A 57,671-nucleotide genomic window follows, 5' to 3' on the forward strand; every position below is an offset into this window, starting at 1 on the left:
TTAACCGTAAAAGGTTAATAAAACCAAGATGGGTCGTTAGCTCAGTCGGTAGAGCAGTTGGCTTTTAACCAATTGGTCGAAGGTTCGAATCCTTCACGACCCACCACTTTTTTAAATCGTGGCTAAAGAATTTAAATCAATCACTGCAGTTAATATTTCATCAAGTCGTTACCGTCTTAATATTTTAATACCCATTCCTAAATTCAAATCAATATCTCTTAATAAGTTTTAGTCCTCAATACTACAAAACCGATAAACTTCAAATAACTCCTTTCATTCTTTAATTATTCAACTATCTAATTTTCTAAGATTAAATTCGTTTCACCACTGGTTAACAATCTGAATGACTTTAGACGTCGATATTCAAGATTTTAGATTTAACCTTAAATTTTACGCTGTTAATTAAGTTGAAGTTACGTATCAATAGCAAAGTTCACCTAGGTGAATTTTGTTTTTGGCATAAGTTTATGTTTTATAATGCTTTATATATTTGATTGCGTTGGTTGTGCATTCTGTATATTCGTTGCTGCTTTACCAAGCTCCCAGCTTTGCTTAATGGCAAATCGACATTCCTACCGAACCAGCATCAGGCTGGTTAAGATTACGTTTGTTGAAAAATAAATGGCTAATTACAATTGATAGCTATTTTTATTGATTTGCGTATTTTGTCCTAGTTTAGTGTTTACTTCTCTACTTTTGTCTTATAGACCTATTGCTAATGTTTCATTTTTGTTAATTAAGACATATTGCTCAAGATTAAAACAATAATTTGGAGAGCACGGATGAAACATCTTAAACTTGCAGCATTGATTTCTGGGGCGATGCTGGCTATGACAGGTACTGCGTATGCTAAAACTGACATGACCTTTGGTGGCTATATTAAAGCGGACGTTATGTTCAGTGATTACGGTAATGGTGCACCGGATTCAGGCAGTTTATCTCGCCAGTTTTATGTCCCAGGTACTATTTACGGTGAAAAAGGTAATGGCAAACAGGTTGTCGACTTTCAAGCTCGCGAATCACGCTTTAATTTTAAAACCGTCACGGATTTGGAAGGTGGTCACTCGTTAACGGGTTTTATTGAGTTAGACTTTATGACTCATACCGATGGTAACGAACGTGTATCAAATAGTTATTCTCCTCGGATCCGCCATGCTTTTGTGACGTATGACAATTGGACCATAGGCCAAACCTGGACCACATTCCAAAATCCGGGTGCTTTGCCTGAAAACTTAGATTTTGTTGGCGCAGCTGATGGTACGCCTTTTGTTCGCCAAGCATTGATTAAATACACTAGCGGTAATTTCCAAATCGCATTAGAAAACCCCGAAACTACACTGACCCCTAATAATACAGGTGGTGCACGTATTACCAGTGGTAGTGGCGTTGTTCCTGATGTGATCGCCCGTTATAACTTTTCTCAAGAAGGTGGCGCTGCGTATTCATTAGCGGCTATTGTGCGCCAATTGAATGTTGAAGAACTTCAAGGCACAACACAGTTAGATTCTACTGATGTGGGTTATGGTGTTAGCTTTGCAGGTGTGATCCCCGTAGGTAAAGATGATTTTAAATTTACCGCGACTTATGGTGAAGGCTTAGGCCGTTACATGGCCTTAAACTACGCTAACGCGGGTGTGCTAGACAGTAATAATGAAATCCAAACCATTACTTCATATGGTGGTTTTGTTTCTTATCGTCACTGGTGGAGCGAACAATGGCGTTCAAGCTTTACTCTATCAGGTTTCTCTGCCGATAATGATGTCAACTTAACTGGTGGCAGTGTTAACAAAGAAGCGTATTCTGGATATGTAAACTTACTGTACTCTCCGTCTAAGCCATTAACCTTTGGTGTTGAATACATGCACGCATTAAATGAAAGAGAAGATGGTGTTGATGGCGATTTGAATCGCATTATGTTCTCGGCTAAATATGTTCTTTAATCCCTTCAGGGGAACTCTTTAAAGCGATAAAAAAAGGACCCTAACACTGTTAGAGTCCTTTTTTATTATCAATAAGTCTTAATCAAGCAAGCCATTTTGACGAACATATTGATCAAAATCCGTGTATCCGCCAATTGGAACTTCATCAACAAAAATCTGTGGCACGGTTTCAACCGTTTTGCCGACACTTTTAGATAAATCTGCTTTAGAAATCCCTTCTGCGTGAATATCCACATACTTAAATTTAAAATCTTCACGGTGTGCAGTTAATTTTTCAGATAATTCAACTGCACGAACACAGTATGGACAGCCAGGGCGACCAAAAATAACAACAAACATAATAACTCCTACTTTTCGATTTGTTGTGTTTATAGCACAACTATTTTCCAATTCATAACCTGATGAAGTGAATTTGGCTTAACCTTCGTCTAGGCAGATCAAATGTGGATGCAAAAACAGCAATTAAGCGTAATAGAGATTGCTTGGCTACGCACATACGTTGATTTTTAGAAACGGATTGGTGCGAGTCATTAATTGTCATTTTTAGCCAATCACTCTAGGCCAAGGGGCATTACCGTTAACTAAAATCGGTTTTATATTTACCTTGATAGTCAAAAAAGAGATCAACTAATTTCCAATGCTGCTTTTGTTTTTTCAGTAATAATAAATCAGGCTGTCTGAATCTAAGTTGATCGGCTAAAACTTGTCCAACATTATCATATTTAGGATGGGGCATCCCAGGCGTACGAGTATGACTAAGCACAAATGCAGCATAAAAAGCTTTCTTTTGTGGTGATGTGTCAAACTTGAAATGTTGCTTAAAATCATTACCTTCAATATCAATGTATTGAATGACTAGGCAATTCTTATCTTGGGTAAACAGCATTTGCTGACACTTAAATAAGTGATGGTGTTGTGATTGTAAAACTTGCTTAAGTCGCTTATCTGGATCGATTAAGGTTGAGTTACAGTTTTGGCATATTCTGGCGGCAATATCATTTTCAGCACCGCAATCTGGACAAGCTTTTGAACGAAAGCGAAAGTCGCATTGTATTGCAATGTTGGCTTCATCAGTCATTAATCCCTGACAACGTCGTCCAAAATGTTCAATGATATCGCCATCGTTATCTACCAGTCCCCAAAAAGTGTTGGCAAATTGGCAGACTGGACAATGCACCTGCACTGGCACGGATTTACTATTGGGTTTTATCTGGCCCACCTCAGGAAAATATAAATCGAAACCATTAGCCGCATAATCAATTACCAGGCAATCAGCTTTATCTGGTGCTAAACGAAGCCCACGCCCCACCATTTGCTGAAATAAGCTAACTGATGCTGTCGGTCTTAAAATAGCAATTAAGTCCACATGGGGCGCATCAAAGCCTGTGGTGAGAACGGCGACATTGACTATGTATTTAATCTGCTGCGCTTTAAAGGCATCAATAATGGTGTCGCGTTCATTATGGGGAGTGTCGGCCGTTATTAAAGCCGCACAACCTGGTGCAACTAATGCCGTTGAGCTTAAGTCAGTTGATTCATTCAATACCGCGACGCTGCTAAGCAGTTTATTCAATAAGCCAATAATTTCATGCGCGTGGCGTACGGTTGCAGCAAAAATAATCACCCCTTTACGAACATTTGCCAGTTGGACGATTTGTTTGACTATCGCGGTTGTGGCACGACCTTGATGGTTGAGTATCGATTCCACTTCTTGCTGATTAAACTCGCCGCTTTCTGTCGGTTTAAGTTGACTAAAATCGTACTGGGCACTGAGGCCATCAAATAACTTAGGCGCAGTTAAAAAGCCTTGCTTGATAAGCGGGCGCATGGGTAATTCAAAGATACATTTATCGAACACAGCATTGTCAGTGTTGCCAACTTTACCGTGGTAATGGTGATGATATATCCAGCCAATGCCCAAACGATAAGGGGTCGCGGTGAGCCCTAGAATTTTAATCGCAGGGTTTTGCTTTTTTAGGTGTTGTAGAATTTGCTGATACTGGCTGGTTTTTTCATTACTGACACGATGGCATTCATCAATAATCACTAGCGAAAAAGGCTGATTAAATTTATCTAATGATCGCGCTGCTGACTGTATGCTGGCGACGACGGTTTTCCCGTTAGCTTTTTTCTGGTTTAACCCGGCGGAGTAAATACTGGCATCTTGGGTGAGTAAACCGACTTTTTCAGCATTTTGTGCGACTAATTCTTTTACATGGGTTAGCACTAATACATTACCGTTGGCAATACGAGCAAGTTCAGCAATAACAATGCTTTTACCTGCACCCGTTGGCAAAACCAATACGGCAGATTGTTGGCTGCTGCGAAAGTGCTTGATCGCAGCGTTTACCGAATCTTGTTGGTAATCGCGCAGTTGCAAAGTAGGTGTGTCAGTAGAAGCTTTCAAATATTAGGTTCAACATACATTGGGTTAGTTATGGCCAGATAATATCATGGTTATAGGGCCAGGTTAGCTTTAACGGCTTCAACAAAAGTGCGAGAAACTGGCACTTCAAGGTGATTGGTTAACAGCAATGACATTTTTCTATTTTCTTTATTGACCGACACCACTGCATGGTTTGCTACCCACCAGGAACGATGTGTTTGCAAGCCAGGAAACCCTTCTAGCTGCATTAAGGCATCTTTTAAGCGCATTAACAGCATATGTTGGCCTTTGTCTGTGTGTACTTTTAAATAGTGATCATCCATTTCTAAACACAATAATTTTCCGCGTTTTTCTAACGGTAACAACGCCATAAACTGCTCAATTTGAAGGGCATTGATATCATTGTTTTGTTGATGCCGCTCAATGACCTTTTTCGATTGCTCAATGACGTGTTGTGACTGTTCAAGCTGCTGTTTTTGATGATCAACATGATTTTGTAACATGCTAATAAAGGTAATGATACTGCCAATAACCAGGGTATTAGGCAGTGCGAGTAGAAAATTATCAGCTAAATGTAATGTTTGTTCAAAAAACAGCCAGCCAATAAAAGGCACAATTAGGCTCATTATTAGGCTGGCTAACAGTGATGAAATGGCTACCCGTTGCCAGAGCGTAGTGACGCTTTTTGCTAAGTATTTATGGCCTAAGTTAATCAGTGGCATATAAATTAAATAGCCACAAACACAGGTAAACACCCAATAACTCATTGACAATAATAGGGTGAATTGATCCATACCGAAGGGGCGCATAAAGCCAATAAATAACCCAATAGACACCACAATAAGCAGTTGCTGCAGTAATTTGTTTTTAGTGGGCTCAGATTTTAGTTGTTGATTATTTGAGGGTATTTCACGATTCGTCAAAGGTACACATTCCTTTTTAGTTACATTTTACGAAGTTTTTGGGTCACTTTACGAAAAGCGACTTTGATTTTTTATCGCACCATTCTATCGTCTTTTCAACACGAAGCAATGGCGAGGTTGGCTCGGTTTATGTCGAGGCTAACGGCCATTTGAAATAGCACATTTATCACAGACGATAGGAATATAACAATGCCGATATTCGCGACTAAACTGGCTCGACCATTGACACATAATGAAGTGACGTTATTGACTCAAACCAAGGGGGGCAAAATGGGTAAATCATCCTTATTAGCGCTTTCGGTGTTATTTGCATCTATGTGGGTTAATTCCTCCACTTTTGCCGCAGATATTAAGCTTGAGATTGCAGGGGTAAATGCCCAGCAAAGTAAGATTTATGTGCAGCTGTTTAAGGGTGAAGATAATTACTTAAATGACAATGCGCTAACTGCGACTTACATTCAGGCTAAAGCGGGGCTTAATTTTGTGTCTTTTACCGATGTTCCGGCTGGGGAGTATGTGGTGCGCTTTTATCAGGACGAGAATAATAACGGCACGTTAGACACCAATTTATTTGGCATGCCATCTGAAGGGTATGGTTTTTCCAACAATGCTAAACCTAATTATGGCCCTGTTGCTTATACGGACGCTGCTTTTACGGTCACTGAAGACCCATCAACCCAGATTAACCACACACAGATCATTTATTAAGCCACTCATTTTGAAGATGACAATTTTGCAGATGGTAATTTTGAAGGTGACAATTTTGGAGATGAGCATGCAACGCAGACAATTTTTAAAAGGGATGAGTGTAATAGGGGCATCAAGCATGTTGCCCGGTGCAATGAATGCGCTGGCATCATCTGCCCCTGTTGTGGTGAATATTAAGCAGCAATTTAATCAGGCGCTGGCACAGCACCCTGAGTTAATTGGTTTTGCTAATGTTGAAGCCAATTTTGAGCCGCAACCGCTGACGATTGAAGGGCGTATACCTGCCGACTTACAAGGTGTTTTTTATCGTAACGGCCCTGGCAAATATGAGCGTGGCGACATTCGTTATTTACATGCCTTTGAAGGCGACGGTATGTTGCAGCGCTTTGAGATTAGCGACCAAAAAATAGTCCACCGTGGCCAATTTATTAACACGCCTAAGTTTGCTAAAGAGCAGCAGGCACAGCGGTTTGTTTACTCGGGTCCTGATACTAAAATTGCCCATGCTTTGCCTGTGACCAACGCTGATATGGTTAATACCGCGAATACTAATATTATTGCTGTGGGGGATGATCTTTGGGCGCTGTGGGAGGGAGGATCACCGTCTCAAATTGACCGAGATACCATGCAATATACTCAACAGGTTAATTTAGGCGCGGGGTCAAAATATGAAAACAGCTTAAAAGGACTGCCTTTTTCAGCGCACCCTAAAATTGACCCTAATGGGGATATTTGGAATTTTGGGTTGCATCCATCAGGTCAGGTGGTGATTTATCAATTAGCGGCTAATGGCAAAGTTAAAAATGTAGGGCTAATTAACAGCCAATACCGTGGCGGTATGCTGCATGATTTTTTGATTACCGATAAAAGTGTGCTAATTATTTTACCGTCATTGTTTGTTGATAAGGCGATTGAAGGCAATTTTGCCCGCACTCAATATAATCGCGATATGTCAATGAGTGTATTGGTGATCAATAAGCAGTCTCTTAAGGTGACTAAACGCTTTGAGTTACCCGCAGGTTTTGCATTTCATTATGGTAATGCGTGGGAAGAAGCCAATGGCACCATTCACTTTGACGCTAGCTTGTATCCTAATGTTGATGTGCTGCATAAGTTGGCGAATGTGATGCAAGGTATGATGTCGCAGGCAAGTGTTAAGGCGCAAACAGCGCTGTTTAGTTTATATATTGATGGCACTTATGATATGCAAACCGTGGGCGATAGCAGTGAGTTCCCGCGGGTATGCGACCATCTTGTGGGGCTTAAAAATCAGTATTTGTATCACTTGTCAGCTAAATCTAGCAGCTTATGGAGCGATACCTTGTCGTCTTTGCACATTGATACCGGTGCAACGCAGCATTATCATTTTGGCGATGATTATTTAGTTGAAGAGCATGTTAGTGTGTGCCCAAAAGGGGTTGAAGGCAGCGGCTACTTAATGGGCACCGCATTGCATGTGCCGAGCAAACGCACTTGCTTGAATATTTTTGCGGCGAATGACTTAGCATCCGGTCCTTTAGCTCGTGCCTGGCTTTCTCATCATCTGCCACTGGGCTTTCATGGTAATTTTGTCGCGGGTTAACAAAACTAACTCATATCTAACTGATTAAAACATAGCTGGGCAGGTGTGCTGTCAGGTTTGTGCAGGTTATCAATTTGCAGAATCAAATAAGCACTAGCCAAAAAAAGCCCCTCATAATGAGGGGCGAAAAAGAGAAACTGGTTAGTATTTCTCTAGGGTGGATGGAAATAACAAATGGAAATAAGCCGCTCGTGTTTATGCGAGCAAAAGGGTTGAACAGTGGGTTTCTGTTCAACTCAGTTTGTTGCTACTCAGTTTTGTTTAAACGCGTTTCAATTAAGGTATCAATAACCGCTGGATCGGCCAGTGTTGAAGAATCACCTAAATTGGTTACCTCGTTAGCGGCAATTTTACGTAAGAAACGACGCATAATTTTGCCTGAACGGGTTTTAGGTAATCCTGTTGCCCACTGAATTAAATCCGGTGTAGCTAACGCGCCAATTTCTTTACGAACCCATAAACGCAACTCTTGACGTAACTCTTCAGTAGGTTCCACATCACGCGTTAAAGTGACGTAGGCATAAATACCCTGACCTTTAATGTCATGTGGGTATCCCACTACCGCGGCTTCTGCTACTAGTTCATGTGCAACTAAAGCGCTTTCAACCTCAGCGGTACCTAAACGGTGACCTGATACGTTAATGACGTCATCCACACGACCAGTAATCCAGTAATACCCGTCCTCGTCACGGCGAGCACCGTCACCAGTGAAGTACATACCACGGAAGGTTTTAAAGTAAGTTAGAGCAAAACGATCGTGGTCGCCATAAATGGTACGCATTTGTCCTGGCCATGAATCTAAAATAACTAAATTGCCTTCTGTTGCACCGTCAACAATGTTACCCATGTTATCGACTAGGGCAGGTTGCACACCAAAGAAAGGACGTGTTGCGGAACCAGGCTTAGTATCAGTCGCACCCGGTAATGGGCTAATCAAAATGCCGCCGGTTTCAGTTTGCCACCAAGTGTCTACAATTGGGCATTGCTCATGTCCAATCACTTCATGGTACCAACGCCATGCTTCAGGGTTAATTGGTTCACCAACTGAGCCCATAATGCGCAGTGAATCACCTTTATAATCACTGAATTGCTCTTTACCTTCAGCCATTAACGCACGAATTAACGTGGGTGCAGTATAAAGAATATTCACTTTATGACGGTCAATCATTTCACCTAAACGAGAAGGTGTAGGTGAATTAGGCACGCCCTCATGTATTAGCACAGTGGCGCCATTAGCGAGGGGACCATAAACCATATAGGAGTGGCCCGTAATCCAACCCACATCGGCAGTACACCAGTAAACTTCACCCGGTTTATAATCAAACACATATTCATGGGTCATTGATGCATAAACCATGTAACCACCAGTGGTGTGTAACACACCTTTAGGATTACCGGTTGAGCCAGAGGTATACAGCAAGAATAGTGGGTCTTCTGCACCCATTTCTTCATATTGGCAATGTTCTGATGCAACATCCATCAATGCATTCCACCAGATGTCACGGCCTTCAACCCAATCGATGTCGCCACCAGTACGGTTAAGGACAATGACCTTTTCAACACAGTTCACATCTGGGTGTGCAATTGCTTCATCGACACTGCGTTTTAGTGGGATTTTACGTCCACCACGAATACCTTCATCGGCAGTGATAATAACTTTTGATTTACCGTCAATCACGCGAGAGGCGATCGAGTCTGGGGAAAAACCACCAAACACGACAGAGTGAATGGCACCAATACGGGCACAGGCCAGCATTGCTACAGCAGCTTCAGGTACCATAGGCATGTACATGGTAACCACATCACCTTTAGTCACGCCTTGGCTTCGCAGGGCGTTGGCAAACTTACATACATCAGCATGCAGTTCAGCATAGGTGATTTTGCGTTGCTCACTGGCGTCATCGCCTTCCCAAATAATTGCAACAGTGTCACCATTTTTTTCAAGGTGACGGTCTAAACAGTTGGCTGAGGCGTTTAATGTGCCATCATAAAACCAATTGATTGATAAATTGTGATCGTCAAACGAGGTTTTTTTCACTTTAGTGTAAGGCTTGATCCAATCAATGCGCTTACCATGTTCTCTCCAGAAACCTTCTGGATTAACAATGGACTCCTGGTACATTTTTTTATATTGATCATTATCGACCAGTGCATTTTCAGCGATAGCGCTAGGCACTTTGTAGAGAGACTGCGAGCTCATAGGGGCTTCCCTTTCTATAAATGGCGTGGTGAAAGTATCATCTGCAACAGGCTTAGAACACTATTAGACCTTGGTCTAGTTTAATAAAGTCCTTATTATTTAACCTGTTGCACGTGCTAAACTGTTGTACTTTTAGACATGTATGTTGTGAATTCTATTGCGCAACATGATATTGCTTGTTTAATGGACAATCATTGAAGGCTTTGAAAAGATAACCAAATAACAACAAGAATGATATCGGATGACTCATTCAATAATTCAAGGTAATAAATCGCGTTATGAATTTAACTCTTTTTGTGGCAATTATTGCCGTGTGTTATGTGTCGCTGCTGTTTATTTTGGCGTGGGGGGCAGAACGTTGGTTCACTAAAATCACCCAAAAAGTGCAAGTGTGGATTTATGGTTTGAGCCTAGCGGTTTATTGCTCATCTTGGAGCTTTCTTGGCACTGTTGGCCAGTCTGCCAATAATTTGTGGTCTTTTTTACCGATTTTTATTGGCCCGATCATCATTTTTACCTTTGGTTTTGGGTTGCTTCGCAAAATGGTGGTAGTGTCTAAAGCGCAAAATATTACCTCAGTGGCTGACTTTATTGCTGCTCGATATGGTAAGTCCCAGTTGCTTGCGGCGTTAGTCACTTTGATTGCTTTATTTGGCATCATGCCGTACATCGCTTTGCAGCTCAAAGCCATGGTGTTTTCGCTGAATTTATTTCAACCCGCAGATGCGCCTTTAAACCAGCAGGGCGTGCCTTTACTGATCACCTTTATTTTGGCTGTATTTGCCATTTTATTTGGTACTCGCAAGTTAGATGCCACCGAACACAATCCTGGCATGATGGTCGCTATTGCCTTTGAGTCATTGGTGAAGTTAACCGCATTTTTGCTGGTGGGGGTGGTAATCAGTTTTGGTTTTTTTGATGGCTTTGATGATATTTGGCAGCAGGCAAATGAGCGTGATTTAATTGAATTTGGCCAGTTAAGAATTGAGTCGCTCTTGCCCGAGCTAGTGGTTGGTATGGCAGCTTTTTTGTGTATGCCAAGACAGTTTCATGTGATGGTAGTTGAGTGTGGCGGAGAATCTATTCTCAAAAAAGCCCGCTGGATATTCCCAATTTATCTAGCATTATTTGGTATTTTTGTCGCGCCTTTAGCGCTTGCAGGTAAAATATTATTAGGTGATAGCGTCGCTGCCGATACTTATGTGATTAATTTACCGCTGGCGTTAGACCAGCCCATATTGGCGGTCATTGCGCTATTGGGTACCTTATCAGCCGCAACTGGCATGGTGATTGTGGCTGTGGTCACTATCAGCGTAATGATCAGTAATGAATGGCTAGTACCAATCATGCTGAGAACTGGGCAAATCAGGCAGAAAAATTTCAGTCAATTTTCGCAGTTACTCCTTAATGCCAGACGTTTGGCTATTGTCATTATTCTTGGATTTGGCTATATCAGCTACTTAACCTTTGTTGACAGTGATTCACTGTCACACTTAGGGATGTTGTCCTTTGGCGCCTTCGCCCAGCTTGCGCCAGCCTTAATTGGTGGTTTGTATTGGAAATACGGTAACCGAAATGGGGTTTACTTAGGCTTAAGTGTGGGCTTTAGTTTGTGGTGTTACATTCTGTTTTTCAGTGATAATGATGTTAGCGCACTGGCTCATTTTGGCGCCAATCAGGGCATATTAGACACCATCAAACCCAATGTCAGTGATATTCTAACTGCGCTATTAGCCAATATAGTTTGTTATGTCTTAGGGTCTTTATGGTTCAGAGCTGGTGTTGCTGAGCGAATTCAAGCCAGTAACTTTGTTAAACCCTGGCATTTAAAACAAAATGACAATAAGCGTCAGGGGCCGATTGCCCAGCAGGATTTACTGATCCTCGCCAGCCGCTTTGTTAGCCCAACCCGCGCCTATGAAAGCTTTAGCCGTTTTTCAGCCGACGCAGTTAAAAGTGACAGTTGGCATAAAGCTGCGCCCGATGAACTTATCGCCCATACAGAACACATGTTGGCTGGGGTACTAGGTGCATCCAGTGCTAAGTTGGTGATGGACTCTGTCATGCAGGGACGTGACTTGGCACTAGATGAAGTCTTTAGCTTAGTGGATGAAGCCTCATCAAAAATCATTTTAAGTCAGGACATGTTACGCGGTGCAATTGAACATGCTTATGAGGGCATGAGTGTTGTTGATAAAGATCTTAATTTGATGGCGTGGAATTTCAAATATGCCGAGCTTTATCAATATCCTGAAGGCTTTTTGAAACAAGGTATGCCTATTAGTGAAGTGGTGAGATTTAATGCTGCTAGGGGCTTTTGTGGCGCGGGGGATATTGACCATCAAGTCGAGGTGCGTGTACAGCACATGCGCAATGGCACGCCTCATATTTCAGAGCGTGAACGCAAAGACGGCAAGGTCATTAAAATTCAAGGCAATCCTATGCCTGATGGAGGCTTTGTCATGACCTTTACTGATATTACTCAGTATCGTTTACAGGAAAAAGCCTTAAAAGAAGCCAATGAAACGTTAGAAGAAAGGGTTAAAGAGCGCACTTATGAGTTAGCGCTACTTAACAGTGAATTGCTTGAAGCTAAAGCCCAAGAAGAACTGGCTAATGCTTCTAAAACCCGCTTTTTAGCGGCCGTCGGTCATGATTTAATGCAACCTCTTAATGCGGCAAGGTTATTTACCGCGTCTTTATCTCAATATCCAAATTTAGATTTAGAAGCCCGAACCACGCTTACTCATGTTAACAGCTCATTAAAAACGGCTGGTGAATTGCTAACGGATTTGTTGGATATTTCTAAGCTGGATTCTGGCATGGTTGAGGTTAACCGCCGAGACTTTGCTGTGGGCGAGGTGCTTAATGCCTTAGCAATCGAATTTGATGCTATGGCGCAAGATAGCCAAATTAAGTTTACTTTAATCCCCTCAAAATTAACCGTTAACTCAGATCCCGCATTACTCAGACGTATTTTACAAAACTTCCTCACTAATGCTTATCGTTATGCAAGAGGCGGCAGGGTGTTAATGGGTTGTCGCCGCCGCGGTGATCATATTGAAATTCAAGTGTTCGATACAGGATGTGGCATTGGTGCCGATGACATTAAAGAAATATTTCGTGAGTTTAAACGCTTAAACCATCCAAGTAGTCGCAATGTTAGCGGCCTAGGTTTAGGATTAGCTATTGCCGATAGGATCAGCAAAGTGCTTGAACATGACATTAATGTCACATCACAATTAGGTGATGGCTCAATGTTTTCAGTCTTGGTGCCATTAGGTAAAACCGTGCATGAGCTTGAAACCAAACCCCATTCCAGTTTGTTGCAGCCGTTAGCGGGTGTAAAAGTATTATGTATTGATAATGAAGAAGCTATTTTAGCGGGGTTAGAATCATTATTAACTCGTTGGCAATGTGAGGTGGTTTGTGCCAAAGATTTGGCCGATGCACGAATTAAACTCGGTTTGAAAGGGATTGCGCCTGATATCGTACTGGCAGATTATCACCTTGACGATGACCAAAACGGTGTGGATGCAATGGATGGTATTCGAGCCCGCTATGGGCAACATTTACCGGGTATTTTGATCACCGCAAATACCAATAAACAGTTAGTTGAAGATGTTGAAAAACGTGGTTATCACTATATGGCTAAAATGGTTAAGCCTGCGGCATTAAGAGCGCTTATTTCCAGTCTGGTGAAAAACTGATCGAGCTTATAACCCCTTTAGTGGCATAAAAATGTATGGAGTAAAGGCAAAATATGTTAACAGTATATGGTGATATCAAGTCCGGAAATTGCTACAAGGTCAAACTGGTATTAAGTCTGCTTGGCATACCGCATCACTGGCATGATATGGATATTTTACAGGGTGATACACAGGACGATTGGTACTTGCAAAAGCACCCATTTGGCAAAATTCCATTAATTGAAACCGCAAACGGCCAAATATTGTCTGAATCTAATGCCATTATGGGTTATTTAGCTGAAAACTCTGCACTGATCCCCAATGATCCTTTTGATAAAGCCAAAATGTATCAATGGATGTTTTTTGAACAATACAGCCATGAGCCATACATCGCCGTCGCCCGCTTCATTCAGTATTATTTGGGGATGCCAGAAGACAGGCTAGATGAATATAAAGCGATTCATAAAAAAGGTTATAAAGCATTAGACTTAATGGAGCTCACCCTCAAAAACTCAGCTTTTCTAGTGGGGGAACAATTCACTTTAGCTGATATTGCTTTGTTTGCTTATACCCATGTAGCTCACCAAGGTGGATTTGATTTAAAAAATTATCCATCAATTAAACAATGGCTTACCAATGTTGAGCAGCAAAGTGGGTTTGTTGGGATGATAGCGTAATGTTAGCCACGTACGATATTGTTGACATAAATTGCCACTAGAACTGGCAGAATTCAGCACAGTAGCCACACTTTGTGAGTTCATTCCTAAAAGCTTGTCTATATCTGCCATAGAGGTTCACCGCATTTCTGATTGTTGATGTTGCAGATTAACAATATGATTGGCAATAGATTTTACTTAACAGACTTACAGTGTTTATTGCTAAGTGTATTAGCCCAAAGCTTGCCCAAATTCGTTGAAAGTTGTAACTAGAACACATTACTGTAATCTATGAAAGTAGACTAAGCGAACTTACAGGTGATGGTCGATTTTATTCACTGGAACATGTAAAAAACTAATTCATTTCGTTTTAAGTGATGATGTTACGCGATAAGCTATGCTGGATGAAAAAGCAATTTAGAGTGATTGCTATCTTCCCCCCAAAGACTTAATGATTACAATCAGCTCTTGGCTTTCAGAAATCAGTAATAGCTAAATAGATGATATAAAAAGTGTTAGTCACACAAACGGAAAAGGAAAAGGAATATCATGGACGAATTAATTCGTGATTTGCAGCTGCACAACCTTCGAGTTGAGCGAAAAAAAACGAAACTTCTAATTAGGCTAAATGGATTAGCTAATCCAATCTATATTTCTAAAGATATCCCTACAAATACTTATATGCTGAATACGTACGATTGGATTTCAGTTTTGAGTTCATCCGCCCTGATGTTCGGTGGGATTGTTTCTTCGCAGTCAGAAAGTCTATCAGGAGCATTGATTGTGGCGATGGCAATGTTTGGCTATATATCCGTAATTCTTACTGAACTTAAATCGAAAGCGGTAAGAGATGTGCTATATAAATACAACCACCAAGGTGCCTCACAAAGCGATTAATTTTGTTGCCCTAGCATAAATACGCTCGGATCACGGTACGTGAAAAAACCACGACAATTAATTTCGCACTAGGTGCCCAATTAAACAATGTATATTGGTGAATTTGCAAAATTAACCGGAACAACACCTAAAACAATTAGATTTTACGAGTCTTTTGGTTTGATACCAGAGCCTTTGAGAAAAGGAAAGTATCGGGTATACGACCATACATACATCGAAACTGTTAAGCAGATTAAAAGGGCTCAAGATTCAGATTCAAATAGCGTTAAAAATCTACAAATAGTGCTAATTCTTAATTTGATTTCCGCCTCAATATTATCTTCTTAATCCCCCTAAGAGATGATAGGTCTTCTTTTATATTTGTAAAAATACGTTTTAACTCCTAATGTTAACTGGGTTTAGTTTTTTGGGTATATAAACTTTTTACAAATGCGGTCGGTTAACTTAAATAATTATAAAATGAATATGTTGATTATTTGAAAAGGACATTTATGAACATAAGACGAAAATTAGTACTTGGTGCAACTGTCATTGGTTTTGTTCCAGTATTAGTGGCAGCTCTTGTGCTTTCTTGGGAGGCGAATATTACAGGAAAAGTACTACTTGAAGCGCAAGCAAACAATCAGCTGATATCCGTTAGAGATGTGACCTTGGAAAATGTTGAAACCTATTTTGACTTAGTGAAAAAAAACATCAATTCAATAACAACGAGTCAAACAACAATTGAAGCCATGGCAGACTTTAGTGGCAGTTTTTCATCGCATGCCCAAAAAGCAGATTTACCTGTCGTGAAAACAACTTCTGCAGTCTTTCAATTTTATCAGCAAAAGTTTGCGCCATTATTTAAAAAATATAATGCAGAAGACCCACCTATCTCGACTAGTTTTAATAAAATGAATGCAAATGCTATGGCATTACAATATAGCTATATTAGTCAAAATGATGCTGATTTAGATAAAAAACATGCCTTAGTTTATTCTCCAGATTACTCTGCTTACTCTGAGTCCCATGGTTTTTATCATGTTAACTTCCGTGAATTAATTGCAAACTTTGGTTATAAAGACTTAATACTTATTGATCCTAAAACCTCTGATATCGTCTACTCAGTATCAAAGAATATTGATTTTGCGACAAACTTGAAAAACGGGCCATTTGCTAATACTGGTTTAGCACAAGCTTACAATGCCATTGTGGCAAACCCGGTAAAAGGTGAGGTATCAATTACGGACTTCTCAAGTTATGAACCCAGTCTGGGTTTTCCTATAATGTTTATCGCCGCACCTATTTTTGATATGGATAACTTCATTGGCGTGATAGTTGTTAAGTCTTCAATCAAACAATTAAATGATATTTTTACGCATCATCAATCATGGCAAAATATTGGTCTTGGTGGAACTGGCGAAACATATGTCGTAGGACAGGACTCAAAACTGAGAAGTGTCAGTCGTTTGTTTATTGAGAATCCGGATAAATACCTATCTGTTCTAGAGAGCCAAGGAATGTCTAAGCTTGATTTGAATAGAATTAAATTGAGTGGATCGCTTGTTGGGGTTGTACCGGTAAATACTGACGCTGTCCAACTTGGATTAAAAGGTGAAATTGGTTCGACTCGATATCAAAATTTGGCGGGAGATGGAGTGTTATCTGCATATCGTCCGTTTAAAATTGGTGATGCGAATTGGGTTTTAGTGAGCGAAATTAATGAAAATGAAGCTTTTGCAGCAACGGTTGAGCTGCAAAATGCTATTTTGAAAATTTCGATAGTGGTTATTTGTATTGCTTTAATTATGTCTGCGTTAGCGGGTTATATTTTCTCGAAATCCATGACAAGCCCAATCATGACAACGATCAATACGCTTAAGAATATCGCTGAGGGCGACGGCGATTTGACTCAACGTTTAGATGACAAACGTCAAGATGAAATGGGTGAGCTATCAAGGGAGTTTAATCGTTTTATTTCTAATGTGCACAATATCGTACTTCAAGTAGCTTCGAACTCTGCCAGTATTAAAAGCAATATTGATAAGTTAAATGAAATTAGCCATACAACCACACTTGCCATGGTTGAGCAACGTAAACAAACTGATAATGTTGCAATTTCATTTGGTAATTTGAATACCACTTCGCAAGATACTGCTGAGGTGACATCTCAAGTGATGCTTTCGGCAAAAGAAGCGGCTTTAGTGACTGATGATGGACGGCAAGTTGTTAAAAATAATCAAGAAACGATTCTTAGTTTAGCCACAAGCCTTCGGGAAAGTTGTGGCACTATTGAGGCGTTGGGTAAAGAGGTTGAGAATATAGGTAGCGTACTTGCGGTAATACAAAGTATTGCAGAGCAAACCAATTTATTAGCTTTGAATGCCGCAATTGAAGCTGCAAGAGCTGGAGAGCAAGGAAGGGGGTTTGCAGTTGTGGCCGATGAAGTCCGCACCTTGGCTGCTAAAACCCAAGATAGCACAGCTGATATTCAAGAAACGATAAACAAATTAAAATCTACAGCAAGTATGGCGACTAGAATGATGCACCAAAGTGAACAAATTGGACTAGACACTGTTAAGCAAAGTAGTCATGTTGAAAATGCGTTAAATGATATCTCAACTTTAATTAACCAAGTGTCTGATGCACTAGAAAGAGCTGCAGCAAATACAAAAGTACAATCCGGCTTGGTGTTTGAAATGGATAATAACATTCAATCTATCGCTATTTCAGCAGAAAGTGTTTCGTCGCAGGCACTCAAATCTGAAAACTTAAATGCAAATATTCAACAAAATTCAGATCGATTATTTGAATTAGTCGGTCGTTTTAAAACATAACTTAAAATATGTATTAAACTGAACATTGGATTGTAAATACTTATTAAACAGCCACTTGCCAGGTGGCTTTGTTGTGTTTACTTCTCATAACTCGTTAATGTCACGTCATTTGGCCTTGTTACCAGTGGGAAATTCAAGTTTGAATGTAACATATTGAACTTAGGCAGCTTCAAACCTCATGTACTTATCTGTTAACCAAAGCAGAGATAAAATGTTCATCATCAATTAACATAACTATTTATTGGATAATTAGTGATTTTCACCTCACTTAATTGGATGTATATACTATTGCAGCATTGTAAAAATACAGGTGACATAAGAGGTTAAATTTAGCTCACCAGTAGCATGATGGTACAAGTCTGTTAATGAGGGAAAAGATAAAGGGCTTTACAAACTATGTTATTACAAACACACTTGTGCTCATTATCAGTAATTCAGTGTGTTAGATAATATTAACTAGATTAACGACTTAATTCTCTATATTCACTATGACACTTGTTCAAATTGAGATGTAATGATGATCCAACCACACGTTTATTTTATCCCGTTAAATAATCAGTTTAGTCGAATTCAGTTTCAACAAGGGTTGGCTTTAGGTTGGTTAACTGAGGATGAAATAAATAAGGTACATCGTTATAAAGCTGAGCAGGCTCAGCATAATGCACTACAGGTTCGCTTAGCATTGCGGGCTGTTTTATCTATGCACAGTGATGTGCTTCCGCAGCAGTGGCAATTTGAATATGGTGAGAAAGGTAAGCCTAGTCTGTCAGTGGAGCTATTTACGCAAACGGGGCTGCATTTTAACTTAAGCCACAGTGGTGACTGGTTGATGATTGGCGTGTTATCGTGCGCAAATTTAAGTCGCACTTATGCTGCAGATAACGCGGTTTTATTTGGTCTTGATATCGAGCGTCTGCGAGCCAGCACCAATATTCAGCCCATTCTAAATCACTACTTTACTGCCAATGAAGTGGCTGATTTAGTCGCATTACCTGAAGTATTGCAGCGGCAGCGTTTTTTTGATTTATGGGCATTAAAAGAAGCTTACATTAAAGCGACCGGAAAGGGATTGGCGCAATCATTAAGTTCATTTTCGTTTTCATTTACAGATAATCATGTGTTTCAAATAGACAGCTTTTCAGTATCGCCACCGTTACCCAGATTATGCCGCCATGATGAGATCCACTTCACCGCTCCGGTTACCGATAACTGCCGATGGGTTTGCCGCTTTGGGCGTTTGACTGACACCTATCGCTTCAGTTTTTGTATCGGAATTAATGATTTAGCAAATGAAGTGAATATCGCTGAGCCAAAAATGGTATTAACATCATTGGCTCAGCTGTTAGTGGCTTAATATTTAGCCGCTTGCTCAGGATTAGGTAAACTGGAAAGAATAAATTCGCGTAAATCTTGATTAGATTGCTTTAAATCCTCATAGCGTAAATACATCATATGGCCACTTCGATAGCCTTTAAACGATAGTCTGTTTTTCATATGACCGCTGCGGTCTAACTGCCACATGGTGTATTTGGCATCAAAATAGTTGGTGGCGCCATCATAATATCCTGATTGGATCATAACATTCAGGTAGGGATTTTGTGCCATCGCTAAACGCAAGTTCTCACCAGAATGATCATTACTTCTATCCCACGGATGAACTGGACCAAACATGTTGTATTTGATATCCGTTTGGTAATTTAATTCGGTGCGAAGATAATCATTAATTGCCGGTGTAAAGCTATGCAACCACGATGTTAGCTCAGCGTTGTAATCAGGGCGCGCACCGACGGTCTTTTCATCAATCCCTAAGTAACGAGAGTCTAATCGTCCAACCGTTTGCTGGCGATCACGCAGTAAGGCTTTCCAAAAGTAGTCGGTATCAATATCTAGATTACTTTGCAGTACTTCAGTCACACTCAGACCTGAATAATGGGCCACTTGTTGGGCAATACGCTGTTTTTCGGCATCATCAATAAAACTACCCTTGGCTAATGCTGGCAAATACTGGTTAATGGTAAAGTTTTCTACCTCGGCTAATAGCGGGGTTAAATCTTGTTGCTGTAGACCCTCTTCTAGTGCTTTATGGTACCAGGCGGTTGCGGCAAAATAGGGGAGACGATTAGCGGCTTTTACCGGACCATTACGTTCAATACCTATGTCGGTAGGTGACACAAGGATGACGCCATTAGGGTACATCCACTGGTTTTTTTGTAGCTCTAGTGCTAAGCCCGATACCCTTGTGGTGCCATAGCTTTCACCAATTAAAAACTTAGGTGAACGCCAGCGCTCGTTTCGTGACACAAAGGTGGTGATCCATTCTGCTAAATAACTCACATCGGCATTCACACCAAAAAACATTTTTTGTTGTTCATCTTTTGAAGGCATTTTGCCTTCAGCATCGGGCAGAACGCGCGAGTAACCAGTATTCACCGGATTAACAAAAACAATGTCGGCCACATCTAAAATAGAATAATCATTACTTTTTACTCCATATGGTTGTAGTGGGTAGCCTTCATTATCAACATTGAGCACCCGCGGCCCGGTATAGGCTACATGCATCCACACCGACGCCGAACCTGGGCCACCGTTAAAAGAGATAACTAGAGGGCGGTTGCTATTATCTTTAATATCAGTGCGTTGGTAGTAAGTATAAAATAGGGTGGCTGTAGGATTACCCAGCTCATCCCAAATCGGTTGCGTCCCTGTAGTGGCGCTATAAGCAATTTTTTTATCTAATATCGTGGTTTTATGCTGAGTGATAACGTACTGATCTATTGGGATTTGACGTTTTATTCTGTTGACGAGGTGATTGCTGTTGCTAGGGGTGTTATTAGCGCCACTATTATTGCTGTTGTCGGCAGCATGACTGACAAAAGTGAATAAACTAAATTGCAGGCAAAATAGCACTGTGCAGAATGTGATCAGAAGTTTGCGCATGGTAACGTCTCATTTTTATTAGGATTTGACTGAAGATTATCATGTAACTGAGCAAAGTTAGTTTAGTCTGTATCAGCAATTTGTAACACTTTATACCCAATCAACTTGAAGATGCTCGATTTCAGATTGTTTGGGTGTATATAACAAAAAGCCGTCATCAAGATAAATTGATAACGGCTGTTTATTCGGCGCAGAGCTTGTTGGCTAAAGTTCTATCAAGATAAAGCTAGCCAATTGTTAAGTGAGCTTACCATCGCCAGTATGACAACATCATTTGATTAATGGCTAATGCAGCCGCTAAGTAAATGATTAACATTTATTCTGGTTTATCAATCAGTATTTAAAGCGGTTTTTTACAATAAAGTTGCTGATAGTAGACTGCTACGACGCAGAAACCTTATCGCCACAGATTAACCGTGCCTAGTTTATTGCCTCGCTAAGCGATTTGATTCCGGTGGGTGTTCAAAATCACTGCGGTAAGGATTGATGTCTAAACCGCCTCTGCGGGTATAGCGAGCATAAACCGTCAATTTTGAACAACCACAATACTTTTTCAAATCAACAAAAATGCGTTCAATGCATTGTTCGTGGAATTCATTGTGTTGACGGAATGAAATTAAATAGCGAAGTAAACTTTCGCGGTTTATTTTCGCTCCTTGATAGCGGATCATCACGCTACCCCAATCTGGCTGCGACGTAATTAAACAATTTGATTTTAACAAATTTGAATTTAAGGTTTCTGCTACGTTCTTTTCTTCAGTGCTATGAAGTAAATAATCGGGATTAAATCCATAGTCATCCACTTCGATATCTAAGTCATCTATGCAAGTACCTGGTAATTCAACAATGCGTTCAAGATTAAACTGCTTCGGCTCAATTACTTTGACTGAAACCTCACCTTGGGCGCAATCCGACAGGTCCTTCTTCAGGGTTTCTTCAACCACATCGACACTGTCAAATTTGGTTTGATTGAAGCTATTTAGGTACAATTTAAATGACTTAGATTCAATTAAATTGATGCTATTGATGTCTAATTGCACTTCAGCTATCGCCACCATAGGTTTACCTTTGCTATTCAGCCAAGATAATTCATAAGCCGTCCAAATATCGGTGCCATGAAAGGGCAGTTCACCGGTTAATTCAATTGCGTCACGGTTAAGTTTACGCGGGACCCCTTGCAGCAGTGATGCATCATATTCAGCTTGATATGCAGTAGATTGCCCTAAAGTTAAGCCTTTAAGCGCTTCTGCATCACTATAAGGATCGTGATTTTGTGTCATCTAATCGGTTTCCATGTCAAAATATGGCTTTATTATAAACCACGAGAAGCACTAGTGTCTTGTTCAAACGCACTTGAAATTTTTATAAATAAGTATCTTATTGCCTATCAAGATGCTTTATCAGAGTTGCCCCGTTATTATGCCATGGGAGAAGATTCAGCCTGTGTTCAAGGTCAGATAAGTGATGACCATGACAAGGCTGTATTTTTTACGCCATTTAAGCGCAAAGCGTGTGCAGATTTTCATAATGTTGAACATGCACTCACATTATCGCTTCATACTGATATTCATGCGTTTTACGGGCAGTTTTATAGCGCACCGTTGATGTTCACTTCTGAATGGGGTGAGGGCGAATTACTACAAGCATGGAACCAGCAAGACTTTGAGTATTTACAGCAAAATATGATTGGTCATTTGATGATGAAGAAAAAGCTGAAACAGCCACCGACCTGGTTTATTGGTGTGTTAGGTGATGGCGATCAAATGCTGACGGTGGATAATGAAAGCGGAGCCGTTTACATTGAATTTCCTGGTGAGAAACCCGCGGACAAATTAGCCGATTCGCTTGAGGTTTTTTTAACGACTATTACTCCAAGAATAACGCCGCCAGTTAAGCCAGACACCTCGGAAGATGCACAATGGCAACATCCGGGTATTTGGCAACGTATCAAATTAATGTGGCAATATTTATTACGTAAAAAGTAATCCGCGGATATTATTGATGATCCCACGATAGGTTAGAAATAATCCTGCAGGGTTCACAACGAAACTGGAACATATCGAGTAAAGGGCTGTCCAGTTTCCATTCTGCACTGCCACATTTAGGGCAAGGTCTATATAATTCACTTTGAAGGCTTTGCCCACCCACACGGTACAAATAATAATATGTTGGAATTTGGGTCAAATATTCAATTCTGCCTCGTATGTCCCAACCCCGTCTAAACATATCGCTGTCGACTGAGCTGATCTCATCCAGTGCAGCAAACTCTGCTTTTGTGGCCGCCGCCATTTGTAATTCATCGCATGCTTGCCATTCACTTTGCCATTTAATAATGCGTTTATGGTCGCCATTAAACGTCGCGGGGATCTGGTAGAGGGGAATAGGCAGTAAATTGTCACCGCTTCTGAGGGGGGAGCACATATGTACGTAACTGGTATAAAGCAGTTGCCAACTGGCGGGCTCTGTATTACTGACTTCTGAGTTGATGTCCTGGCCTATAAACTTTTCTCTTGGCGCGAGCAGTTTAGCTTCTGTTAAGCCGCTTAATGTTGCTTTAACCCAAGGGCTATTATGCCTATGCGCTAAACTGGTTTTTTCTGGCATCATTAAGCGTACTTTAAACTCGCCATCATTGTATGCCACAGCAAATTCACGTCCTAGAATTTGTCCGTTAGCCCTTAATGCCTCTAAGTATTGATTAATGGCTTTTTCTGCCAAACTAATCGTGGTATCGGCAAAAGGTTCAAAACGTAATTCAATTACAAACATTATAAGGCCTTGTCTTTCAGCTGTTGCTCTAGAAGTGCAACTCGTTGAAGTAATTCATTCAATTGTTGCTGCATGACTTGTTGTTGCGATGCAATAACCTCAAGGCTAGGGTGTTCATTTGCTGTAACCCCAAGTTGTTCTGGTGCAACAAAGTCAGCAATGGTTTGCCATTCTGATTTTGGTAATGCTTTAAATTGCTGAAGTCCTTGAACAATGATTGGCATGGGGATTTTTCCCACTCGCCCTTTGATTAGCGCAACACTGGGTGTGTGACCATTGATGGCGATAGATTTCGCCGCCGAAATAACGTGTTCAATTGGACTCATAAATGGTGAAAAACCTCAGTTGTGGGTGGTGTAAATAACTAACTTTGTAGCCTGTTCAATATTAGCCCTTTAAAATCAATTGTTTAAAGTTGGCATGAAAATCGCATTCCGATAAGTCACACATTGAGTCAGATACGACTTAAACATGATTCGTTTATTCTAACAAAAAGGACATCACATGAAATCAAATTTGATTAACGCAGCATTGATCACCGCTATATCTTTAGGCTTGAGTGGTTGTGTATTAAACGTGGGCGACCATGAATCAGGTAAGAGTCACGATTACTGGGAAGTACAACAAGAAAAAAATCGTACTAGTTTGACCAAGCTATCCTTGGGGATGACGTTTGAACAAGTTCAGATAATTATGGGCACGGCTGATTTCAGTGAAGCATTTGTCAGTCAAAATAATGCTCAGTCAGATCAAGAACAAGTGAAAGTGTTATTTTATCGTACACAATGGGCTAAAGGCGATGGTAAAACGACCAAAGATGAATGCACACCGATTGTATTTAAAAATAATGAGTTAATTGGTTGGGGCGACGCCGCTTACAAGCAAATTTAATCCATTTAAGGTTTTTTATTTCTCAACATAACGTCCAATTGGTCTATCACTTCAGACCATTGGGCGTCTTCATTTAATGCTTCCAATAAAAACGTTTTTTGGGCAGACGTCCAAAATGGCGCTTCCGTTAAATGTGTTTCTGCTGGCAATTGATGTACCTCGATAAAATGGGCTATATCAGCAGATTTATTTGATAAACCCAGTTGTTTAAATAAATGTGTTAAATCAGTTTTTGTCGTATCCATGATGCTTTCCTTGCCCCTTGAAGTTTAGTGCACTTTGTTACTATAGAGTATTATTTACTATTCAGCTTGTACTAACTTAATTTGGTGATTGTTTCAATCTTGTTAACTTGCTAAGTTAGTTTTGAACGTAAAATAGTCAAGGAACAAACAATAATGGAAAATCAGACCTTGGAACACTACAAAGCAGTTTATTTAACAGCAGAGGATTTACGTGTCGCGGCTTCAATTATTTACAATGCATATTATGATGATCCTTTTTTTCTAGAAGTATTTGGGCGAGAAGATAGCAGTGTTTATGAGCAGAAGTTAAGAGCGGCAATCCGTGAAGAGTTAAACACTTTATGGCAACAAGATCAGCCATTAATTGGCTTATTTGACGGTGAAAGGTTGATTGGCGTTGCGTGTGTTATTACCCAGCAAATACCTATTGGACAGTCGCGATACTGGCATTGGCGTTTAAAAATGGTGTTAGGTACTGGCTGGAAATCAACCCAGGGTTTAATGGAAAAAGAAACCTGTTTATTGAGCCATCTTCCTTCTGAAAAATGCGGTATTTTGCAGTTTATTGCGTTAACACCAACGGAACAAAAAAAGGGTAATGGGGCTAAGTTAGTTGAAGCCGTATTAAGTTGGTGTGATGAGCAGCCGAATTTAGAGGGTATTGGCGTATTTGTTAATGATCCAAAGCATCATAAAGTTTTCTCCGCTCAAGGTTTTAATAGTTTAGCCAATGTAACTATTGGGCACGTTAAAGGCGAAATTTTGTTTTATGCCAAATGAGGCTGGTGGAATGAATAAACGATATCAAAGCTTTAAAGAATTTTACCCCTTTTATTTATCCCAGCACCAAGATCCTATATGTCGGCGATTACATTATCTCGGCAGCACGATAATTGTGGTGGTGTTAATTAACACATTCATTAACCAACATTGGTGGCAATTAGTCTGGTTACCTTTTATCGGCTATGGTTTTGCTTGGTTAGGGCACTTCGTGTTTGAAAAAAATCGTCCCGCAACATTCACTTATCCGCTATATAGCCTAATGGCCGATTGGGTCATGTACTGGAAAATGTTAAAAAACACCCTGGTGAGTGTCTTTGCTAAAGAGAATAACTCGTAAGTTGAGATGTTGTAGCCTTTAAAGCATTTAATGTTAGCGACGGTGAAATGCTGGCCACGGTTAAGTTAAACTCTATGACTTAATAATAAAGTGTTATCGTTATCCGTAATGTTGATAATCTTTCAGAATATATCCAAGTGAGAATCAATAGATGCTAAATCAACAATGGCTAACCACATTTATCACGTTAGTGGAGCTCGGGCACTTTACACAAACAGCTGAAAAGCTTTTTATGACTCAGCCTGGTGTCAGTCAGCATATAAAAAAGCTTGAGCATCAGGTGGGGTGCGCCTTAATCAACCGCATTGGTAAGCGATTTGAGTTAACCGAGGCCGGTATTGCTATCTACAAATATGCATGTGATCTACAACGTCAACAACTGGAGTTATTAAGCCTTTTAAATGTGGATGAGCCTTTTGCTGGTGAGTGTAAAATGGGTTGTTCAGGCTCAATGGCAGCGCTTTTATACCCTTATTTGATTAAAGAGCAGCAACGTTATCCTGGGTTAATCATGCAGCTTGAGGCTGGCCCGAATAAACGTACTCTGGATGGCATTTTATCGAATCAGTTAGATTTAGGGATTGTGACCCAGCAAGTACAGCAACCTGAATTGGTCAGTATTGATATTGGCAAACAGTCTTTGTGTTTGGTTATCCCCAAATGTGTATCGGGAAAAGCTATTGATGCTAAGGTTAATTTTGAATTACTCAGCCAACTAGGGATGATTGATCACCCTGATGCAACTTTTTACTGGCAGCAAATAAGTTCAGCGTATTTTAGTTCTGAGTCCGGAAAAAATATCAGAAAATCAGGATATGTTAATCAGTTGAATCAAATTTTATTGCCAGTGGCAATGGGGTTAGGTTTTACAGTACTACCTGAGTTTGCTGTGAGGTGTTTTACACAATATGAGGACATTCAAATAGCTTCTATCGATAATGATAAACCGATAATATTATTTGAGCCTCTATATTTAGTACATAAGCAGCACCGTAAATTAGCCAAACGATATCACGGTATTATTCAGCTCATTCAATCACTGGTTAACCCAGATTAACACGTTAAACAACGCTTTTTAATGCTTCATCCACGTTAGTAAATTGAAATGTAAACCCTTGTTCAAGTGCGCGAGTAGGCAATACGAATTGACCTTCTGTCAGTAATTCAGACATCTCACCCATTGCTAATCTTAAGGCTAGAGGAGGGGTAATGATTCTTGCGGGACGGTTTAAGGCTTTGCCTAAGGCCTGTGAAAATACGGCATTGCTCACCGGATTTGGCGCAGTGGCATTATATATTCCTTGAGCACTTGGTGTATTAAGCATCCAGATAATCAACGCGATTAAATCGTCTTGATGTACCCAGCTCATCCCCTGTTTACCTTTACCTATTGGGCCACCTAATCCAAGTTTAAAAGGAGGTAACATTTTGGCTAAAGCCCCGCCATTTTTGCCTAAGACAATGCCAATGCGTGGAATGCACACTCTGGTGCTAGCGGATTGAGCATCTAGTGCCAATTGTTCCCATTTATGGCAAATATCATGGCTAAACTCATCATGAAAAGGACTATTTTCATCTACAGGCTCATTACCTTGTCTTCCATAGAAGCCGATAGCTGATGCACTGATAAATGTTGTTGGAGGGGTTTGGCTAGATTTGATCAGTTGGCTTAATTGTTGAGTGATATTCCAACGACTGTCACAGATAGACTGTTTTTGTTTTTTACTCCAGCGCTTAGCGACGATGGGTTCTCCGGCTAAATTAATAACAGCATCAAATTCGTTTAAATTACTCAGCTGTGTAAGGTCTTCAATATAGACGTGCTGCTTACCCAATGACTTTACTGCGTTGTCAATATTACGAGAGAGAATGGTTAACGTGTGCAGGGAAAGTTTGGCAACTAAATGTTTGCCAACAAAGCCTGTTGCACCAGTAATTAATATATTCATACATCCTCTCTTGTCATTAACTTGGCAAATATAACTATTATTTACATACGTTTTAGTTATCTATTTTGATCAAATTCAGCTAGGTGATTTTTGATAACTCAGCTCCATTGAAACAGAATCAGCAAACCTTAGGGCGTGGGGTTTATCTATTTCGACACTGGCGAATTCAACCCAATCGTGCTCGCTGGCAATCGCCAGGGTTTGATTGGTTAAGTTTTCCAGCAGTGAGAAGCGATTGTTTTCAATTAAAGCAATGATTTTTTTCGTTATAGTGCGATAATTAAGTGCATCAGCCACATTGTCGCTGTTTCGTGCTTTATCTGCACAATAATGAATCACGACATTGATAATGACATCTTGTTGATTTTGAATTTCATCTTCTTTGATCCCAATATAGGTGCGTAAACGAAGATTTTTTATGCGTATAATAGCGGTTTCTGGTTTCATAGCGTCTTCTATTATTAAATATTGTTTTCAATAGGTAAGCTTAACATAACTAATTTGGGTCTTAGGTAGCAATAAGGATTTTTCTTCTATGAAGGGTATACATCAATCGTCTATGGCGGTGCGTAGTTTTATTGTAATGGCGTGTGTTGTCATTGTGCTTGCAGGTATAAAAGCGGCCAGTCCGATTGTGGTACCTTTTGTACTGTCAGCATTTTTAGCGATGATTTGTAATCCAGCCATTAGGTTAATGAGTCGTTTTAAAATACCGAAAGCGTTATCTGTATTGTTGTTGATGTTATTTATTGTATTGCTAGGGCTTTGGTTGGCCAGCCTTGTGGGGAGTTCAATTAATGAATTTTCAAAGCAGTTACCCGTTTATCGAGCGCAACTGATTGAACAATTTGCATGGATGCTCGATAAGTTACAATCGTTCAATATTCATATTTCTCGCCAAAAAGTTTTAGAGTATTTCGACCCTGGTATGGCACTGAGCATGACAACGAATATGTTATCAGGCGTTGGCAGTGTGATGGCGAACCTGTTTTTGATTATTTTGACTATCGTATTTATGCTATTTGAAGCACAGGATATGCCGAAAAAACTGCATTTGGCACTTGATGATCCTGATATGCGTCTAAAGCAGATTGATAAGTTTTTACATTCTGTTAATCAATACATGATGATTAAAACCCTAGTCAGCTTAGCAACTGGTGTGATTGTGGGTATCGGCCTGTCTATCATAGGTATTGATTATGCTTTGCTGTGGGCTGTCATTGCATTTTTGTTTAATTACATCCCCAATATTGGTTCTATTATTGCTGCAATTCCTGCTGTTTTACTGGCTTTTATTCAATTTGGCCCCGGGGCAGCAGGTGCAACAGGTTTGTTATATTTAGGCACCAATATGGTTATGGGCAATGTGATCGAACCTAAGTTTATGGGTAAGGGGTTAGGCCTTTCTACCCTAGTGGTGTTCTTATCATTAATTTTTTGGGGGTGGTTATTAGGTTCTGTCGGCATGTTATTGTCTGTTCCACTGACGATGGTGGTTAAAATTGGTATGGAGTCAAGCCAGTCAGGCATGTGGCTGGCGATATTATTAGCTGATAATGTTGAGGAGGCTGAAGATAAAATGTCGGCGTTAGATGCTAATCCTTTGCCTGAAGCAACATTATTAACCAATGAAAATGATGTAAAAAAAGACAATGGCCCAGAGTAAAATAACCCAAGCAATAAACACAATAAAATTAGCCTGAAAAAGATAAATACTTCTAGCTAATTGATATTTAAGAGAATAAAACATATTTATGTCGGGACTAATTTCAGCGCTAAAAGAGTTTACTTTTAATAACGAAGTACAACGCATTTTTCATGGCCGTGGTGGCTTATTTAAAGGAGAGGAGCACCTGTGTTTAGACTGGTATCCTCCCGTACTTTTACTGACAAGCTTTAAATCATTAGATGAAACACAACAGCAGTCGTTGTTCAGCGCAATTACCACTCAAGTTCAAACCTTAGTGCCTGAACAAGCTATAAATTTGGTTTTTCAACATCGTAGTGGCGGCCAAACCGTTACGGATTTAATCAGTGGTGAAGTGCCTGATCATCATGTGGTAAACGAAAACGGAGCATTGTTTAATGTTCATATTTTACGTGGCCAAAATCATGGCTTGTTCTTGGATATGGCTAACGGACGTAAGTGGGTAAAACAGCACGCAAAACACAAAAATGTGCTCAATTTATTTGCGTATACTTGTGGGTTTTCGGTTGTGGCACTTCAGGGCGGTGCTGATGAAGTCGTCAATATGGATATGAGTAAAGGCTCGCTGAGTATCGGAAAGCAAAATCATGTGTTAAATGATCTCCCCCATGGTGCACGGTACTTAGGCCACGATATTTTTAAATCTTGGGGTAAATTAACTAAGTTGGGCCCTTATGATTTAATTATTGCGGATCCGCCAAGTAACCAAAAAGGCAGTTTTGTTGCCACCAAAGATTATGAGCGTTTGTTAAAACGTTTACCGAGTTTATTGGCCGAGGGTGGGGAAGTACTGTTATGTTTAAATGCCCCAGAATTGAGTAGTGATTTTTTAATGCAGCAAGTAGAAATCACTGCTCCACAATTGCAGTTTGTCGAACGAATTGCTAATCCACAGGTTTTTGCTGATATTGATGAGCAAAAATCGTTAAAAGTATTACGCTATTCTCTTGCTTAACTTTGCTCTCCCTTTGGTATTTTTACCAGGGGGGACCTTTTGTTTTCAAAACCCATCTTAGAATTCCACGCATCTCACCGATTATTCCTGATATAGATCACGCTTTTATCGAAATTTGAACTTATCTCACCATTATTTGTGAAATTATTGTTAATTAGCGCTATGCTTGAAGGCGTAAAATTTTTATTAAAGTGATTCAATTTAATCGATTTTTACTGTCATAAATTGAGAGTTAAGTAATAGTTTGTGAATTTTGATGATCTAGATCAACTAAACACCTGTTTACCAATTTGTGAGTATATAGATCACAATTTGTTTAACGATAGAATTCACGTAAATCGAACAAATGACAAAAACCAATAGTTTATGTCGTCATTCTAACCACTCTTGGAGGCTCCATGAGTAATGAGACCGCAAGTGAGAAAAGTCTAGAATTGAAGATCTTCATCTTCTTGACTGTATTTCTAGCCCCCATTTTATCTGTACTGCTTGTTAGTGCCTTAGGATTTAGCATCTGGTTTAGCCAAATTTTAACGGGTCCTCCAGGCGTAAGTTAATATAAAAATAAATAATAAATTGATGTGAGTGTGATTAATGAGCAATGAACTTCACGTAACCAGTTTAATTGTCCAAGTTCAGCCAGACAAAATGGCAGATGTAAGACAACAAATAATGGCAATCGAAAACGCAGAGCTTTCAGCAAACAACGAAGTTAAATTAGTTGTTGTTATTGAAGGACCTAACCAAAAATCATTATTGGATGATATATCGACCATTAATGCATTACCTGGTGTGTTATCTGCAACCATGGTTTACCACCAAAGTGAAGAGCTTGAAGAAGGTGAGATATGAAAATGAATAGACGTGATTTTATGAAAGCCAATGCCGCAATGGCAGCGGCGAGTGTTGCCGGGTTAGCGTTACCCGCAGCAGCAAGTAACTTGATTACAAGCTCTGAACAAACCAAATTAGAATGGAACAAGGCGCCTTGTCGTTTTTGTGGTACAGGTTGTTCAGTCATCGTGGCTACACGTGATGGTAAAGTGGTTGCAACCCATGGTGATGCAAAGTCTGAAGTTAACAAGGGCCTAAATTGTATTAAAGGCTACTTCCTGTCCAAAATTATGTATGGTCGTGATCGCATCCAAACGCCGATGTTACGTATGACCGATGGTAAGTATGACAAACATGGTGAATTTACGCCTATTAGCTGGGATCAAGCATTTGATACCATGGCTGAAAAATGGAAAGCGACCATAAAGGCTAAAGGCCCAACAGCTGTTGGTATGTTTGGTTCTGGCCAGTGGACAGTATTTGAAGGCTATGCGGCTCTCAAATTAATGAAAGCCGGTTTTGGTTCAAATAACATCGATCCAAATGCTCGCCACTGCATGGCTTCGGCTGTTGTTGGTTTTATGCGTACTTTTGGTATGGATGAGCCAATGGGCTGTTACGATGATATGGAAGCGGCTGACGCTTTCGTATTATGGGGCTCAAACATGGCAGAAATGCATCCAATTCTTTGGACCCGTGTGACCGACCGCCGTTTAAGCGCACCACATGTTAAAGTTGCCGTGTTATCAACCTTTGAACATCGTTCATTTGATTTAGCGGATTTACCGATTATATTTACACCGCAAACTGACCTTGCCATCCTAAACTTCATTGCTAACTACATTATTCAAAACGATAAGGTTAACAAAGACTTTATTAGCAAGCACGTTAACTTCCGCAAAGGCACAACCGACATCGGTTATGGTTTACGCCCGACTCATCCACTAGAACAGCAAGCTAAAAACGTTGCAACTGCGGGTGATTCAACTCCGATTGATTTTGAGCAGTTTAAGAAGTTTGTTGCTGATTATGATGTTAAATCTGTTAGTAAATTATCAGGTGTGCCAGAACATAAATTGATTGAATTAGCAGAGCTTTATGCTGATCCTAATCGTAAAGTAACTTCTTTCTGGACCATGGGCTTCAACCAGCACACTCGCGGTGTATGGTGTAATAATCTTATTTATAACATCCATTTATTAGTGGGTAAGATTTCAACTCCTGGTAACAGCCCGTTCTCGCTAACAGGTCAACCATCTGCTTGTGGTACAGCTCGTGAAGTGGGTACTTTCTCACATCGCTTACCTGCAGATATGGTTGTAACAAACCCAGAACACAGAGCAACTGCTGAAAAAATTTGGAAGATTCCAAGTGGGATCATTCCACCAAAACCAGGTTATCACGCAGTAGAGCAAAACCGTCGTTTAAAAGATGGTGATTTAAACTGTTATTGGGTGCAAGTGAACAACAACATGCAAGCAGCCCCTAACATGAATGAAGAGGGGTTACCGGGTTACCGTAATCCTGAAAACTTCATTGTCGTGTCGGATGCTTATCCAACGGTGACAACGCAAGCCGCTGACTTAATTTTACCTGCGGCAATGTGGGTTGAAAAAGAAGGTGCTTACGGTAATGCCGAGCGTCGTACTCAGTTCTGGCATCAGTTAGTTAAAGCGCCAGGTGAGTCAAAGTCAGATATGTGGCAGTTGATGGAGTTTGCTAAACGTTTTACTACTGATGAAGTGTGGCCTGCTGATGTGTTAAAAGCGAACCCACAATTTAAAGGTAAAACCTTATACCAAGTCTTGTATCAAAACGGCAATGTTGACAAGTTCCCAATGTCAGATTCAGATCCTAAGCATTTGAATGATGATGGTGAACATTTTGGATTCTACGTGCAAAAAGGCTTATTCGAAGAATATGCAACCTTTGGCCGTGGCCATGCCCATGATTTAGCAGACTTTGATGTATATCATAAAGAACACGGTTTACGTTGGCCTGTTGTTAATGGTGTCGAGACTAAATGGCGTTACCGTGAAGGTTCAGACCCATATGTGAAACCAGGTAAAGGTTTCGAGTTTTATGGTAAGCCAGATGGTAAAGCCGTTATTTTTGCTCTGCCTTATGAGCCACCAGCAGAAGCACCTGATGAAGAGTTTGATATTTGGTTATCAACAGGTCGAGTATTAGAGCATTGGCATTCAGGTTCAATGACTCAGCGTGTTCCTGAGCTTTATAAAGCATTCCCTGATGCAGTGTGTTTTATGCACCCAGATGATGCTAAAAAGCGTGGTTTGCGTCGTGGTGATGAAGTGAAAGTGATATCTCGTCGTGGTGAAATTAAAACCCGTGTTGAAACACGTGGTCGTAATAAGCCGCCTGTAGGATTGGTATTCGTACCTTGGTTTGATGCTAGCCAGCTCATTAATAAAGTGACGTTAGATGCGACAGATCCTTTGTCGAAGCAAACAGACTTTAAAAAATGTGCGGTTAAGATTGTTAAGGCCTAAGGAGAATAACCATGAATGCTCGTAAATTGATATCAATGGTAGCGCTGTTAGGTTTGTCCTTTGGGATAATGGCTGCCAGCGTACCTGAAGACAAAATTGCTACGTTACGTTTAGCACCGTTAAATGTTGAGCCAACACCTCCTGCAATGCAGCAAGTGATCAACACTGATGTGAAACAAGTGCGAAACTACCCAATGCAGCCACCAGTGATTCCACATAAGATTGATGGTTATCAGATTGATCTTAAAGTGAATAAATGTATGCAGTGTCATGCTCGTACTAGTACTGGTCATTCACAAGCTCCTATGGTGAGTGTGACTCACTATATGGATCGTGATAATAACTTCTTGGCAGATCTTTCTCCGCGTCGTTATTTCTGTACCCAATGTCATGCACCGCAATTAGATGCGAAACTACTGGTTGAAAATGACTTCGTAGATATTGACCATCTCATTAAAGCGACAAAACCTGCTAAGCATTAGGAGAGATTATGTTGGCTAAATTGTTTGAAAAGCTGAAGTTAGTTTGGACGGTCGTTAACCGCCCAAGCGTTCACTACAGTCTGGGGTTTCTGACATTAGGTGGATTCGTGGCAGGGGTTATCTTTTGGGGTGGATTTAACACCGCTTTAGAAGTCACTAACCAAGAGAAATTCTGTATTGGTTGTCATGAGATGGAAAACAATGTCTATCAGGAACTGCAAAGTACAATTCACTTTACTAACCGAAGTGGTGTACGTGCAACATGTCCTGATTGCCATGTTCCACATAACTGGACTGATAAAATTGCCCGTAAAATGCAAGCTTCTAAAGAAGTATGGGGCAAGGTTTTCGGTACGATTAGTACTCGTGAAAAGTTTGAAGCTAAGCGCCGTGAATTGGCAGAACACGAGTGGGACCGTTTAAAAGCGAATGATTCACTCGAGTGTCGTAACTGTCATAACTTCGATTATATGGACTTCACTCGCCAATCTAAGCGTGCATCACAAATGCATTCTACGTCACTGGCAAGTGGTGAGAAAACCTGTATCGACTGTCATAAAGGTATCGCACATCAATTACCCGATATGGCTGGTGTTGAAGGTTTCTAACTAAAGCTTCACAGAGTGATATAAAAAGACCAGCTTGCTGGTCTTTTTTTGTTTAATAAAAATGTACTTATTCCTTCGTCTTATTATTTTTCAACTATCATTAACATGCCTTAGGTGGTTATTTAATATCGACTTCTCTGTTCGAACAAGACGAGGGATTTAATCAGCGTGAAATTATCTTTATTGAAAAAATTTAAACTTTGTCCACCCATATTTGGGGTGATAATTTCGCTTTCGGCGCAGGCTCAAATAAACACCCCCGCCCCTAAAATTAGTCAAGTCATTGACCACAAGCTAACGTCAGTTGCAGATAATACCGCCATCCCAAAGTGGATCATCCAAGAGCTACAACCCAGCACATTATCATCAGATGAACAGCAACAAGAATTGCAGTGGTTTAAATCTCAAGCAGAACCTTTTGCAGGATTAACTATTCGGGTGGTGTCAGAGCACATTGATACGCACGTTTATGAGTCTGAAGTGTTGGCCAAGGCATTTTATGATTTAACCGGAATTCATGTAATTCATGAATTAACTGGAGAAGATGATGTCATAAAAAAGTTATCAGCACAGATGGTAACTGGCTTAAACTTATATGATGCCTACATAAACGATAGCGATCTTGTTGGTAGCCATTTTCGAAGTGGTGCGATAACCACTATATCTGAACTTCTCACATTCAAGTCTGGTCAATACACTCTGCCTACACTGGATTTAAATGATTTTATTGGTTTGCAGTTTACCCGCGATCCGTTCGGGGTTATTTATCAATTACCCGATCAACAATTTGCCAATTTATACTGGTATCGTAGTGATTGGTTTGAAAACCCTAGCTATAAAGCGCAATTTAAACAGCAATATGGTTATGAATTAGGCGTGCCTCAAAATTGGCAGGCGTATGAAGATATCGCCCGTTTTTTTAGTGATGATATCAATACTATTGAGGGGGTTAGAGTGTACGGGCATATGGACTATGCCGCGATAGACCCTTCTTTAGGGTGGCGAATTTCAGATGCCTGGTTGTCGATGGCAGGTGTTGGTGATGCAGGGTTACCGAATGGTTTACCGGTTGATGAATGGGGCATTAGAGTTGAAAATTGCCATCCTGTTGGCGCGAGTGTGAGCAGGGGAGGCGCATTAAATAGTCCTGCTGCGGTATATGCACTAGAGAAGTATGTGGACTGGCTGGAATATGCCCCTGATGAAGCTAAGTCGTTAACTTTTTCTGAAGCGGGAAAATGGCTAGCCACGGGAAAAATAGCCCAGCAAATATTCTGGTATTCCGCTTTTGTTGGTGACTTAACCCAACCTAACTTGCCCGTTGTCGATGACCAAGGTATTCCTAAGTGGAAAGTGGCTCCGTCACCTGTAGGAAAATATTGGCAAAAGGGCATGAAATCAGGATATCAAGATGCAGGCTCATGGACATTTTTAAAGAACACCCCAAAAGATAGACAAATCGCGGCCTGGCTATATGCGCAATTTTTGGTGTCTAAATCTGTTTCACTTAAAAAGACCTTAGTTGGATTTACGCCGATCCGTTTGTCAGATCTTGAATCCGATGTTATGACTAAAAAATCACCTTACCTTGGAGGGTTAGTGGAGTTTTATCGCAGCAATGCTAGAAATGTATGGACCCCAACAGGCAGTAATGTGCCAGATTATCCCAACATGGCTGGCTTTTGGTGGCTTTATGTCAGCAAAATCGTTGATGGAACTTATAGCCCTAAGCAAGGTTTAGATGCTTTTGCCGCCCGTGTTGATGCCCATTTAGCACAACTTGAACAGACTATGGTGAACAGTCAGTGTGCCCCCAAAATGAATCCTATAAAAGATGAGTCATTTTGGTTATCTCAGCCAGGCTCACCTAAACCTCTGAATCAACAGGTGATAAAGGGTCAGACATTGCCTTATGAGGAGGCTATTCGTGTTTGGAATTAAATTTCTGTTAATTGGCTTATTATCAATGTATTCACTGGCGGTATGTTCAGCCGATAAATTGACTTTAATCACTTACTCCGAAGTGCCATTTGCGGCTCAGGCTGGCAATACAAAACAAGGGCTGGTTATTGAATTCATTGATGCGTTATTCAAGCAAGCAGGTTTAGAATACGAGATTTTGTTTTTCCCACTAAAACGTGGCATGTCTATGGCTGAATCGTCAGTTAATACTTGTGTTTTACCAATAGAGCGAAATCAACATCGAGAGGTACATTACACTTGGATTGGCCCTGTGATGGTGTCTCGATATGGAATATTCAGTGCTAGTCCATCTCAGCCACCTTTAGTCAGTTTAAATGATGCTAAGTTTGCCAGCATTGGCAGTTTTCTGGGAAGTGGTATTGGTGAGTATCTCACCCAATTTGGTTATCAAGTTGATTTAACCAACAATGACACCTTAAATGTTAAGAAACTACAGCGTGGGCGAATAGACTTTTGGGCTGCCGATCTTGTGAGTGCCAAAGCGATAATGCGCGATAATGACATTCATTTTGGAGAGCCTAAAATTGTATTTTTTACATCGATTAGAGCCATGGCTTGTCATATCGATTTACCGATGGCAACCCAAAAAAGATTAAACGATGCGCTACAAGCACTCTATAAAAGTGGCTATATGGCGCAATTGCACCAAAAATACGGCTTATCATTATAAGGCAGTCCGCAGACAGCCTTATAATGATGATTATAGTGACTTATCTTAGTTGTGATTCAATAATTTGAGTTAAATAGACACTGAAATCATGCCCGTGATGCTCTAACATTTTTGGAAACATTGAAATGGGTGTTAACCCTGGAAAGGTATTAATTTCATTTAACAAAATTTGATTATCTGCGGTTAAGAAGAAATCAATTCTCGATAGGTGGCGTAACTTTAAACCTTTAAACGCTTTGATCGCATAAGCGCGAATTTGATTACTGATGTCATCAGAAATATTAATGGCTTCAATGTAGGTTTTAGCCTTACTGTTGGTGGCATACTTTTCATCAAATGTATAAAAGTTATTGGTATCACACACAATTTCACCCGGCTTGGTAGCAACCACTTCACCTTGGTATTCATACACGGCAACTTCCAACTCTCGTGCCACTATGGTTTGTTCAACTATCACATAGGGAGAATAGCTGAATGCCTCTTGCAAAATGTTAGCTATGTCGGCTTTGTTGTCGACCTTATAACAACCCACAGAAGAGCCCTGAGAAGCGGCTTTGATAAACAATGAACCCCATTGTTCAAATGCAGCCTTAGTTTGCGCTATGGCTTCATCATCAAATTGATGCAAGAAAATATAGGGCGTATTGGGTACACCTAATGCACTAAACCACATTTTTGCAGTGATTTTATTAAAGCAGTTACTGGATGCTTCAGACTCACAGCCGAAGTATGGCAGTTGAATTAAATTAAAATAAGATTGAATGTCACCGGTTTCTGCTGGGTAACCATGAATACAGGGGATCACATAATCCACTGGCCATGCAGCAATAGCATCATCTTCAAAGCGGACTTCACGACGGTTAGTTAACTCACATACTTTGCCGTCTTGGGTTTTATAATGTCCTTGTTTATCAAGTTCTAAGCGTAATACCGAGAATTTATCTGACTTTGCTAGCGATGATTCAAAAAACTTAACTGACATTAATGAAATGTCGTGCTCTGCACCACCACCGCCACATAAAAGTAGCAGATTTATTTTTGGCATGATTGCTCCTAAAAAGAATAAAGTTGGGCAGAATGAATGCGCCCGAAAATGACCTGCTTATGATAAAGAGCCTAACTAGGTTCTGGCAAGTGAGGGTTAACAATATTTCAGTGATTTACCTCAACTGACTAGGTGAATTGTGGTTAGCGGCATCACCGTTTGGAATATCGCTTCATAGCCAGCAGATAATGGCTTCAAATATTGTCTAATCACCAATAGCGTCCGTTAACATTAGTTCACCATGACTTAATTTAGTGCCACAATCGCAATGCTAATCCCGATGCTCGGGTGGTCACTTGTTTTGCTGCCCGCTCAAACACCGGAGCACTGCCTAAACAGTAGAAATGATTTTTAGCACGGGTGATGGCGGTATAAACTAATTCTTTGGTTAGTAATTGCCACTGCGCAATACTGGGGCGAGGTGGCAGTACAAAGCTGACTTGATCAAACTCACTGCCTTGCGATTTATGTACTGTCATGGCGAAGCAAGTGTCGTGTTTAGGCAATCTTGCAGGTAACACTTTTAATAAACTGCCGTCAGCTTGAATAAAATGCGCCATAAGGCGTTTGGGATTGTGTTGATCCTGTAAAATTAAGCCGATATCCCCGTTGAATAAACCTAAGTTGTAATCATTATTTTGGATAATAATGGGACGACCAAGATAAAATTCCTGCTTAGGTTCGATAAGCTGCGCCTGACGTAAACTATCGGTGATGGCAATGTTCATGCCTTCAACACCGTATTCAGAAGCACGCGTTGCGCATAACATACGATATTGATTATATTGCTCAATAATCTGCTCGGCACCATAAACGGCGGTATTGGGTAGATTGTCGGCAAATACGCCCTGATTGAAGTGGATCATCTGCAAATAGGGTTGATAAGCACTCACCGATAAGGCTAATAATTGTTGCTTACCTAAGTTGTCTTGGTTGGCATTGATTTGATGCTCAAACCAATTCAGTTCATTATAACCATGCTGCCAAACCTGACGTATTTTCATTATGTCGGTGCCATTTACGGCATGGGCCAATTGACCAATTCCCGCATCTCCTTTAAAACGGTGGCTATGCATTAAAATACATAAGCTGTCACCAAATAGGCTCTTATTATCAATATACTGACTGACATCTTGTTGGGTTAAGCGTTGGATGTTGTCTGCTTGTTGTGGGCTATAACGCATACGCCAGGGTGAAGCGTCGCTCGTTTTTTCAATTGATGTTGAAACCTGTAAGCCTTGACAAATATCGGCTAGCACAGCACCTGCCTCAACAGATGCAAGCTGGTCTTGATCGCCTAATAAAATTAATCTTGCATGACTAGGTAAAGCACTCAGTAGTTTATACATCATAGGTAAATCGACCATAGATGCTTCATCTATCACCAGTAAGTCAAGGCGTAAAGGGTTATCTTTGTTATGCCGAAAATGATGAGAATGTGGAATAACCCCTAATAATCTGTGCAGCGTTGCAGCTTCTTCGGGGATCGCTTCTAATGCTGCTAATAAGGCTTGGGGTTGGTTGTTTGCAACAAGACTTTGTCTTAGACGGTTTTTAGAGGCTTTAATCGACTCACTTAATCTCGCCGCCGCTTTACCCGTCGGTGCGACTAACCTGATGGTCATATTCTGCTGCGTCAGTAACAGCAGCAATAATTTGGTTACCGTGGTAGTTTTACCTGTTCCAGGGCCACCCGTAATCACCGCAAGGGCTTTGGTTAATGCGGTTGCCGTTGCAATTTTTTGCCAATCAAATTGGCCGAGATTATGAGGTTCTGGTGGAAATAAAGCATCCAAATAACCGGGCAATAATGGATTGTCGACAGTAATATTTACTTGGGTTAACTGCAGTAGTTTGTGCGCGACCTGGGTTTCAAAAAAATAGTATTTATTCAGATAGAGCCTATCAAACTCAATAATCATTGGGGTATTGTCCCCAGGCTGCCCAATGGCATTAAATGTTCTGATCTGAGTAATCAACTCAGCATGACTTTGCTGAATTTGGCAGGAGGAAACCGTGGCTATTGCAAAAGGATGTGTGCCAATATCTTCAGCCATAGGGTTGTCTAGCACAATATTGTTCAATACTAGGCAACTGTGTTGGCTGGATAATTGCTGGCTGAGTAAAGTGCAAATTAATAAGAATAAAGGGTAGCGTTCATCTACTGGATTAATATGCTCAATTGCGGCTAGCTCAAGGGCAAAATGCCTATCTAATGCGGTGATTAATTTTGCGTCTTGCCATTTTTTCAGTAAAAATTGCATTGGATGAGTCGTGGTTAACATATTATGCCTGCTCCATTTCAACGTCTAGGGCATGCTCATCACTAACAGCTTGTGAGAATAGCGCATCAAGTTGTTCAATTAATTGTGCATCAGGCTTATCAAAAAACACCCCAGCACCGACAGCCTCAGGGCTCATGCCACGCAAGAATAAATAAAAACATCCACCAATGTGCTGATGGTAATCATAATTAGGCATACGCAGTCTTAAATAACGGTGTAATGCTAAGGTGTAAAGTATGTACTGTAAATTATATCTATGGCTGTTAATGGCTTGGGCCATGGCATTATGGTTGTAATCTTGCAGCTGATGCCCTAAATGGTTTGATTTATAATCGGCGATAAAGAATTGCCCCTGATGTTCGAAGGTTAAATCGATAAAGCCTTTTAACATGCCTTTGAGGGTGTCAAAACTAAAATCATTAACATAGCCATATTGGCCTAATAAATTATTAAGCTTTGCGGCGTGTAGTTGATTAATTGGCAGATAAAACTCCATTTCAACTAAGGTGTGTTGCGGTGATAATTGTTGTAAACACACCTGAGATTGATCAGGCTTTATTAACGGTGTCGCAAGAATTTCCTGATACCAACGCATTAATGGCGCTAACCAAAGTTGTGGATCAAATCCGTATTGCTGCATGGCTTTAATTAATGCAGGCTGTAATTCGGTTTCAGCTTGAGTGAAATCAAACAGTTCCAGCACTAAATGCATAAAACTACCCGCGTTTGCACCGCGCTCAAAACTAAATCGGTCTAATATTTGAGTTGTGTTGGGGTCAATTTCAGCCAGTATCTCTTCACTAAAATCTTCATCGTCAGCACCTGGAACGGTTTTTTCATGGGGAAGGCGCTTGACCAACCCAGAATAACTGCCGACTCGCCAAGGTAAGCCTAATTTTCTGTTGCTGTTTTTTGCCACAAAGGTTTGCAGGGGGTCTTGATTATCACTTAATGCCTTAGTGTCAATATTCTCGGCGACTGTTTCAACGCTAATCGCATTCATTGTGGCAAGTTGAGCCACTTTTGTAGCCATGTGTTCGCCATCGCAACTTTTGTCAGTGATCCCCAATAAATAGCCGATGCCAGTTTCATGTAATTGAGAACTGATCCCAGCTTTTAACATGCGTGATTGATTGGCAATGTATAAGTAACACGCATAAACCGGACGGGTTAGGGCCACATAAAGTAGGCGTAAATCTTCAGCCAGAGCTTCACGCTTGTATTGTTCCCAGCCCTCGTCACTGCCATGAATATCCCAAATTAATTGGCCATTATTGTGATACAGCATAGGTTCAGGGCGACGATTTGAACCACGGGCTAAACTAATAAATGGCACAAAACAAATAGGATACTCAAGTCCTTTAGATTTATGAATGGTGACGATTTGCACCAGGTTTTGCTCGCTTTCTAAACGTAGCTGTTGCTCGTCTTGACCTTGATTACCCAGTAGTTGTTGTTCAAACCAGTTTATTAATGCGCTGCTGCCATCCAGTTCGGTGGCTTTTTGTTGTAATAACTCACCAAGGTGGCGAAAATCAGTTAAGCGGCGCTCACCCGAGGCACTGATGCTGATAAATTCATCTTCATCGGCAGAGCCAGCAGCCAACTCAGCCAGTGGTGGTGCAGTATTGCTGCTATCGTTAACCTTGTTGGTGGGTTTTGCAAGCAGTCGATGCACTAAACGGGTGTCATTCGCTAAGCAAAGTAAAGCGGGCATAATGCCGCTTGATAGCCAAAACTGATGCCAATGATTAAATAAATCCAGCACTTTTTGGCGCAGGGCTTCATCTTGATTAAATTGGTGAATATGATTGGCGTTATATCCCATCAGTTCCGTAGCAAGTGCCGCGCGAATAGCTCGCTCATCTTTAGGGTTGGCAAGTGCTCGTAAAATGAGGGCCATTTCTCGGGCTTCTATTGTATCAAATACGCTGTCTCGGCTGAGAAATACCGCGCCAATATTTCGGGCACTCAATGCCGCTTTCACCACTGCTGCTTCGTTACGATCACGGACTAATACTGCAATGTTTTTAGCGATTAAGGCCTCACCATTAATACGACAAAGACCTGATTGTGCTTCGGTCAGTAGTCTGGTGATTTCAGCAGCTGTATCATTGGCAAGAATTTGCCTTGCGGTGGCTTTATTAAGACCGTTTTCTGGTGACTCTTTGAGTAACTTTATTCTCAATGCGGCAGTCTGCTCAGTGGCTTCAAGTAATACTTTATTGCGCGCTGACTCAGGGGTTTTTACTGCATCATAGGGAATGGCATCGCTGATAAAAGGATCATCGTGTTGCTTGAATAATTGATTAACACCATCGACTAATTGCGCTGATGAACGATAATTCGTATCAAGATGATAATGTGCTTGGGTGTGCTTGCGGGCGTTAATATAAGTGAAGATATCCGCGCCACGAAAAGCATAAATTGCTTGTTTAGGATCGCCAATCATCAACATACCTAATGCCGATTGATGCTCTGATTGTTCAATCACGTTTTGTGCATCACGCCCCGTTATCGCCGATAAGTCGGGCGTTTGATAGACGCTGCTGAAAATTTGAAATTGTAATGGGTCGGTATCTTGAAACTCATCAATTAATGCAATGGGGAAACGCTTTGCGATAGCGGTTGGCAGTGTATCGGCATTGTTTTCAAGAGCCTTTGCAAGACTTGTTAATAGATCGTCCGGCGTCATCAAATTACGTTGCTGTTTTTGCGCCATAAAACGCTGTTTAATCCCCGCTTGAGCCCTGACTAAAAATGCGGGGATCACCTCATCGATTAAGGTCGCCAATCGTTCAATATGATCGAGTAATGGGGCATCGGTTGCCGATGGGATTTCGCCACCTTTATTGAGTTTTAGTGCTGATAATGCCAGACATTCCATCGGTTTTTGCGGCGGTAGGCCCTGGCCATAACTTACCCAGTTGCTTAATTCATCAAACAATTGTTGTAGCTTGGGATAACCATCGGTTTTTTTGCCGAATCGCTGGCCATTCAATGGCAGTTCATTCAATAGGGCAAAGGTGGCCTCTTGCTCGGCAGGCCAGCGCAGCTTAAAGCGCTGTAAACTTTGAATTAACGACTCAGACAGGCTGATAAATTCTTGTGGTGTATCAGAAGGTGTTGCCTGGCTTGCTCCCAGCAGTACGCGTACCTTTTGGGCTAATTTTTCGGGCTCACCAAAGGTATTACTGATTTGTTGGGCTAGCAACAAGGGGAGTGGGTAACAGGCTTCACGCCAAAAATCACGCACCGCGTGGTGCAAGTATTCGCTGTCATCTAAAGTAAATTCTGATTCAAATAGCAGTGATGATTCGAATGCCATATCGGCAAGAATACGCTGACAAAATCCATGAATAGTAAAAATGGCACCTTCATCTAGGGATTTAAGTGCCAAATCAAGGCGTTTCAACCCAATGGCGCGCTCACTTGGTGGGATATCAGCATAAAGTTGCTCAACAAAATGGTCTTGCGTTGCGACGCCTAAAAAACGTTTGTAAGCAATCTGAATACGTTTACGGATCCTATCACGCAATTCTTCGGTCGCGGCATTGGTAAAGGTGACCACTAATATTTGTTCACAGAGTAGGGGGGGCTGACCACCATGACCTAACAATAAACGTAAATATAAGCCTGATATAGTGTAGGTTTTTCCTGTACCGGCACTGGCTTCTATTAAGCTGGTTCCGCTAAATGGCAAATGAAGCGCATCCAGTGCTGAAACGGTTATATTAGCTGGTTTGGCATTATTCATAAGCAGTGCGTTTTGCTCCAATACAGGGTAATGGCCATTGGCAAAATGTTAGATTAGTCGATAAAGCAGCGAAGTATGCCATTATAAATCCATCGTTTTTGCGATTTCAGTGGCATGCTGGTTAACGGCATCATCACTGACAAAGTCATCTAATTCACTGAGTTTGCCTTTGTGGTATAAGCTCACCATTGGTTGCAGTAGGCTTTGAACTAATACACCAAATGTTTGCTCGCTAAAATCATCGGGAAACGTAAACAAGCGTTGATGATGAGGCTCAAACCCTTCACCTAATTGAGTTTGTTCATCACGCCATTGTTTTTGCGCGCCAAATAATTTCTCATTGTGGCAGCCATCCGTTTGGGCATACATCCAGGCGGTGCGGGGCGCAAAGCATAAAGGTTGCTGTTGACCATTAACAAACGCTTGAACAAATTGGCAGAGCTTTTCGAGGGCATGATTGGCGTTGATAGGCGCAAAACAATGAAAATGTCCCATATCAAGCAGGTAACTGTGTTTCATTACTCCCTGCGCATTTAAACACAAATGACGGATATAACATTGAATTAAATCTCTGCCGTGTGCGGTACCAGGGCGATAATTTACCAGTCCTTTTGGGCTAACATCATCGATACGACCGACAAGGTTTATTTCTCTTTCGTCCAATTCACTTAGGTTAACTTCGTGCTTATTAGTTCGCTTAGGTATGCTAAACCTAACCGTTAAATCAATATTCACAGAATCGCTTTGTTGATCATTTTGTAAAAAATGCAGTCGGTTTATTAAAGGCGCAATATCACGTTGATATTGAGATAGTAAAATATCATCAAAAGGGGCCATAGGTAGGCCGCCACTGGCTTTTAGCTCAGTTAATAATTCAATATCTACATCATTATTCGTTTGATTAAGCGCGGAATCTATTAGGCTAGATTGCAACTTATAACGCCCTAGGCCATCAAGATTAAATGGTTCGTCGTTATCATCCGCTTGCAGATTTAGGTTTAAATCGACTTTTAAACTGCGATTAAAGAAAAACTGTGCTGGGTTGCGGAAAAATCGGATCAAGGCCGATAATTCAAGCTCAGTATTATCTTCAATAGGTGTGCTGGTAGCATTGTCTGCTTGCTCAACAAATAGTGGCTTTTGCGGATTAAAAAAGCGCTTATCATAAACCTGATCTAATGCGGGAGGGCACCATTGCTGATGGTAACTTTGCATCGGATTGTTTGGGGTAAATAGTTTATGGTCAAATGGTTGCAAGGGGTGTGCTTGGATCAACTGTTCACTGACGGCTTGCTCGATAAGTTCAATGTCATCAAAGGTTAACGATTTCACTTCCAAGTGGGCGGGTAAGTAGCTCATTTGACAAAACTCGACTAATTCAGCAATGAGCATTGAAGGGATACGCTCGGCATTATCGCGTTCGCTATGGCCAATATAGCTAATATAAAGTTGTTCGCGAGCAGACAAAAGAGCTTCTAAAAAAAGGTATCTGTCATCTAATCTGCGTGAACGGTCGCCTTTTTGGGCGCCAAAGTGAGCCATTAAGTCAAAGCCAACTGGGTGCTGTACTCTGGGGTAAACACCATCGTTCATGCCTAATAAGCACACTACTTTGAAAGGGATTGAGCGCATTGGCATCAGAGTACAAAAATTAATGCTGCCGGCAAGATAGCGCTGACCCACACGGGAATCATTCAAGGTTTGGTTAAACCATTGTTTCAATACTTCTATATTCAGCTGACCTTGATGGCCTGCTTCGGTGAGTTCTTCTGATAAGGATGCAAGCGCATTTCTGATGGTTAATATTTGGCTTTGCTCGTCGTCGTTAGTTTTATAAAAGTCTTCTATTAATTGATTAATTTGTTGCAAGCGCTCTGTGGTTGAGCAGGCATTTATAAAGCCTTGAGTATGTTCATCAATGGCTTCTAAAAAATTAAGCAACTTGCCTAATGCTTGTGCTGATTGGCCTTCAACGCCGCTGACGGGAAGGGTGCCTTGGTACATTGGCGACTCATCATTCAGTGCGTAACCCAGTATTAGTCGCTTAACACCAAAAGCCCAGGAGTTTTGGTTAAATGCTGGCAATCCTAACTGGCTGCGGCTATGTTCATCCCGTCCCCAGCGAACATTGGCATGATCGAGCCAGCGCTTTATAATTTCAAAGTCATCTTCATCTAATTCAAAACGCCTTAAAATTGCTGGCACCTCTAAAATAGACAACACTTCCGTTAACCCAAACCGACTTTGGTTAATGTTCAATAAGGTTAAAAAGCTATTAATTAATGGTGATTCTTGTGCTGCGCCGCGATCGGCAATGGCATAGGGAATAGGCTGTTGCTGTGGGCCTTTATTGGCCCGCTGAAAACTTGAATAATATTGGCTGTTAACCGTGCCAAATACCGCATCGATATAAGGCGCGTATGCTGCAACATCCGGCATCATCACAACAATGTCTTTGGGTGTTAATTCTGGGTGAGCATCAAATAAACTTGCGAGGTGATCATGTAGGGTTTCCACTTCTCGCAATGGACTGTGGCAACTGCGAAGCGTAATTGAATCATCTGTAGGCTCTAGGGGGCGACGTAGGTCTATTTGTTGGTATAGCTCAGCATCAGGCCCCAAAGCTTGGCCTAGGGTTTCCATTTGTAAAATGTCGTATTGCACGCCGTGTAAAAGGTTATCGGGCGTTGGCTCAACATAACAATCGTAATTAAAATTGGTGTTTTCGGGGGGTAAACTGAGCAGTAAATCTAATAACTCACGCCCCATTTTGCCATTATTGGCTAATAATGGGTTACCTACCTCTAGTTTATCTTCCCAATTTTCGGCTAACTGTTTTTTATGAGTGTATTTGAGTGCCATTCTTGCTCTGACTTTTGGGTCAATGATATCCCCCCAGTAGTGCTGACAAGGACTTAAGGCAAGCATTACCACTTCAATACGTTGTGCCAGCGCATTAATCACTTCTAATGTTTGGGGCGGCATTGACGAAATACCAAATACAAACAAACGGCTAGGTAGCATGCTGATATCGGTAGCTGGCTCGGCAAGCGCATCGAGTAATGATTGATGTAAATTAGCCCTGTGGTATTGGCTTGCCTGTAAGGTATGGTGGTTGTAATCCACTAATGCTCGCCAGAGTTTGGGTTGCCATAACTGATTGGGGTCTAATTGAAGTTGCGCATTTAGCTCAGACAAAGGTTGGTTGTTTTCCCATGCCTGGATCCAATCGGGTCGATAAACAAGATATTGGTCAAAAATATCGGCGATTCGATTACAAAGCTGGTAGAGCTTAATCGCATCATGTTGGTTTGATACATGATCTTCGCTGTGCTGGGCGTTACCATTGAATAAATAATGCTGCAAAGGCGCGTAATCAATATCACTGAGTAAGCTTGGTAATAAATCCATCAACTTCCATGTCATCGCTGCTTTGGTAAACGCGTTTTCTTTGGGCACGTTGGGCAGTAATTGATGGCAAAGCTGCCAAATAAAACTTGATGGTAATGGAAAGGTCAGTGCTGCTGCGATTTGATTATGTTTCGCCACTTCAAGTCGAAGCCAGGTCGACATCCCCGGACTTTGTACTAACACTTGTTCAGTGGTTAATAGATGGGCGTTACTCAAAGGGGTTGCCAACATTTTTGCCAGTTGTTCAGACAACACTTCCATTTGATTAGATTGAATTAATGACAGCATAGGGCACTCACAATTGAACATCTGTAGCCATTCTATGGGGTTAATCGGCTGGCATCAATGACAAAGCTGTTTATGGGGACATAATCGAACATAAATAGGGCGTATTTCAAAAAAATATAGGGTAAAAGTGATCATTAAACAGTTGCTTATTATTTGGGGCTGGTGACATTTAGTCGCGGTTTAATCACGATTGAATTTGTTGGGTGTTAGCGACCATGTTAAACGCTGATAAACAGCTTACTTTATCGGTTTACTGGCGAATAACGCTAGGTATAAGGTCCAATATAAACGATTAAATTGGCGTAAATGCTGAGTGTGCTGCTCAGTGGTTAACGGCTGATATTTCAGAGCAACAAACTCGTCGGTAAATTGATTAAAACACGGCAACCATTGGGGGGCAGAACTCGGCCATTGGGATAATAGTGCCTGAGCATAAGCTTTGGGTGGCAGCTGTGCTTGATCTAGTGCTCCTTTTAACATCATTTTTTGAACGATCGCTTGGTAACGGCGACTCACGCGATCAGGCTTCGGCTTACGTTCAAATAAACCGGCAAAGTAAGCAATAAACAATAAGATAATAGTGATACAAATCAGCATAGCAATGGCAATTTTACTGGTGCTAACATCACCCAGTATTTTTTTTAATACGGCTTGTTTACGTTGTTCGTCAAAGCCCAATACCCATACACTCCAATAGTAATCCATGCTGGCGATCTGGTTACGAATGTTGTTTAACCAAGGATATTGTTTAAGACGTAAGGTACTAAATGGGCTGTCTATTAGGTAACTTGATTGGCTATCAAACGTTGCATCAAAGCCATCTAAAATTCGTTCGGGGGCAATCATTGCTGTGGGGTCAAATCGTTGCCAGCCTTCACCTTCAAACCATACTTCTGTCCACGCATGAGCCATATATTGATAAACACTATAATAACCCGCTTTGGGATTGTATTCGCCGCCTTGGTAGCCGGTTACCATTCGTGCGGGTATGCCACTTGCGCGAGCTAAATAAACTAAGGCTGATGCATAATGTGCACAAAACCCAGCGCGATTTTCAAATAAGAAGTCGTCAATTTGCTCACTTCCAATTGCAGGGGGGCTTAAGGTGTAGTAATAAGCTTGCTCGCTAAAATAATTCATCATTGCGTTAATACGCGCTTTGGGCTGCGGGTACTGCCGGGTAAATTGTTGTGCTAATTGCCTGGTTTGTGGATTAGCGTTTTCGGGCAAGGTTAAATTAATATCACGGATATTGGCGGTTAATTTTGTATCCATTTGACTATTAGGATAAGACACTACGCGATAGCTTTGGCGTTGATCTAACGGACGCATTGCATAAAGAGTGTAATCAGGTAATTCGACAATGCTGTTATCCTGACTGAAGGCTTGATCTAATCCATACAACCACCGCTGGTGGCTAGGTTCACTGATCACCACATAGTCGAGTTTACTATTTTGTAGATGGGCTTGTTTATCATCAGGTTGAGTGACTAATGGCTCTATTTGAGGCAATGGTCTTTTGCTTGGCTGGTAAAAAGACTGGCGCTGCATCTCTTTGATGCTTGGGTGCTGACGCCATGTTTTGCCGTCATAGTTCTCCATGACTAAAGTTCGCCAATATAAATCAGCGTTTGCCGGACCTAATGTACTGCCGTCGCTATTTTCAAAGCCAACCCGAAACGCCAGTTCATCTGAACGAGTTAACTTGCTGATATCCCCGAACGACATTTCATCGGACAACCCTGTTTTGGCAGACTTCATACTAGGGACAAGCCATAGTGGGCCGAGGCGCGGAAATACCACAAATAGTACTATTGCGAGCGGTAAACTGTGCAGCATAATTTTGAAGCTGAAACGCAGATTAGCGCTCGGTTTACGGTTATCCTGATATACACTAACCAGCACGCAGGTATTGATAATGGCCACTAAGGTTAAGTGCACCGTATTCATAATGGCTTGTTGGTCAAGCAACGTCAGCGCAATAATAAAGTAGCCGACGAGCACCACTGTTTTAACATCTCTTAACTTGCGCATTTCAATGTACTTTAACGCATAGCCTAACAACAAAAGGTTGATTAACGCATTGAGTAAGCCAATTTGCGACGATACTAATGCTAGGGTGGTAGCTGCGCCGATGGCTAATGAAGTCACTAATAATTTAGGGGGAGCTGCAACTTTGCCGTAATAAATGCCCATACGCCAAACAAAGCAAATTGCACAAATGGCTGTAGTCCAGGGGGTAGCGTGTTCAAATTGAGGTGAGAGTACTGCCACATTGGTTATCAATAACCAAAATAAGGTATTACGGCTAATGATACTATCAAAGTTATCCTGCATTTTGACCTCCTAAGTGGTTATCACTTTGGAGATTAAAACTTGGCCGATATAACGCCAGCGCCTTTTGGCAGGCGATACGATGTGCTTCTCCCGAACTTTGATTGAGGGTGTGATTATCAATGATCAAACCAAAAATCTGGTTTTTGCGAGCCAGAGAATTAACTTGCCAGCTAAGTTTACTCAGACGTTGTTCAAGATCATGACCTTGGGTGTCAGCAAGCGATAACCAAACAGGTGCGCCCTCGGGTTCGTTAAACTCTTTAGTGAGCATGCCTTTATTCTGCGCCCATTGTTTCCAAGCGACCTGTTTTAACGATTCACCAGCCACATAGCTGCGAAGTCCCGTGTAATCATCAACTCCCGGACGAATTTTACCGTGGCTGATATCGCTATTGTCTTCTGCAGCTTGGCTGGTTAAATGAATATCGCATTCAAGTGGCGCGGCAAAAACCACTTGATGTAAATCTAAATCAACATATGACCAGGCTTTAAATAAGCCTAAGGGAAAGTGTGACCACACTTTAATTCGCCCAGGAGTCAATAAACCGCGTTGTGGATTGTCATATTGGACGGTTGCAATCGTTTGTTCTTCTGTCTGTTGTAACCTGACATGGCGCTGCCCACTAAATTGCATACAGATTTGTTGATGTGTGGTGTCGGCGCGTTTTTGATTAGCATGTCCGGTCAGCATTATCGGAAAAGTATGGGGTTGTTCAGCATAGGCATCGGCAGGTGCGACTGCATTAAATGTCAGCCCTGCTAGATTTTTATAACTGTAAATAATACAGGTGTGGAACACACTGGCGAGTAACAGGCTAAGGCCGATGACTAAGTTATTTTGATAATTGGTGCCAAACAGATACAGCAAAATAATTAATGCTAACCACGCCAAACCAAAGGCACTAGGTAAGATAAAAATACCTTTGTGGCTTAAGGTGACTTTCTCTTGAGGAGGCAAACGACGTCCTATCCAGCGCGACCACTTTTGCTTGGCTGTGGCAGGAATAAGCCTCATTAACCAACTCGTTTGGTTAGCTGGCTTAGTCTTTGCTTTACGACTAAACACAGTGCATCACCATTAACGGATGGGGTTAACGCTGGCGAGTAGGGTGTCAGATAAAGCTTTACCTTGAAAAATACTGTGGGCGCTAATTCTATGCTCAGCCACTGCATGAAATACTGCTTGAATATCCTCTGGCACCAGATAGTTGCGCTGATCAATGACAGCCCAGGCTTTAGCCGCTTGTAATAAGGCCAAACTGGCTCTAGGCGATAAACCGGTAGCTTGTTTCTGTTCGCGTGACATTTCCACTAACGCCAGTAAATACTTAAGTACCGCATCTGAAGTGGACACTTGGTTGACTTCGGCTTGTAGTGTTAACAAATCACTAGGACTAATACATTGTTGAATGGGTGCTTGCTTGTGGCCATGCTGCTGGTTTTTCAGCATGGTCATTTCTGCTTCTGGGCTTGGGTAACCAATAGAGATGCGCATCATAAACCGGTCTAATTGTGATTCAGGCAAGGCAAATGTGCCAGATTGATCCTGTGGGTTTTGAGTCGCGATCACAAAAAATGGGTTGGGTAATGGATAGGTGGTGCCATCTTGAGTGATTTGCTGTTCCGCCATCGCCTCTAATAAAGCACTTTGGGTTTTAGGGCTGGCACGGTTAATTTCATCAGCCAATAACATTTGATTAAACACAGGCCCTTTGTGAAAGGTAAATTGCTGCTGAGTTTTATCATAAATCGACACCCCCAAAATATCAGCGGGTAGCATGTCGCTGGTAAACTGGATTCGTTGATAACTCATGCCCAAACTAGTGGCGATGGCATGGGATAAACTGGTTTTTCCCATGCCGGGTAAATCTTCGATTAACAAATGCCCCTTTGCCAAAATACACGCCACAGCTAACTTTATCTGCAAAGGTTTACCGAGCAAGATGTGTTCAAGTTGGTTTATTAGCTGTGTGATAACGGTATGCGACACTGGCACTCCTTTGTTATTATTTTATTCAATCGTTTTAATAAATGTAATTTAGCTCTTTGTCAGTAAACATGCTGGCATTAGGATTATCTTGCTGTTGGTAAATCATCCTATAACTCAACACAGCTTGAACATATTCACGGGTTTCAGTAAACGGAATGGTTTCAATAAAGCTGATAGCATCTAATGAGCCATTTGATACTTTTAACCAACGTCTAACACTTCCTGGACCTGCGTTATATGCCGCAGTTGCCAGTACGCGGTTATTATCAAATTGCTTTAATAATTCAGCATAGTAAGCACTGCCTAACATGACGTTAACCTGAGGCTTGTATAAGTCTTGTACGTCATTAAAGCGAATTTTGTTCTTTTTAGCCGTTTGTTTTGCCGTGGCGGGCATTAATTGCATTAAACCACGCGCACCTACACCCGAGGTGGCGTAGTGGTTAAAGGCGCTTTCGCGACGTGAAATTGCACGGATCTCATTAATATCGACTTTGTATTTTTTACTGGCACTCACAAATTCAGCATCGGCAGCTTTAGGAAAACGTAAGTTAAGCGCATCCCACTGTTTACCTTGAATACTGGATTCAACACTTAAATCATACCAACCCTGTTCCAGCGCATATAAACCATATTCAGCGGTCATTGGGCCATCATGACGGCGCATGAGGTAAATCCACTCGCTGCGAGAATCTAAGAATTTATCCAGCGCTCTTAATTCAACCACTCGAGCCAAGCCAGCATCATCAAAGAGTTTAGCTCGAAGATTTTTATCAGACACTAGATTAGCATCGTTAAGCGACAAAGGTTTTTTGATTTGTTTAGCTGCGTTAAAGCCGTAAAAATCACGTTGCTGAGCCAATGATAAAAATTGATTTTCTGACTGTTGCTTGTCGGCATTCATTTTAGCTTGCCAATACTGCCAGCGTGAATTGGTCATTGCCTGATCACTCAGTAAAGGGAGGTAGGTATTGAGAGTGGCAAGATCTTGCTGACGAATGGCCCAGCGCATGCGCATTTCAAACAGTTCGTCCGATGCTAATGACACTAGAGAGCCATCAATATGACTTTTAAGGTTATCGTCTTGGTTGATTAATGCACGTCTGACCAAATAATGATTTAACTGTTTGCTTTGGGCATCCTTAAAACGATTTGCTTTGTCATATTTTACATAGAGTTTGATTGCTTGCTTAAGATCTTTTCTGGCTAGTTTCCTTAGCCCAGCATCGACAATATCGGCCACGATAGGCTGCGAGCTACTAAAGCGTTTAGTGTGTCTTAAGGTGTTAGGATCTTTATATACTTTTAGCAATAATTCAGCATCGTCGCGGTGCTTAGTTATTTTGTTGCTTAAATAGCTGAGAAGACTAGATTGCCCGGCATTAAAGCTCAGTAACATGCGTCCCCAGATAAGTTCTTGAGTGCGATAACCCTCTTTTGCCCATTGGCTAAATAAAGGGTCACATTCTTTAGGGCGTGAATAGCCATGAAGCCAGAGTTTATCCGCGCCTTTATAGGCTGCTTTTTTATCACCTGTGGCTAACTGGGCCCTCAGGTAATAACACTGCAGGCGCATATCGTTGGGGGAGTTAGGCGACACAGCTAAAAAATCTTGCCAACGCGACTGACTGCCAGTTTTCATCAAATAGCGATATCTTGCCGAATTATAGAGCGGCATGGTATTGAATTCTTCGATAGCCGGCCTGGCTTTTGCCCCCGGCATATTAAGGATTTGGTCAATTTTGATAGGGTAATCTAGATAAATGGCTAAAGGATAATCGCCGAGTTGAGTTCTTAATTGTTGATAGCGAACCATTTGTTTTGAATCTAAAGCTTTTTTTGTATCCAAATAAAGTTGTTGTTCGGGGGTATAAGCGTTGGCAGTGTTAGTCAATAACGCAGGTAAAACCAAAACAACTAGGGTAGTTGTTAGCATTTTTGATAAACATGCATGGATCCATGTAGTACGCATTTAAATGAGAATCTCCGCCTCAATACATCGTTTGCGATTAATTTTTTTAATTAGATTTTTTTACACTAAACATTCATACCGTAACACCATTAAATATTGATTAAATCCGCGTCATTATCCTTCTGGTTTATCCAGTGACTCATCTAGGGCACGATTGAGTAACTGTTTATCTAATTGTTTACTGGTATCTACACCTAAACGCTGCAAGGTATGTGCCTGACGAATCAAGTTACCTTTACCCGAGGATAATTTACCCATAGCTTGCTGGTAACTTTTATCTGCGGTTTCAAGCGCCCGACCTAGTTTTTCCATGTCATCAACATGGCTGCATAATTTGTCATAAATTTTAGCCGCTTGCTTCGCAATCGTTTGCGCATGTTGATTTTGATATTCATAGCGCCAAATATTGTTAATGGTGCGTAATGCTACAAGTAAATTGGTTGGGCTAACTAACATTATATTCTGCTCTAATGCAAAATTTATCAAGCTGGGATCATATTCAATTGCCAGTAAAAAAGCGGGCTCGACAGGAATAAACATTAGCACATAATCTAAGCTTTTTAGTCCATGTAATTTATGATAATCCTTTTGACTGAGCCCTTTAATATGTTGGCGCATTGATAAGGCATGATCTTTAAGTGCTTGTTCACGAATGTCTTCATCATCACTGTTAAAATAGCGCTCGTAAGCGATTAAAGACATTTTGGCATCAATGACTACATCTTTGCTTTCAGGTAAGTGGACAATCACATCGGGCTTAAAGCGTTTACCGTCATCGTTTTTTAAATCTTGTTGGGTGTCGTACTCATGGCCTTCTCGTAAGCCACTTTCTTGCAATACTCTTTCTAAGATCACCTCGCCCCAATTACCTTGCTGCTTATTGTCACCTTTAAGGGCTTTGGTAAGGTTGATGGCATCTTGGCTCATTTTCAAATTGAGCTCGCGCAAATGATTCAACTGGTGCTTTAACGCACTGCGCTCAGATTGTTCATGATTGTATGACTGTTGTATTTGCTGTCTAAAACCATCTAATTGCTGTTTTAACGGCCCAAGAACGCCATCAATTTGAGTGACATTTTGCTGCTTAAAGTTTTCACTTTTTTCATCAAATATTCGATTGGCTAGGTTTTCAAATTGAATTTTTAACCTTTCTTCAGCGGTTTCAAGTAAGCTGATTTTATCTTCAAGTGCCTGATGTTCAGCCGTACTTTTCGCTATGATGGTTTGTTGCATAGCATTTGATTTTGAAAGGTTTAACTGCGACTCCAACACTTTGCGGTTGCTGTCTTCGAGTTGTTGCTCTAAATGAGGAATACGCTCAACTTGCGCCTGTGCTCTGGCCAGTTGGCTAATGTAAGATTCAAGCTTTGATTGTAGATGGTTCAAATTATCAATTTTATCATCTAACACATCTTGAATTTGGGTCACTAAACGCTGTTGTTCAATAATCGTTTGTGTGGTTTCAGCTTCATATTGTTGTTTTAATTGTTCCCAGCGCCGACGGGTTAATCTTTGGTTTAATAGTGCGCCAATCAGCAAGCCTAAAAATGCAATTGCTACCATAGCGGCAATTTGAGGTGGGGTGAAATCAACAACGAATGGCATAACCTAACCTTTTGAAATAGAAACTGGATAAGGTTCGCATGACAATGTTTACCCTGCAAGTATTATGATTAACAAATTAGTTTTTTTTGATTGATTAGCTTATTTTTAAATCGAAATGAAATTTTATTGCGTATTAACCTGTCTTATGAATAACTTGCCAAATTAACCGAGGGAATAACATGACGCATAACACACGCTTTACCAAAGGGATCAAACGTCAGTCAGCCTGGGATTTAGCAGATAATCAGGTGACCCCAGAAGCGGTATTTAAAGACCGTCGTAATATTGTTAAAGCTTTAGGGCTCGGAGCTTTAGGTGCCAGTATTCCTGGTTATGTGCAAGCTGGTTTATTTGATTTTGGCAATAAATCTCCCTCTACATTTACTACTTCGCCATTGAAATTTGCGCAACCTACAGCCTTCGCTATCCCAGATCCCTTAACGCCTGAAAGTAAAGTCACTCGTCATAACAATTTTTATGAATTTGGCACCAGCAAACAGGATCCATTCGACAATGCCCAAGGGTTTAATGTTAATCCTTGGTCTTTGCAAATAGATGGGTTGGTTGATAAACCCATTACCTTAGATTTGGATGACCTAACCAAGCGCTTTGCATTAGAAGAGCGCCGTTATCGTTTACGCTGTGTTGAAGCTTGGTCTATGGTTGTACCCTGGGTAGGTTTTTCATTAGCCAGTTTATTAAAGGAAGCGGGAGTAAAGTCATCTGCAACGCATGTGGCATTTGAAACGCTATTTGATCCTGACCAAATGCCAGGGCAAAAAAATCGTCTTATGGGCGGCGGTATTCATTATCCTTATGTAGAAGGATTAACTTTGGAAGAGGCTATGAATCCATTGGCATTTCTTGCCATTGGTTTGTATGGTAAAACCTTACCACCGCAAAATGGTGCGCCTATTCGTTTAGTTGTACCGTGGAAATACGGTTTTAAAAGTATCAAATCAATTGTCAAAATTCGCGTGATGGATAAGCAACCGCCAACTAGCTGGAATCAACTTGCGTCGCATGAATATGGGTTTTACGCCAACGTTAATCCTGAGGTGGATCATCCAAGATGGTCTCAGGCATCGGAACGCAGTATAGGTGAGGGCGGCTTGTTTTCAGCTAAACGCATTCCAACGCAAATGTTCAATGGCTATGGTGAGCAGGTAGCTGGGCTATATAAAAACCTTGATTTAAGGAAGTACTATTAATGCGAATCTCTCCACGGGGATTGTGGTGGTTAAAAGGCGGTTTACACATCGCCTTTATTTTACCGATATTGTATTTGGCCTATTTAGTGTTAAGTGACAATGCTGGTGGCGATCCTGTGCAGTATATTATTCATTTTACTGGTATGGGGGCTTTAAATAGCCTGCTGGCGGCGTTGCTGGTTTCACCTTTGGCAAAATACTTCAAACAAGGGCTGTTATTGCAAACACGGCGGCTGATAGGCTTATATGTATTTGCATACGCCACTTTGCATATCACAGCATTTATCAGCTTAGATTTATTGTTTGCGTGGG

At 41.1% G+C, this 57,671-nt stretch carries 45 protein-coding genes and 1 tRNA gene (1 of these 46 running past the window's edge); 26 read left to right on the plus strand and 20 right to left on the minus strand.

The features are described 5' to 3' along the window. Positions 1–30 precede the first annotated feature (30 nt). Together NE535_RS09990 and NE535_RS09995 are read left to right on the plus strand one after the other, a co-directional pair. Positions 31–106, plus strand: a tRNA-Lys gene (locus tag NE535_RS09990). A gap of 676 nt (positions 107–782) precedes the next feature. Then, positions 783–1,940, plus strand: a complete 1,158-nt coding sequence (locus NE535_RS09995) for a DcaP family trimeric outer membrane transporter (protein WP_261298500.1) — start codon at positions 783–785, stop codon at positions 1,938–1,940. A gap of 78 nt (positions 1,941–2,018) precedes the next feature. Here the strand turns inward: NE535_RS09995 and NE535_RS10000 are convergent, their stop codons facing one another. From NE535_RS10000 to NE535_RS10010, 3 genes are all read right to left on the minus strand, one after another. Beyond that, a complete protein-coding gene (locus NE535_RS10000; protein WP_261298501.1) occupies positions 2,019–2,279 on the minus strand; it encodes a GrxA family glutaredoxin in 261 nt (86 codons plus the stop codon). A gap of 238 nt (positions 2,280–2,517) precedes the next feature. After that, positions 2,518–4,320, minus strand: coding sequence for a DNA repair helicase RadD (gene radD, locus NE535_RS10005; RefSeq protein WP_483414568.1), 1,803 nt, complete (start codon positions 4,318–4,320; stop codon positions 2,518–2,520). A 77-nt stretch (positions 4,321–4,397) separates the two neighbouring features. Further along, positions 4,398–5,249: a LytTR family DNA-binding domain-containing protein gene (locus NE535_RS10010; protein WP_261298503.1), complete on the minus strand. Its 852-nt coding sequence runs from the start codon at positions 5,247–5,249 to the stop codon at positions 4,398–4,400. Between the two features lie 189 nt (positions 5,250–5,438). Here NE535_RS10010 and NE535_RS10015 point away from each other — a divergent pair, with 189 nt between their 5' ends. Then, a complete protein-coding gene (locus NE535_RS10015; protein ID WP_261298504.1) occupies positions 5,439–5,957 on the plus strand; it encodes a DUF2141 domain-containing protein in 519 nt (172 codons plus the stop codon). 67 nt (positions 5,958–6,024) lie between these two features. Then, on the plus strand, positions 6,025–7,539 hold the full coding sequence (locus tag NE535_RS10020) for a carotenoid oxygenase family protein (RefSeq protein ID WP_261298505.1): 1,515 nt from the start codon (positions 6,025–6,027) through the stop codon (positions 7,537–7,539). Between the two features lie 247 nt (positions 7,540–7,786). Here the strand turns inward: NE535_RS10020 and acs are convergent, their stop codons facing one another. Beyond that, a complete protein-coding gene (gene acs / locus NE535_RS10025; protein ID WP_261298506.1) occupies positions 7,787–9,739 on the minus strand; it encodes an acetate--CoA ligase in 1,953 nt (650 codons plus the stop codon). 278 nt (positions 9,740–10,017) lie between these two features. Here acs and NE535_RS10030 point away from each other — a divergent pair, with 278 nt between their 5' ends. The 6 genes from NE535_RS10030 to NE535_RS10055 all read left to right on the plus strand — a co-directional run bounded on the left by NE535_RS10030 (position 10,018) and on the right by NE535_RS10055 (position 19,151). Continuing rightward, positions 10,018–13,449, plus strand: coding sequence for a hybrid sensor histidine kinase/response regulator (locus NE535_RS10030; RefSeq protein ID WP_261298507.1), 3,432 nt, complete (start codon positions 10,018–10,020; stop codon positions 13,447–13,449). Positions 13,450–13,502: 53 nt separating this feature from the next. Then, on the plus strand, positions 13,503–14,105 hold the full coding sequence (locus NE535_RS10035; RefSeq protein ID WP_261298508.1) for a glutathione S-transferase family protein: 603 nt from the start codon (positions 13,503–13,505) through the stop codon (positions 14,103–14,105). Between the two features lie 528 nt (positions 14,106–14,633). Beyond that, positions 14,634–14,981, plus strand: a complete 348-nt coding sequence (locus NE535_RS10040) for a hypothetical protein (protein WP_261298509.1) — start codon at positions 14,634–14,636, stop codon at positions 14,979–14,981. An 87-nt stretch (positions 14,982–15,068) separates the two neighbouring features. Then, on the plus strand, positions 15,069–15,308 hold the full coding sequence (locus NE535_RS10045) for a MerR family transcriptional regulator (protein ID WP_261298510.1): 240 nt from the start codon (positions 15,069–15,071) through the stop codon (positions 15,306–15,308). 164 nt (positions 15,309–15,472) lie between these two features. Next, the gene (locus tag NE535_RS10050) at positions 15,473–17,797 is read left to right on the plus strand and encodes a methyl-accepting chemotaxis protein (RefSeq protein ID WP_261298511.1); all 2,325 of its coding nucleotides are present in this window, start codon (positions 15,473–15,475) and stop codon (positions 17,795–17,797) included. 514 nt (positions 17,798–18,311) lie between these two features. Continuing rightward, positions 18,312–19,151, plus strand: a complete 840-nt coding sequence (locus NE535_RS10055) for a 4'-phosphopantetheinyl transferase family protein (RefSeq protein WP_280925417.1) — start codon at positions 18,312–18,314, stop codon at positions 19,149–19,151. On the opposite strand, the gene NE535_RS10060 is transcribed toward NE535_RS10055, so the two are convergent. Together NE535_RS10060 and queF are read right to left on the minus strand one after the other, a co-directional pair. Next, positions 19,148–20,734 (minus strand): S10 family peptidase, encoded by a 1,587-nt coding sequence (locus NE535_RS10060; protein ID WP_261298512.1) that lies wholly within the window; start codon positions 20,732–20,734, stop codon positions 19,148–19,150. The genes NE535_RS10055 and NE535_RS10060 overlap by 4 nt on opposite strands. 425 nt (positions 20,735–21,159) lie before the next feature. Further along, positions 21,160–22,014, minus strand: a complete 855-nt coding sequence (queF, locus tag NE535_RS10065; protein WP_261298513.1) for an NADPH-dependent 7-cyano-7-deazaguanine reductase QueF — start codon at positions 22,012–22,014, stop codon at positions 21,160–21,162. A gap of 54 nt (positions 22,015–22,068) precedes the next feature. Between queF and syd the strand changes: the two genes are divergently transcribed. Continuing rightward, entirely contained in the window at positions 22,069–22,719 is a 651-nt protein-coding gene (gene syd / locus NE535_RS10070) for a SecY-interacting protein (protein WP_261298514.1), read from the plus strand. Between the two features lie 10 nt (positions 22,720–22,729). Here the strand turns inward: syd and NE535_RS10075 are convergent, their stop codons facing one another. Together NE535_RS10075 and NE535_RS10080 are read right to left on the minus strand one after the other, a co-directional pair. Continuing rightward, a complete protein-coding gene (locus NE535_RS10075) occupies positions 22,730–23,503 on the minus strand; it encodes a Zn-ribbon-containing protein (protein ID WP_261298515.1) in 774 nt (257 codons plus the stop codon). Further along, positions 23,503–23,829, minus strand: coding sequence for a hypothetical protein (locus NE535_RS10080; RefSeq protein WP_261298516.1), 327 nt, complete (start codon positions 23,827–23,829; stop codon positions 23,503–23,505). The genes NE535_RS10075 and NE535_RS10080 overlap by 1 nt, the downstream gene beginning before the upstream one ends. 178 nt (positions 23,830–24,007) lie before the next feature. Between NE535_RS10080 and NE535_RS10085 the strand changes: the two genes are divergently transcribed. Beyond that, positions 24,008–24,394, plus strand: a complete 387-nt coding sequence (locus NE535_RS10085) for a DUF3192 domain-containing protein (RefSeq protein WP_261298517.1) — start codon at positions 24,008–24,010, stop codon at positions 24,392–24,394. A gap of 5 nt (positions 24,395–24,399) precedes the next feature. Here the strand turns inward: NE535_RS10085 and NE535_RS10090 are convergent, their stop codons facing one another. Further along, positions 24,400–24,639 carry a DUF2789 domain-containing protein gene (locus NE535_RS10090; protein ID WP_261298518.1) on the minus strand — a complete coding sequence of 80 codons (240 nt, stop codon included), beginning with the start codon at positions 24,637–24,639 and terminating at the stop codon, positions 24,400–24,402. Between the two features lie 153 nt (positions 24,640–24,792). On the opposite strand from NE535_RS10090, the gene NE535_RS10095 reads away from it, so the two are divergent. The 3 genes from NE535_RS10095 to NE535_RS10105 all read left to right on the plus strand — a co-directional run bounded on the left by NE535_RS10095 (position 24,793) and on the right by NE535_RS10105 (position 26,816). Further along, positions 24,793–25,419 (plus strand): GNAT family N-acetyltransferase, encoded by a 627-nt coding sequence (locus tag NE535_RS10095; RefSeq protein ID WP_261298519.1) that lies wholly within the window; start codon positions 24,793–24,795, stop codon positions 25,417–25,419. Between the two features lie 10 nt (positions 25,420–25,429). Beyond that, entirely contained in the window at positions 25,430–25,759 is a 330-nt protein-coding gene (locus tag NE535_RS10100; RefSeq protein ID WP_261298520.1) for an Mpo1-like protein, read from the plus strand. Between the two features lie 151 nt (positions 25,760–25,910). Next, positions 25,911–26,816, plus strand: a complete 906-nt coding sequence (locus tag NE535_RS10105) for a LysR family transcriptional regulator (RefSeq protein WP_261298521.1) — start codon at positions 25,911–25,913, stop codon at positions 26,814–26,816. A gap of 4 nt (positions 26,817–26,820) precedes the next feature. Here the strand turns inward: NE535_RS10105 and NE535_RS10110 are convergent, their stop codons facing one another. Together NE535_RS10110 and folX are read right to left on the minus strand one after the other, a co-directional pair. After that, positions 26,821–27,708, minus strand: a complete 888-nt coding sequence (locus NE535_RS10110; RefSeq protein WP_261298522.1) for a TIGR01777 family oxidoreductase — start codon at positions 27,706–27,708, stop codon at positions 26,821–26,823. 75 nt (positions 27,709–27,783) lie between these two features. Next, positions 27,784–28,155 (minus strand): dihydroneopterin triphosphate 2'-epimerase, encoded by a 372-nt coding sequence (gene folX, locus NE535_RS10115; protein WP_261298523.1) that lies wholly within the window; start codon positions 28,153–28,155, stop codon positions 27,784–27,786. 88 nt (positions 28,156–28,243) lie between these two features. On the opposite strand from folX, the gene NE535_RS10120 reads away from it, so the two are divergent. The 9 genes from NE535_RS10120 to NE535_RS10160 all read left to right on the plus strand — a co-directional run bounded on the left by NE535_RS10120 (position 28,244) and on the right by NE535_RS10160 (position 37,458). Then, positions 28,244–29,374: an AI-2E family transporter gene (locus tag NE535_RS10120; RefSeq protein ID WP_261298524.1), complete on the plus strand. Its 1,131-nt coding sequence runs from the start codon at positions 28,244–28,246 to the stop codon at positions 29,372–29,374. A gap of 88 nt (positions 29,375–29,462) precedes the next feature. Beyond that, positions 29,463–30,371 (plus strand): class I SAM-dependent methyltransferase, encoded by a 909-nt coding sequence (locus NE535_RS10125; RefSeq protein ID WP_261298525.1) that lies wholly within the window; start codon positions 29,463–29,465, stop codon positions 30,369–30,371. 398 nt (positions 30,372–30,769) lie between these two features. Beyond that, positions 30,770–30,928: a periplasmic nitrate reductase, NapE protein gene (locus NE535_RS10130; RefSeq protein WP_261298526.1), complete on the plus strand. Its 159-nt coding sequence runs from the start codon at positions 30,770–30,772 to the stop codon at positions 30,926–30,928. 37 nt (positions 30,929–30,965) lie between these two features. Further along, positions 30,966–31,223: a chaperone NapD gene (locus tag NE535_RS10135; RefSeq protein ID WP_261298527.1), complete on the plus strand. Its 258-nt coding sequence runs from the start codon at positions 30,966–30,968 to the stop codon at positions 31,221–31,223. Between the two features lie 2 nt (positions 31,224–31,225). After that, positions 31,226–33,715, plus strand: a complete 2,490-nt coding sequence (gene napA / locus NE535_RS10140; RefSeq protein WP_261298593.1) for a nitrate reductase catalytic subunit NapA — start codon at positions 31,226–31,228, stop codon at positions 33,713–33,715. Between the two features lie 11 nt (positions 33,716–33,726). Continuing rightward, positions 33,727–34,197 (plus strand): nitrate reductase cytochrome c-type subunit, encoded by a 471-nt coding sequence (locus NE535_RS10145; RefSeq protein ID WP_261298528.1) that lies wholly within the window; start codon positions 33,727–33,729, stop codon positions 34,195–34,197. Positions 34,198–34,217: 20 nt separating this feature from the next. Next, positions 34,218–34,805 carry a cytochrome c3 family protein gene (locus tag NE535_RS10150; protein ID WP_261298594.1) on the plus strand — a complete coding sequence of 196 codons (588 nt, stop codon included), beginning with the start codon at positions 34,218–34,220 and terminating at the stop codon, positions 34,803–34,805. Between the two features lie 168 nt (positions 34,806–34,973). Next, positions 34,974–36,746, plus strand: coding sequence for an ABC transporter substrate-binding protein (locus NE535_RS10155; RefSeq protein WP_425347454.1), 1,773 nt, complete (start codon positions 34,974–34,976; stop codon positions 36,744–36,746). Beyond that, positions 36,733–37,458 carry a substrate-binding periplasmic protein gene (locus tag NE535_RS10160; protein ID WP_261298529.1) on the plus strand — a complete coding sequence of 242 codons (726 nt, stop codon included), beginning with the start codon at positions 36,733–36,735 and terminating at the stop codon, positions 37,456–37,458. The genes NE535_RS10155 and NE535_RS10160 overlap by 14 nt, the downstream gene beginning before the upstream one ends. Before the next feature lie 40 nt (positions 37,459–37,498). Here the strand turns inward: NE535_RS10160 and NE535_RS10165 are convergent, their stop codons facing one another. From NE535_RS10165 to rmuC, 9 genes are all read right to left on the minus strand, one after another. Then, positions 37,499–38,503 (minus strand): D-alanine--D-alanine ligase, encoded by a 1,005-nt coding sequence (locus NE535_RS10165; protein WP_261298530.1) that lies wholly within the window; start codon positions 38,501–38,503, stop codon positions 37,499–37,501. 251 nt (positions 38,504–38,754) lie between these two features. Continuing rightward, entirely contained in the window at positions 38,755–40,788 is a 2,034-nt protein-coding gene (gene recD / locus NE535_RS10170) for an exodeoxyribonuclease V subunit alpha (RefSeq protein WP_261298531.1), read from the minus strand. Position 40,789: 1 nt separating this feature from the next. After that, on the minus strand, positions 40,790–44,545 hold the full coding sequence (locus tag NE535_RS10175) for a UvrD-helicase domain-containing protein (protein WP_261298532.1): 3,756 nt from the start codon (positions 44,543–44,545) through the stop codon (positions 40,790–40,792). 81 nt (positions 44,546–44,626) lie between these two features. Next, complete coding sequence (gene recC, locus NE535_RS10180) at positions 44,627–48,244, minus strand: exodeoxyribonuclease V subunit gamma (protein WP_261298533.1); 3,618 nt, start codon at positions 48,242–48,244, stop codon at positions 44,627–44,629. Positions 48,245–48,481: 237 nt separating this feature from the next. Beyond that, a complete protein-coding gene (locus NE535_RS10185; RefSeq protein ID WP_261298534.1) occupies positions 48,482–50,581 on the minus strand; it encodes a transglutaminase TgpA family protein in 2,100 nt (699 codons plus the stop codon). After that, a complete protein-coding gene (locus tag NE535_RS10190) occupies positions 50,571–51,647 on the minus strand; it encodes a DUF58 domain-containing protein (protein WP_261298535.1) in 1,077 nt (358 codons plus the stop codon). Before NE535_RS10190 ends, NE535_RS10185 begins: the two co-directional genes overlap by 11 nt. Positions 51,648–51,659: 12 nt before the next feature. After that, positions 51,660–52,571: an AAA family ATPase gene (locus tag NE535_RS10195; protein WP_261298536.1), complete on the minus strand. Its 912-nt coding sequence runs from the start codon at positions 52,569–52,571 to the stop codon at positions 51,660–51,662. Between the two features lie 34 nt (positions 52,572–52,605). Next, on the minus strand, positions 52,606–54,543 hold the full coding sequence (locus tag NE535_RS10200) for a transglycosylase SLT domain-containing protein (RefSeq protein WP_261298537.1): 1,938 nt from the start codon (positions 54,541–54,543) through the stop codon (positions 52,606–52,608). A 114-nt stretch (positions 54,544–54,657) separates the two neighbouring features. Further along, the gene (gene rmuC, locus NE535_RS10205) at positions 54,658–56,148 is read right to left on the minus strand and encodes a DNA recombination protein RmuC (protein WP_261298538.1); all 1,491 of its coding nucleotides are present in this window, start codon (positions 56,146–56,148) and stop codon (positions 54,658–54,660) included. A 179-nt stretch (positions 56,149–56,327) separates the two neighbouring features. Here rmuC and msrP point away from each other — a divergent pair, with 179 nt between their 5' ends. After that, a complete protein-coding gene (gene msrP, locus NE535_RS10210) occupies positions 56,328–57,359 on the plus strand; it encodes a protein-methionine-sulfoxide reductase catalytic subunit MsrP (protein WP_261298539.1) in 1,032 nt (343 codons plus the stop codon). Further along, positions 57,359–57,671: the 5' portion of a protein-methionine-sulfoxide reductase heme-binding subunit MsrQ gene (gene msrQ / locus NE535_RS10215; protein WP_261298540.1), read on the plus strand. Its footprint extends 290 nt past the window's final position; the window shows 313 of its 603 coding nt (coding positions 1–313); its start codon is at positions 57,359–57,361; its stop codon lies off the right edge, out of view. The genes msrP and msrQ overlap by 1 nt, the downstream gene beginning before the upstream one ends.

The sequence above is a fragment of the Shewanella holmiensis genome (assembly GCF_025370255.1).
GTDB classification, from domain to species: Bacteria; Pseudomonadota; Gammaproteobacteria; order Enterobacterales; family Shewanellaceae; genus Shewanella; species Shewanella holmiensis.

Bases quoted from the DNA above. Each gene is read 5' to 3' on its own strand.
- NE535_RS10100 (WP_261298520.1), top strand. From the start codon at position 25,430: ATGAATAAACGATATCAAAGCTTTAAAGAATTTTACCCCTTTTATTTA.
- NE535_RS09995 (WP_261298500.1), top strand. From the start codon at position 783: ATGAAACATCTTAAACTTGCAGCATTGATTTCTGGGGCGATGCTGGCT.
- msrP (WP_261298539.1), top strand. From the start codon at position 56,328: ATGACGCATAACACACGCTTTACCAAAGGGATCAAACGTCAGTCAGCC.
- rmuC (WP_261298538.1), bottom strand. From the start codon at position 56,148: ATGCCATTCGTTGTTGATTTCACCCCACCTCAAATTGCCGCTATGGTA.
- NE535_RS10090 (WP_261298518.1), bottom strand. From the start codon at position 24,639: ATGGATACGACAAAAACTGATTTAACACATTTATTTAAACAACTGGGT.
- NE535_RS10015 (WP_261298504.1), top strand. From the start codon at position 5,439: ATGCCGATATTCGCGACTAAACTGGCTCGACCATTGACACATAATGAA.
- NE535_RS10040 (WP_261298509.1), top strand. From the start codon at position 14,634: ATGGACGAATTAATTCGTGATTTGCAGCTGCACAACCTTCGAGTTGAG.
- NE535_RS10125 (WP_261298525.1), top strand. From the start codon at position 29,463: ATGTCGGGACTAATTTCAGCGCTAAAAGAGTTTACTTTTAATAACGAA.
- recD (WP_261298531.1), bottom strand. From the start codon at position 40,788: ATGTTAACCACGACTCATCCAATGCAATTTTTACTGAAAAAATGGCAA.
- NE535_RS10080 (WP_261298516.1), bottom strand. From the start codon at position 23,829: ATGAGTCCAATTGAACACGTTATTTCGGCGGCGAAATCTATCGCCATC.
- NE535_RS10175 (WP_261298532.1), bottom strand. From the start codon at position 44,545: ATGAATAATGCCAAACCAGCTAATATAACCGTTTCAGCACTGGATGCG.
- NE535_RS10120 (WP_261298524.1), top strand. From the start codon at position 28,244: ATGAAGGGTATACATCAATCGTCTATGGCGGTGCGTAGTTTTATTGTA.
- folX (WP_261298523.1), bottom strand. From the start codon at position 28,155: ATGAAACCAGAAACCGCTATTATACGCATAAAAAATCTTCGTTTACGC.
- queF (WP_261298513.1), bottom strand. From the start codon at position 22,014: ATGACACAAAATCACGATCCTTATAGTGATGCAGAAGCGCTTAAAGGC.
- NE535_RS10000 (WP_261298501.1), bottom strand. From the start codon at position 2,279: ATGTTTGTTGTTATTTTTGGTCGCCCTGGCTGTCCATACTGTGTTCGT.
- NE535_RS10130 (WP_261298526.1), top strand. From the start codon at position 30,770: ATGAGTAATGAGACCGCAAGTGAGAAAAGTCTAGAATTGAAGATCTTC.
- NE535_RS10145 (WP_261298528.1), top strand. From the start codon at position 33,727: ATGAATGCTCGTAAATTGATATCAATGGTAGCGCTGTTAGGTTTGTCC.
- NE535_RS10105 (WP_261298521.1), top strand. From the start codon at position 25,911: ATGCTAAATCAACAATGGCTAACCACATTTATCACGTTAGTGGAGCTC.
- NE535_RS10200 (WP_261298537.1), bottom strand. From the start codon at position 54,543: ATGCGTACTACATGGATCCATGCATGTTTATCAAAAATGCTAACAACT.
- NE535_RS10050 (WP_261298511.1), top strand. From the start codon at position 15,473: ATGAACATAAGACGAAAATTAGTACTTGGTGCAACTGTCATTGGTTTT.
- NE535_RS10135 (WP_261298527.1), top strand. From the start codon at position 30,966: ATGAGCAATGAACTTCACGTAACCAGTTTAATTGTCCAAGTTCAGCCA.
- NE535_RS10030 (WP_261298507.1), top strand. From the start codon at position 10,018: ATGAATTTAACTCTTTTTGTGGCAATTATTGCCGTGTGTTATGTGTCG.
- NE535_RS10185 (WP_261298534.1), bottom strand. From the start codon at position 50,581: ATGCAGGATAACTTTGATAGTATCATTAGCCGTAATACCTTATTTTGG.
- NE535_RS10045 (WP_261298510.1), top strand. From the start codon at position 15,069: ATGTATATTGGTGAATTTGCAAAATTAACCGGAACAACACCTAAAACA.
- napA (WP_261298593.1), top strand. From the start codon at position 31,226: ATGAATAGACGTGATTTTATGAAAGCCAATGCCGCAATGGCAGCGGCG.
- NE535_RS10020 (WP_261298505.1), top strand. From the start codon at position 6,025: ATGCAACGCAGACAATTTTTAAAAGGGATGAGTGTAATAGGGGCATCA.
- NE535_RS10060 (WP_261298512.1), bottom strand. From the start codon at position 20,734: ATGCGCAAACTTCTGATCACATTCTGCACAGTGCTATTTTGCCTGCAA.
- recC (WP_261298533.1), bottom strand. From the start codon at position 48,244: ATGCTGTCATTAATTCAATCTAATCAAATGGAAGTGTTGTCTGAACAA.
- NE535_RS10110 (WP_261298522.1), bottom strand. From the start codon at position 27,708: ATGAATATATTAATTACTGGTGCAACAGGCTTTGTTGGCAAACATTTA.
- NE535_RS10035 (WP_261298508.1), top strand. From the start codon at position 13,503: ATGTTAACAGTATATGGTGATATCAAGTCCGGAAATTGCTACAAGGTC.
- NE535_RS10095 (WP_261298519.1), top strand. From the start codon at position 24,793: ATGGAAAATCAGACCTTGGAACACTACAAAGCAGTTTATTTAACAGCA.
- NE535_RS10165 (WP_261298530.1), bottom strand. From the start codon at position 38,503: ATGCCAAAAATAAATCTGCTACTTTTATGTGGCGGTGGTGGTGCAGAG.
- NE535_RS10055 (WP_280925417.1), top strand. From the start codon at position 18,312: ATGATGATCCAACCACACGTTTATTTTATCCCGTTAAATAATCAGTTT.
- NE535_RS10085 (WP_261298517.1), top strand. From the start codon at position 24,008: ATGAAATCAAATTTGATTAACGCAGCATTGATCACCGCTATATCTTTA.
- acs (WP_261298506.1), bottom strand. From the start codon at position 9,739: ATGAGCTCGCAGTCTCTCTACAAAGTGCCTAGCGCTATCGCTGAAAAT.
- NE535_RS10075 (WP_261298515.1), bottom strand. From the start codon at position 23,503: ATGTTTGTAATTGAATTACGTTTTGAACCTTTTGCCGATACCACGATT.